54 protein-coding genes and 1 other RNA gene (2 of these 55 running past the window's edge) are annotated in these 57,671 nt (G+C 29.7%); 14 read left to right on the top strand and 41 right to left on the bottom strand.

The features are described from left to right. From ABDZ93_RS01600 to ABDZ93_RS01590, 3 genes are all read right to left on the bottom strand, one after another. On the bottom strand, positions 1 to 61 hold the start of the coding sequence (locus tag ABDZ93_RS01600; RefSeq protein WP_343823008.1) for a M20 metallopeptidase family protein. The gene continues 1,124 nt to the left of window position 1, outside the view; only the first 61 of its 1,185 coding nucleotides appear in the window; its start codon is at positions 59 to 61; the stop codon falls past the left edge of the window. Between the two features lie 647 nt (positions 62 to 708). Next, positions 709 to 2,670: a cell wall-binding repeat-containing protein gene (locus ABDZ93_RS01595; RefSeq protein WP_343823007.1), complete on the bottom strand. Its 1,962-nt coding sequence runs from the start codon at positions 2,668 to 2,670 to the stop codon at positions 709 to 711. Positions 2,671 to 2,906: 236 nt separating this feature from the next. After that, the gene (locus ABDZ93_RS01590; protein ID WP_343823006.1) at positions 2,907 to 3,653 is read right to left on the bottom strand and encodes a polysaccharide deacetylase family protein; all 747 of its coding nucleotides are present in this window, start codon (positions 3,651 to 3,653) and stop codon (positions 2,907 to 2,909) included. 540 nt (positions 3,654 to 4,193) lie between these two features. On the opposite strand from ABDZ93_RS01590, the gene ABDZ93_RS01585 reads away from it, so the two are divergent. Beyond that, on the top strand, positions 4,194 to 4,736 hold the full coding sequence (locus ABDZ93_RS01585) for a hypothetical protein (protein WP_343823005.1): 543 nt from the start codon (positions 4,194 to 4,196) through the stop codon (positions 4,734 to 4,736). Positions 4,737 to 4,981: 245 nt separating this feature from the next. Here ABDZ93_RS01585 and ABDZ93_RS01580 read toward each other — a convergent pair whose 3' ends face one another. Both ABDZ93_RS01580 and ABDZ93_RS01575 read right to left on the bottom strand, forming a co-directional pair. After that, entirely contained in the window at positions 4,982 to 5,197 is a 216-nt protein-coding gene (locus ABDZ93_RS01580; protein WP_343823003.1) for a hypothetical protein, read from the bottom strand. A gap of 174 nt (positions 5,198 to 5,371) precedes the next feature. After that, the gene (locus ABDZ93_RS01575) at positions 5,372 to 7,387 is read right to left on the bottom strand and encodes an ATP-dependent helicase (RefSeq protein ID WP_343823001.1); all 2,016 of its coding nucleotides are present in this window, start codon (positions 7,385 to 7,387) and stop codon (positions 5,372 to 5,374) included. 169 nt (positions 7,388 to 7,556) lie between these two features. On the opposite strand from ABDZ93_RS01575, the gene ABDZ93_RS01570 reads away from it, so the two are divergent. Beyond that, the gene (locus ABDZ93_RS01570) at positions 7,557 to 9,035 is read left to right on the top strand and encodes a nicotinate phosphoribosyltransferase (RefSeq protein WP_343822999.1); all 1,479 of its coding nucleotides are present in this window, start codon (positions 7,557 to 7,559) and stop codon (positions 9,033 to 9,035) included. 35 nt (positions 9,036 to 9,070) lie between these two features. Further along, positions 9,071 to 9,448, top strand: a complete 378-nt coding sequence (locus tag ABDZ93_RS01565) for a hypothetical protein (protein WP_343822998.1) — start codon at positions 9,071 to 9,073, stop codon at positions 9,446 to 9,448. Between the two features lie 150 nt (positions 9,449 to 9,598). Here ABDZ93_RS01565 and ABDZ93_RS01560 read toward each other — a convergent pair whose 3' ends face one another. From ABDZ93_RS01560 to ABDZ93_RS01550, 3 genes are all read right to left on the bottom strand, one after another. After that, positions 9,599 to 9,820: a hypothetical protein gene (locus tag ABDZ93_RS01560; RefSeq protein WP_343824497.1), complete on the bottom strand. Its 222-nt coding sequence runs from the start codon at positions 9,818 to 9,820 to the stop codon at positions 9,599 to 9,601. 185 nt (positions 9,821 to 10,005) lie between these two features. After that, the gene (locus ABDZ93_RS01555) at positions 10,006 to 10,605 is read right to left on the bottom strand and encodes a hypothetical protein (protein WP_343822996.1); all 600 of its coding nucleotides are present in this window, start codon (positions 10,603 to 10,605) and stop codon (positions 10,006 to 10,008) included. Positions 10,606 to 10,666: 61 nt separating this feature from the next. Continuing rightward, positions 10,667 to 11,278 carry an NUDIX hydrolase gene (locus ABDZ93_RS01550; protein ID WP_343822994.1) on the bottom strand — a complete coding sequence of 204 codons (612 nt, stop codon included), beginning with the start codon at positions 11,276 to 11,278 and terminating at the stop codon, positions 10,667 to 10,669. Positions 11,279 to 11,454: 176 nt separating this feature from the next. Between ABDZ93_RS01550 and ABDZ93_RS01545 the strand changes: the two genes are divergently transcribed. After that, positions 11,455 to 12,711, top strand: a complete 1,257-nt coding sequence (locus ABDZ93_RS01545) for a D-alanyl-D-alanine carboxypeptidase family protein (protein ID WP_343822992.1) — start codon at positions 11,455 to 11,457, stop codon at positions 12,709 to 12,711. 277 nt (positions 12,712 to 12,988) lie between these two features. Here the strand turns inward: ABDZ93_RS01545 and ppaX are convergent, their stop codons facing one another. The 5 genes from ppaX to ABDZ93_RS01520 form a co-directional block, all read right to left on the bottom strand. Next, a complete protein-coding gene (gene ppaX, locus ABDZ93_RS01540; RefSeq protein ID WP_343822990.1) occupies positions 12,989 to 13,618 on the bottom strand; it encodes a pyrophosphatase PpaX in 630 nt (209 codons plus the stop codon). Between the two features lie 6 nt (positions 13,619 to 13,624). Continuing rightward, on the bottom strand, positions 13,625 to 14,356 hold the full coding sequence (locus ABDZ93_RS01535; protein WP_343822988.1) for a hypothetical protein: 732 nt from the start codon (positions 14,354 to 14,356) through the stop codon (positions 13,625 to 13,627). A gap of 124 nt (positions 14,357 to 14,480) precedes the next feature. Continuing rightward, entirely contained in the window at positions 14,481 to 16,742 is a 2,262-nt protein-coding gene (locus ABDZ93_RS01530; protein WP_343822986.1) for a VIT and vWA domain-containing protein, read from the bottom strand. Between the two features lie 97 nt (positions 16,743 to 16,839). Continuing rightward, positions 16,840 to 17,781: a dipeptidase gene (locus ABDZ93_RS01525; protein ID WP_343822985.1), complete on the bottom strand. Its 942-nt coding sequence runs from the start codon at positions 17,779 to 17,781 to the stop codon at positions 16,840 to 16,842. A gap of 292 nt (positions 17,782 to 18,073) precedes the next feature. Further along, a complete protein-coding gene (locus ABDZ93_RS01520; RefSeq protein ID WP_343822984.1) occupies positions 18,074 to 19,066 on the bottom strand; it encodes a WG repeat-containing protein in 993 nt (330 codons plus the stop codon). A 257-nt stretch (positions 19,067 to 19,323) separates the two neighbouring features. Between ABDZ93_RS01520 and ABDZ93_RS01515 the strand changes: the two genes are divergently transcribed. Beyond that, a complete protein-coding gene (locus ABDZ93_RS01515) occupies positions 19,324 to 20,541 on the top strand; it encodes a 6-phosphofructokinase (protein WP_343822982.1) in 1,218 nt (405 codons plus the stop codon). A 76-nt stretch (positions 20,542 to 20,617) separates the two neighbouring features. Here ABDZ93_RS01515 and nagB read toward each other — a convergent pair whose 3' ends face one another. The 3 genes from nagB to ABDZ93_RS01500 form a co-directional block, all read right to left on the bottom strand. Further along, complete coding sequence (gene nagB / locus ABDZ93_RS01510; protein ID WP_343822980.1) at positions 20,618 to 21,361, bottom strand: glucosamine-6-phosphate deaminase; 744 nt, start codon at positions 21,359 to 21,361, stop codon at positions 20,618 to 20,620. 370 nt (positions 21,362 to 21,731) lie between these two features. Beyond that, the gene (locus ABDZ93_RS01505; protein ID WP_343822978.1) at positions 21,732 to 22,145 is read right to left on the bottom strand and encodes a prepilin-type N-terminal cleavage/methylation domain-containing protein; all 414 of its coding nucleotides are present in this window, start codon (positions 22,143 to 22,145) and stop codon (positions 21,732 to 21,734) included. Between the two features lie 187 nt (positions 22,146 to 22,332). Next, on the bottom strand, positions 22,333 to 24,411 hold the full coding sequence (locus tag ABDZ93_RS01500) for a tetratricopeptide repeat protein (protein ID WP_343822976.1): 2,079 nt from the start codon (positions 24,409 to 24,411) through the stop codon (positions 22,333 to 22,335). Positions 24,412 to 24,605: 194 nt separating this feature from the next. Between ABDZ93_RS01500 and msrA the strand changes: the two genes are divergently transcribed. Both msrA and ABDZ93_RS01490 read left to right on the top strand, forming a co-directional pair. Beyond that, positions 24,606 to 25,166 carry a peptide-methionine (S)-S-oxide reductase MsrA gene (msrA, locus tag ABDZ93_RS01495; protein ID WP_343822974.1) on the top strand — a complete coding sequence of 187 codons (561 nt, stop codon included), beginning with the start codon at positions 24,606 to 24,608 and terminating at the stop codon, positions 25,164 to 25,166. 124 nt (positions 25,167 to 25,290) lie between these two features. After that, the gene (locus ABDZ93_RS01490; protein WP_343822973.1) at positions 25,291 to 26,637 is read left to right on the top strand and encodes a [Fe-Fe] hydrogenase large subunit C-terminal domain-containing protein; all 1,347 of its coding nucleotides are present in this window, start codon (positions 25,291 to 25,293) and stop codon (positions 26,635 to 26,637) included. Between the two features lie 90 nt (positions 26,638 to 26,727). Here the strand turns inward: ABDZ93_RS01490 and ABDZ93_RS01485 are convergent, their stop codons facing one another. After that, positions 26,728 to 27,093 carry a metal-dependent transcriptional regulator gene (locus ABDZ93_RS01485; RefSeq protein ID WP_343822972.1) on the bottom strand — a complete coding sequence of 122 codons (366 nt, stop codon included), beginning with the start codon at positions 27,091 to 27,093 and terminating at the stop codon, positions 26,728 to 26,730. A gap of 230 nt (positions 27,094 to 27,323) precedes the next feature. Between ABDZ93_RS01485 and ABDZ93_RS01480 the strand changes: the two genes are divergently transcribed. From ABDZ93_RS01480 to ABDZ93_RS01465, 4 genes are all read left to right on the top strand, one after another. Further along, complete coding sequence (locus tag ABDZ93_RS01480) at positions 27,324 to 27,533, top strand: FeoA family protein (protein WP_343822971.1); 210 nt, start codon at positions 27,324 to 27,326, stop codon at positions 27,531 to 27,533. Positions 27,534 to 27,554: 21 nt separating this feature from the next. After that, the gene (locus tag ABDZ93_RS01475; RefSeq protein WP_343822970.1) at positions 27,555 to 27,776 is read left to right on the top strand and encodes a FeoA family protein; all 222 of its coding nucleotides are present in this window, start codon (positions 27,555 to 27,557) and stop codon (positions 27,774 to 27,776) included. An 88-nt stretch (positions 27,777 to 27,864) separates the two neighbouring features. Further along, entirely contained in the window at positions 27,865 to 29,889 is a 2,025-nt protein-coding gene (gene feoB / locus ABDZ93_RS01470; RefSeq protein ID WP_343822968.1) for a ferrous iron transport protein B, read from the top strand. Between the two features lie 13 nt (positions 29,890 to 29,902). Further along, positions 29,903 to 30,043: a FeoB-associated Cys-rich membrane protein gene (locus ABDZ93_RS01465; RefSeq protein ID WP_343822966.1), complete on the top strand. Its 141-nt coding sequence runs from the start codon at positions 29,903 to 29,905 to the stop codon at positions 30,041 to 30,043. A 38-nt stretch (positions 30,044 to 30,081) separates the two neighbouring features. Here the strand turns inward: ABDZ93_RS01465 and brxC are convergent, their stop codons facing one another. The 8 genes from brxC to ABDZ93_RS01425 all read right to left on the bottom strand — a co-directional run bounded on the left by brxC (position 30,082) and on the right by ABDZ93_RS01425 (position 41,508). Beyond that, on the bottom strand, positions 30,082 to 33,612 hold the full coding sequence (gene brxC, locus ABDZ93_RS01460; protein WP_343822964.1) for a BREX system P-loop protein BrxC: 3,531 nt from the start codon (positions 33,610 to 33,612) through the stop codon (positions 30,082 to 30,084). 131 nt (positions 33,613 to 33,743) lie between these two features. Then, positions 33,744 to 35,003: a CYP152 family fatty-acid peroxygenase CypC gene (gene cypC / locus ABDZ93_RS01455; protein WP_343822962.1), complete on the bottom strand. Its 1,260-nt coding sequence runs from the start codon at positions 35,001 to 35,003 to the stop codon at positions 33,744 to 33,746. A 463-nt stretch (positions 35,004 to 35,466) separates the two neighbouring features. Next, on the bottom strand, positions 35,467 to 36,195 hold the full coding sequence (locus ABDZ93_RS01450) for an ABC transporter ATP-binding protein (protein ID WP_343822961.1): 729 nt from the start codon (positions 36,193 to 36,195) through the stop codon (positions 35,467 to 35,469). Then, positions 36,185 to 37,030: an ABC transporter ATP-binding protein gene (locus ABDZ93_RS01445; protein WP_343822959.1), complete on the bottom strand. Its 846-nt coding sequence runs from the start codon at positions 37,028 to 37,030 to the stop codon at positions 36,185 to 36,187. Before ABDZ93_RS01445 ends, ABDZ93_RS01450 begins: the two co-directional genes overlap by 11 nt. After that, positions 37,023 to 38,111 carry a branched-chain amino acid ABC transporter permease gene (locus tag ABDZ93_RS01440; protein ID WP_343822957.1) on the bottom strand — a complete coding sequence of 363 codons (1,089 nt, stop codon included), beginning with the start codon at positions 38,109 to 38,111 and terminating at the stop codon, positions 37,023 to 37,025. Before ABDZ93_RS01440 ends, ABDZ93_RS01445 begins: the two co-directional genes overlap by 8 nt. A 4-nt stretch (positions 38,112 to 38,115) precedes the next feature. Next, a complete protein-coding gene (locus ABDZ93_RS01435; RefSeq protein ID WP_343822954.1) occupies positions 38,116 to 39,009 on the bottom strand; it encodes a branched-chain amino acid ABC transporter permease in 894 nt (297 codons plus the stop codon). Positions 39,010 to 39,086: 77 nt separating this feature from the next. Then, positions 39,087 to 40,250 (bottom strand): ABC transporter substrate-binding protein, encoded by a 1,164-nt coding sequence (locus tag ABDZ93_RS01430; RefSeq protein ID WP_343822952.1) that lies wholly within the window; start codon positions 40,248 to 40,250, stop codon positions 39,087 to 39,089. A 244-nt stretch (positions 40,251 to 40,494) separates the two neighbouring features. Beyond that, positions 40,495 to 41,508, bottom strand: a complete 1,014-nt coding sequence (locus tag ABDZ93_RS01425; RefSeq protein WP_343822951.1) for a CPBP family intramembrane glutamic endopeptidase — start codon at positions 41,506 to 41,508, stop codon at positions 40,495 to 40,497. Between the two features lie 279 nt (positions 41,509 to 41,787). Here ABDZ93_RS01425 and ssrS point away from each other — a divergent pair. After that, positions 41,788 to 41,980, top strand: a non-coding RNA gene (ssrS, locus tag ABDZ93_RS01420) — 6S RNA. 199 nt (positions 41,981 to 42,179) lie between these two features. On the opposite strand, the gene abc-f is transcribed toward ssrS, so the two are convergent. Together abc-f and ABDZ93_RS01410 are read right to left on the bottom strand one after the other, a co-directional pair. Continuing rightward, entirely contained in the window at positions 42,180 to 44,159 is a 1,980-nt protein-coding gene (abc-f, locus tag ABDZ93_RS01415; RefSeq protein WP_343822950.1) for a ribosomal protection-like ABC-F family protein, read from the bottom strand. A 542-nt stretch (positions 44,160 to 44,701) separates the two neighbouring features. After that, the gene (locus tag ABDZ93_RS01410; RefSeq protein ID WP_343822948.1) at positions 44,702 to 45,277 is read right to left on the bottom strand and encodes a GNAT family N-acetyltransferase; all 576 of its coding nucleotides are present in this window, start codon (positions 45,275 to 45,277) and stop codon (positions 44,702 to 44,704) included. A gap of 188 nt (positions 45,278 to 45,465) precedes the next feature. Here ABDZ93_RS01410 and ABDZ93_RS01405 point away from each other — a divergent pair, with 188 nt between their 5' ends. Next, the gene (locus ABDZ93_RS01405; RefSeq protein WP_343822946.1) at positions 45,466 to 45,873 is read left to right on the top strand and encodes a hypothetical protein; all 408 of its coding nucleotides are present in this window, start codon (positions 45,466 to 45,468) and stop codon (positions 45,871 to 45,873) included. A gap of 168 nt (positions 45,874 to 46,041) precedes the next feature. Here the strand turns inward: ABDZ93_RS01405 and ABDZ93_RS01400 are convergent, their stop codons facing one another. The 4 genes from ABDZ93_RS01400 to ABDZ93_RS01385 form a co-directional block, all read right to left on the bottom strand. Then, positions 46,042 to 47,493, bottom strand: coding sequence for a hypothetical protein (locus ABDZ93_RS01400; RefSeq protein ID WP_343822945.1), 1,452 nt, complete (start codon positions 47,491 to 47,493; stop codon positions 46,042 to 46,044). Positions 47,494 to 47,939: 446 nt separating this feature from the next. Beyond that, positions 47,940 to 48,509, bottom strand: coding sequence for an HD domain-containing protein (locus tag ABDZ93_RS01395; RefSeq protein ID WP_343822943.1), 570 nt, complete (start codon positions 48,507 to 48,509; stop codon positions 47,940 to 47,942). Positions 48,510 to 48,685: 176 nt separating this feature from the next. Next, entirely contained in the window at positions 48,686 to 49,459 is a 774-nt protein-coding gene (locus ABDZ93_RS01390; RefSeq protein WP_343822941.1) for a hypothetical protein, read from the bottom strand. Positions 49,460 to 49,633: 174 nt separating this feature from the next. Beyond that, entirely contained in the window at positions 49,634 to 50,137 is a 504-nt protein-coding gene (locus ABDZ93_RS01385; protein ID WP_343822939.1) for an RrF2 family transcriptional regulator, read from the bottom strand. 206 nt (positions 50,138 to 50,343) lie between these two features. Here ABDZ93_RS01385 and ABDZ93_RS01380 point away from each other — a divergent pair, with 206 nt between their 5' ends. Next, on the top strand, positions 50,344 to 50,715 hold the full coding sequence (locus ABDZ93_RS01380; protein WP_343822937.1) for a pyridoxamine 5'-phosphate oxidase family protein: 372 nt from the start codon (positions 50,344 to 50,346) through the stop codon (positions 50,713 to 50,715). Positions 50,716 to 50,956: 241 nt separating this feature from the next. Here ABDZ93_RS01380 and ABDZ93_RS01375 read toward each other — a convergent pair whose 3' ends face one another. The 10 genes from ABDZ93_RS01375 to ABDZ93_RS01335 form a co-directional block, all read right to left on the bottom strand. Next, a complete protein-coding gene (locus ABDZ93_RS01375; protein WP_343822935.1) occupies positions 50,957 to 51,421 on the bottom strand; it encodes a GNAT family N-acetyltransferase in 465 nt (154 codons plus the stop codon). Positions 51,422 to 51,721: 300 nt separating this feature from the next. Then, positions 51,722 to 52,399, bottom strand: a complete 678-nt coding sequence (locus ABDZ93_RS01370) for an HAD family hydrolase (RefSeq protein ID WP_343822933.1) — start codon at positions 52,397 to 52,399, stop codon at positions 51,722 to 51,724. A 52-nt stretch (positions 52,400 to 52,451) separates the two neighbouring features. Continuing rightward, complete coding sequence (locus ABDZ93_RS01365; RefSeq protein WP_343822931.1) at positions 52,452 to 53,021, bottom strand: GNAT family N-acetyltransferase; 570 nt, start codon at positions 53,019 to 53,021, stop codon at positions 52,452 to 52,454. 291 nt (positions 53,022 to 53,312) lie between these two features. Then, entirely contained in the window at positions 53,313 to 53,468 is a 156-nt protein-coding gene (locus ABDZ93_RS01360) for a hypothetical protein (protein WP_343822929.1), read from the bottom strand. Positions 53,469 to 53,624: 156 nt separating this feature from the next. Beyond that, the gene (locus tag ABDZ93_RS01355; RefSeq protein WP_343822927.1) at positions 53,625 to 54,314 is read right to left on the bottom strand and encodes a zf-HC2 domain-containing protein; all 690 of its coding nucleotides are present in this window, start codon (positions 54,312 to 54,314) and stop codon (positions 53,625 to 53,627) included. Continuing rightward, complete coding sequence (locus ABDZ93_RS01350) at positions 54,311 to 54,781, bottom strand: RNA polymerase sigma factor (protein WP_343822925.1); 471 nt, start codon at positions 54,779 to 54,781, stop codon at positions 54,311 to 54,313. The genes ABDZ93_RS01355 and ABDZ93_RS01350 overlap by 4 nt, the downstream gene beginning before the upstream one ends. Positions 54,782 to 54,944: 163 nt before the next feature. Next, positions 54,945 to 55,217 carry a GNAT family N-acetyltransferase gene (locus tag ABDZ93_RS20055; protein ID WP_425544752.1) on the bottom strand — a complete coding sequence of 91 codons (273 nt, stop codon included), beginning with the start codon at positions 55,215 to 55,217 and terminating at the stop codon, positions 54,945 to 54,947. Positions 55,218 to 55,220: 3 nt separating this feature from the next. After that, positions 55,221 to 55,823: a hypothetical protein gene (locus tag ABDZ93_RS01345; protein ID WP_343822923.1), complete on the bottom strand. Its 603-nt coding sequence runs from the start codon at positions 55,821 to 55,823 to the stop codon at positions 55,221 to 55,223. Positions 55,824 to 55,997: 174 nt separating this feature from the next. Then, positions 55,998 to 56,849 carry a putative RNA methyltransferase gene (locus ABDZ93_RS01340; RefSeq protein WP_343822921.1) on the bottom strand — a complete coding sequence of 284 codons (852 nt, stop codon included), beginning with the start codon at positions 56,847 to 56,849 and terminating at the stop codon, positions 55,998 to 56,000. A 155-nt stretch (positions 56,850 to 57,004) separates the two neighbouring features. Continuing rightward, a protein-coding gene (locus tag ABDZ93_RS01335) for a class I SAM-dependent methyltransferase (RefSeq protein WP_343822919.1) crosses the window boundary here: on the bottom strand, positions 57,005 to 57,671 show its 3' portion. 29 nt of this gene lie beyond the right edge of the window; the window shows 667 of its 696 coding nt (coding positions 30–696); its start codon lies off the right edge, out of view — the gene reads right to left on this strand; the stop codon is at positions 57,005 to 57,007.

Genomic DNA, 57,671 nt, shown 5'->3' with positions numbered 1-57,671 from the left:
ATTCTCTTCTTATATGAATTAATTCTTCACTTATTTTTTTAGCTTCCTGGATAAAGTTCATCTGAAACCTCCTTACTAATAATTATATAGTATATACAAATATACAAAAAAATAATAGACTTGAAGTCTATATAAAGAGAAGTCTTAACTATATTGTACTTTAAACCATTATATAACAGAAAAGCTTTCCTTTCAATATTATAGTGAAATATGTTTCAGTCTAGTAGAAGTTGATGAGTCATTACTTGAAAAAATGCCTATTAATTTGCTAATCCTTATTTTAGTCTATGACTATGAATATATGTACCATTTTATCTATATGACTATGGATAATTTCCCCTAGGAAACTAATTAAATATAGACATATACAAATATTGAAATATATAAATATTAAACTATATAACTAGTTATAGTCATAGTGCAGCTTTGATGAGGCTTACCATATTTTGAATCGTAATCAAATACCCATCTGCTACCCATAAAATTTTTATTCTCATTTCAAAATCGTCTATTACCTATATATTAAAAAGTTAAATTCATCTATTGCAATCCCAATATTTGCCGAATTCATTTTATTCACATCCTTGTAGTTTAAATTATTGATATACAGTTTATTAATGTTTTACTGGAAAATAACCTTGCAAAAGAGATTTTAGTATTTATCCTAAAATCTCTAATATATTTTTATTATATTTTTCTTTAAAACTTCTAATTATCAATATTCATTAGTAAATTTCTATTTTGAGCTAATCCTATTCTCCATTTTCCATTTTTATTTTTTGCAGAATAGAATAGCAAATATCTATCTTTTAACTTTACTAAACTAGATTTATATAAGGTTTTATTATCAAAAGCAAAGTAATTTGGATTTACATCTAGTATTTTCTTAAATAATGAAAAATTAATTCCATCTTTAGAAAGAGTATAATACAATCCTTGCTTTGAAAAGTCTCCATCAGTGTATCCATTAATTACAAGTTCATAGCCTAGGTCTGTCTCTATTATGTCATGATGCCATAAGTTAAAATTTGAAGGTTTATTTTTGAAATTACACTTCATCACTTTGTCGAAATTTTTCCAATCAGTAGTTTCAGTATAATATAAATTCTGACTATAATTTGAAAACCATAATTTATATTTATTATCACTATAAATAATTATAGGACATACATAATTATAAGTTTGATTAAAGGTATCTTGACTCAACATCAACTCTTTGTTACTCCAAATTTTACCATCTGCACTTTTCACCCTGTATATCATATTTACTTTATTATTAGGCCCACTGCCATCTTGTTTTCCAGGATTATATCTAAAGTATACCTCCATTACATTATTAACAAGACATAGGGTTATATCAGAATAATGTCCTCCATGATTTACATCAATAGGTATATCTAAAGGATTTTTACATCCTTCTAAAGCTTTATAGTTTAATCCATCATTGCTAACTAATATCTGTGGGTTTTCATATTTGTCATTGCCATTAGGATATGGAGTAATTCCCATCCAATATTTGTATCCATTCCATCCGTTTTCCATGTATATAACCTTAGGATGCACTGCTTGATTACTATTATCATAAGTTGGTGTTGATAAGGGCTTTTCAGCATTATAAAACGTCTTTCCAAGATATTCAGGAGTAAGTAAATCATCACTTATGAGACTCGTATCTCCTATTGCAAAGATTTTTTCTATATTACCTACGTTGCTTACTAAAAATTGCTCCATATATGGATACAGATTATCTTTGTGTGCAAAAATCAATGGATAATTAAAATTACAACATATGGCTCCCCCACAAAGTATACTTGCTGGATTCTCTGGAGAAGCAATCATAAGTATAGAAAAATCTAAGTTATTTTTGTTCTCTGTTAGAATATTGTAATTAGCTTTATAAATATCTTTTGTATTTATTATTTGTAAATTTAAATCAGAATAAGTGTCATAAAAAGCATTATTTTTACCTATAAAATAACAGGATATTTTTTCTTTGGATTTTAGAAACTTATAGATTTGTGAATAATCATCTTGAAGTATTATTATTGGAATTTGCTCACTTGCAGCAATAGAACCTACAACCATTACATCACTTAGATTTTCCTCTGTTACTATAAAGTATTTATCACTATTACCAACTTTATTTGCTATATTAATGGAAACATATGTAAGATTTATTCCTTCAATTCTATCTACTATTAAACCTTCATTAATTAGTTGCTCTTCTACCTTACTAGATATAGTGGTTTCATCACCTATAATTATTATTTTGCTAGCCTTTAAATCTCGAATTTCTTCTTTTACATTCCTATCTAGATTTTCACTCCCATTTAAAAGAATTGGTGCATCATACATGTTAGAAAGTGGAAGGGCAATATAACCTTCTAAGGGATTTTCATCACTTACCATTATTACATTTTCAGATGTATCAAGTGCGGATTTAGCTATTTTTATGGATGTATCAATATTAGAGGTACCATACACCCTAATATTATTAAATATATCCTTAGACGTGACTGTTACATCAATCTTAGTGTCAGTACTTGATATTTCATTACAATTATTAAAAATAGTAGGAGAGAACCTTTTTATTAATGTTAAAAATATTGAAATTACAATAAGAAACAAAACAAAACTTTTAGTTTTCTTTTTTCTTCTAATTTTGTTCATTAACCCACCCCTCTATATTATTTTGTAAACGTTTTCTATAGCTATACTTTAGATATATGAATATTTTATAAATTTAATTGATAACTAGGTGCAAATGTACTCTATTAATAAACTAACTGTAATTATACTACCAGTATACTTTTTCAAATTTTAAATCCTCTTCTTATTGGCTTAATATGTCACTCACAAAATTTGAAATAAAATACGTAAACTTATCCTATTATTATAGAATAAATTTATTTTGATTTAATTGGAAAAGTATATTCAGGCATATCTTCTGTAATAGCTCTAAATTCATAACCCTTTTCTTTATAGTATTCTATCACCCTTGGAAGTGCTATACATGTATTTTTATGCACATAATCACAATGCATTAATAAGATTATTGGATGTTTTGTAACATTTGTTTTTGTTGCTTCTCGATACAATTTATCAGGAGATGTTTTATAATTAACACCGTCAGACATAAATGCATTCCAATCATATATTTTAAAATTGTTTTTATGAAGCATGTTCAAAAATTCTTTATTTAATTTTTTACTACTTCCCCAAGGAAACCTTATGATATTTGGCTTAATGCCAACAACATTATAAATTTCATTTTGACATTTTAACATTTCTTCTATAAAATTTTTATTACATGAATATATACTTTTGTAGTTATGAGTAAATGTATGAAGTCCTATGCCATGACCTTCATTATATATTCGCTTAACCACAGTCTCTTGGTTTGCTATTTGATTCCCAATTAAGAAGAAAGTAGCTTTTACATCATATTCTTTTAATGTATCTAAAACCTTATCTGTCATTATACTAGGGCCATCATCAAAAGTTAAATATATTATCTTGTTATCTGTCTCCTCTTTTATATCTAAAGAATCTGCTTTTACACTATTACTACATGTAAAAATCAAACAACTTATTATTAAAAAAATTACTACTGATGTTTTATATATAGATATGTAAGTTCCTTTAAAATTCATATTATATATCTCCTCTTTTTCTTAAAATTAATTTTTAAAGATATTATTTCATATTAAATATTTTCACCTTAATATTGATTAAAATAAGTGGAAACATATTCCTTTATAAATTAAAACTAATATTTTATAATAAAAAAGAGAAGTTTCTTATAACTCCTCTTAGCTTGCATAGTCATTTTATTATTCGTCTTTTATTGCTTTAATATATTTGTGTAATATAGGTCTACTAACATTACACATATTTGCATAATCTGTCTTGCTAATATTTCCATTGATATATAACTCATAGTGTTCTTTTATTTTCTATAGTACTTTATCCAGTGTTAGTTGTAATCTACCCAGTATTTTTCTTTTTGATCTAGCATTATCCACTCCAGATTTAACTCTTTGACTTATCATGTTATGTTCTAACTCACTAAAAACACCCGTCATTTATTTAAACTGTAGAAAAGAAATATTTGGTATGATATACTAATTTTAAGATGTAACGAAAAATTTTATATTATCTTGTTATGGATATTAAAGAGGGGGGCTATGCAAATGAAAACTATGCTGAAGATTATGCGAATGCGTAAAAACAAAATTCCTGATGATATATTGTCTTTGTTTGAGCACATTGTTCAAACATATAAAGGAGACGAATGTGATGAAAAATTTATAAAAGCGATGGAAGAACATCTCGCCAAGGAGCAACGCTTCCGGCTATACGAGCAAAATGGAAGTTGTAGCGGTACTGGGTACGATAAAGAACGCAAAGCCTTCGCACTTAAACACGTTGACAAGCCCCTTGCCGAAAGGATGGAACTATTTACAAATGCCTTTGGCAGAACAGCCGTTTTGAATGATGATAATACAATCACAGTCACTTTTGCCTGTAACCATGGATACTACAAGCATGCACCAAAAGGAATGTTTCGATTTCCGGCATCAATTGAAACATATTTTGAAAGATGCGCAGGTGGGCGTTTGTATGAATACCAAAAAGCATTAGGAATAAAACTGAAGATTAAGTCAGTTGATGTGTCTCCTCTTAGCGAAAATATTGTAAACCCCGTTGTATTTACGTTTAAGATAGTGGATTAATAACACACTTACCGAATAAGCATAATACTGTTTAGAGCCACTAAAGGCTTTGCTTCTTGGTTATGTAGTTTTTCTACATTTGCGTGTTATACCATAAATATTCAGCACATACATACATATTTGCCTACCCTTTATGTACAATTTTTAAACATTTAGTTTTGTAAAATTTTTATAGACATATTTTTTCTTTAATGAGAATGTGTATAATTAAGTACCAAACTTCCACTAGAATTCACTACTTCTCCCTATTTATCTAGTCTTTGTGAAATTAAATTTATTAAATTATAATACTCCTCTGTTTGAAAAATTAAATCAATTTCTTCGTTATTTTCTTTTATTCTCATAACCATATAATTTTGAGATATGATTTTTGATTTTCTTTTCATACCCAATACAAATACTCCGAAAACCAATAACCTACCTAGTGATATAGATTCTTTAATATCTTGTTCTGTTTTCAATTGAACATTCACTATGTCTTTAAATTCATAAAACTTATCTATGTACTCTTAATAACACTCTTTAATAGTTTTTTGCATTTCTGTCACCTATTATTGTCTTTAATTTAAACTTTGACATAAAAAATCGCTCCATTCATCTAATCTTTACAATGAATGGAGCGATTTGCATTTCCCCTATTCTTTAAAAACCTCTATAAGCCCATTGGCTACAAGGACATCAAAGTCAAATTTTCTCTCCAAATCAGAAAACTTAATAGAGATATTACTTTCTTTTAAGGCTGTTATAGTTCCTATTCCATAGAACCTGTGTGAAACAGCTGTTCCAACCTTAAATTTAATTCTTTCTAGCATTTCTCCTTCTAGTTCACACTCACATAGAAATTGAGATTTATTTTTCTTTTCACCTCTTATAAACTGAGGAAAAAGAAATATTACATTATTAATAGCTCTAGTAACTCCTACATAAAATAGTCTTCTTTCTTCCTCTATGTCATTGTTTTTATAGGGAATAGCTCCATCTACAGTGTTAATCATGAATACCGTATCAAATTCCATTCCTTTCACACCGTGGATAGTACTAAGAATCACACCTTCATTTTTATCTTTATTTCTGGAGCTAGCTTTCTTAGTTTCCTCTTCTACAGTATTGACATGTTCCAAGAATTCTTTAATGGTTTTAAAGCCCTTTACACTTTCTTTAAACTCATTTAGTACATTTTCTAAATCTTCTATAGATAATTTATATTTCTGTGCATATTCCACTAGATGTTTATGGTACATCAAGTCCCCTATTATAAAATCTACGGCAGAAGGAAGTGACATTCTATTTAAGCTAGAAATATCCCTTTCAAGTTTATCTAATATCTTTAATTGAAACACAGGGGTACTCTCTAAATTTTTTAATTTAGTAAAGGTACTTCCTAAACCAGTACTCTTTTTCACTTCTTCTATACTATTTTTGCTTATATACCTAAAGGGTTTATTTATTATTCTATTAAAGCTATCCATGTTTAGAGGATAGATGCTTAATTTTAAATAAGCTAATATATCTTCACATATGAAATGAGAGAAAAAGTTATATTGTCTATCTAATAAAGTGAATGGTATTCTCTTTCTGATAAAACTATCAATTATACTTCTACTTTCTATATTAGTTCTATAAAGCACTGCAAAGTTATTGAAGTTATAATCTTCAGTTTCCTTCAATTTGAGAATATAATCACTTATATATATACCTTGAGCTGTTTCATCACGAACTCCTTGAACCTTTATTATACCGTCATCAATTTTATTTGACTTAATATCCTTTGAGGTTCTAATCTTATTATTTTTTATAGATTTCATAGATAATCTTACTATATTCTTCTTTGATCTATAATTTGTAGATAGGTATAAAGTTTTACCATTTATAAATATTTCTTTAAAGTTTACTATGTAGGACGGATTAGCTCCTCTAAAACTATAGATGCATTGATCTTCATCACCAACTACAAACAAGTTGTTTTCTTTATTTAAAAGCTTTAATATCTCCACTTGCACATCATCACTATCTTGAAATTCATCAACTAATATATGTTTAAATTGATTTTGATATGAATTTAATATGGCATTATTCTTAATAAACAAATCTCTACACATTAATTGTAGATCTTCAAAGTCAAGGAGGGACTTTTCTTTTTTATAGGATTCATAGAAATTAACACAATTTTTTAAAAGCTCGTTATCTATTTGATTATTTCCATCTCTATTATATTCTCCCTTGCATTTATAGATGGATATGGCATTTACGTATTCCTTAACTCTATCATCACTTACGTCTTCTACATAGGCAGTTAAAAAGTTTTTAACTACTCTATAACTTTCAAAGGACTCTATTATATTAATATTTCCATAATAGGACTTTAATATTTTATAGCAAAGTCCATGAAAAGTTCCAAAGAAAGGACTTACCTTGTTTTTATCAATGGCTAGAAACCTATTTCTCATATTAGTTGCTGCAGCCTTAGTAAAGGTTATTACAACTATATTTCTTGGAGATATATTTTTATGATTTATAAGCTCATAAACTCTATTTACAATAACTACAGTTTTCCCACTTCCAGGACCTGCACTTACTATTATATTTTCATCTGTACAGTTAATAGCTGTTAACTGTTCTTCACTTAAATTGTTATTTTTGTTTTTTATCATAATATAGATCTTTCCTTTTATATACTTTCAATTTAATAATATTACCATATTATTTGTCCATATACTATAGAAATGAAAGTTTTCTTATGGTACGATATATAAGATGTAAATGTTAACCCATGGAGAATTTATAAAATTTTATGGTTTATATAAGTAAGGAGAACTAAAAATGGATACAATTACTAGACTTGACCTAAGAAGCCAAAGAAATCTTACTATGTTAGTAGATTTTTATGAGCTTACAATGGCTAATGGTTATTTAAATACTGAAGCAGATGATACCATAGCTTATTTTGACATGTTTTTTAGGAAGATTCCTGATGGTGGTGGCTACTGCATAATGGCAGGAGTTCAACAATTGATTGAATATTTAACTAATCTTAAGTTTACTGATGAAGATATAGAATATCTAAGAAGTAAAGCTATATTTAGTGAAGAATTTTTAAATTATTTAGCTAACTTTAAGTTTAGTTGTGATGTATGGGCTATTCCAGAAGGGACTCCAGTATTCCCTAATGAACCACTTGTAACGGTAAGAGGTCCAGTAATGGAAGCTCAGTTTATAGAAACTATGATACTACTAACAATAAATCATCAAACTCTAATTGCGACTAAAGCTGCTAGAATTTGTGAAGCTGCTAGTGGTAGACCTGTTATGGAATTTGGTTCTAGACGAGCTCAGGGTTATGATGGTGCACTATATGGAGCTAGAGCTGCAATTATTGGTGGCTGCAATGCTACTGCTTGTACTATGGCAGATGAATTATTTAATGTACCTGTAACTGGAACTATGGCTCACTCTTGGATTCAGCTTTTCGATAGCGAATATGAAGCTTTTGCAGCATGGGCTAAAACTTATCCAGATAATACGGTACTTTTAGTAGATACATATAATGTTCTAAAATCAGGTATTCCAAATGCTATAAAGGTATTTGATGAAATTTTAAAACCTATGGGTAAAAGACCTAAGGCTATTAGAATAGATAGTGGTGATATTGCTTATCTTTCTATTGAAACTAGAAAAATGCTAGATGAAGCTGGTTATGGGGATGTAAAAATAACTATTTCTAACTCTCTAGACGAATTTATAATTAAAGCTGTTCTTGATAATGGTGCTAAAATCGATAGTTTCGGTGTTGGAGAAAGATTAATTACTGCAAGAAGTGAACCTGTATTTGGTGGAGTATATAAACTTGTTGCTATTGAAAAAAGTGGAACTATTATTCCTAAAATTAAGATTAGTGAAAATGTAGAAAAAATCACAAACCCAGGCTTTAAGTCTCTTTATAGAGTTTATGATAAGAAAACTAATAAAGCTATAGCAGACCTAATTGCTTTAAATGATGAAAAATTTGATAGCAATAAGCCTTTACAATTATTTGATCCTAATTATACTTGGAAAAGAAAAAGTATTAAAAATTATAATATAAAAAATCTTATGGTACAAATTTTTGATCAAGGTAAATGTACTTATGAAAGTCCTTCGGTAATGGATATAAGAGAGTTTTGTATTAAGGAAAAAGCTAGTTTATGGTCAGAGATAAGAAGATTACAAAATCCACATCAATATTATGTAGATTTATCTAAAAATTTATGGAATTTAAAAGAATCATTATTACACGAATACTCTTCAATATATGAAGAATAATATCAATAGACTATATATGAAAGGTATGATATCTATTGAATAATAAGATTAAAATAAAAATTTCTAATGATGCCTTTGATTTTATTAGTAACCTATTAGAGTTTCATAATGAATATGATTGCATAGCATTAAAGGAACCTGAAAATAGTGGGTGTTGTAAAAATTCTAAGGTTGATATAATTTTAGATAATATCATTAATTATAATATTACTGAAGATATACATGGGCTAAATATTGGCTATAACGAGAATTTATCCAATAATTTTAATGAAATAGTTATTGTACTGAAGAAAGATTCTTTATATCTAAAGGCAACACCTTCATCTACCAATAAATCTAAAGGATGTAGTGGATGTGGGTCAAAATCAAAGGGATGTACATCGTGTTCAGGATGTAGTTTAAAATCAAAGTAGTTCATAAGTAAAATCTCCTAGCCTAGGCTAGGAGATTTCTATGTTTATTGAATTATATACTTAACAACACACTTATATATTAGTTTAATATGATTCGCTCTTTATATAGACACTATGTGTCAATATAACTTATAATAAAAAATAATTCAATTATAAGTAGTTGTCTTTATATAAAAGAGATATAGGTAACGACTTATCCTCCCTGTACAAATCATAGTCATAGAGACTCTTCACTTTACTCCCCTTACTACTAAGCTCTTTAAAGGGGCACTTATTATTATTTTCTGCCCAATTATATAGGGCACAATCCTTTGAACATTCTACATACTCATCATAAGTTGACAAAAAATCACACTTAACCAAGCACAACACCCCCAATAAATACACATTTAATAACCTAAATTATAAATGAGAATTTTCACAAAATAAAGTATTTTTAGTGGATTTATTGCAGGGTTTTTTATATTTAAGAATTTTTGGATTATTTTAAAATACAACTATAATCTTTTGTAAAAATTAGTAGTAATATGCCATTTGATATGAAAGTTCTAGAGCTTTTATTCTATGAATACTATACTTATGTCAATATTCAGATTTTTTTGTCTTATATTTCTTTGGATTTTATGGGAATCCATATCATTATCGTCTTTTTGAGAAATATTTGCCTTGAGATTAACAATCTTTTCACTATCAATATCCATTAATTTATTATATATAGGAAGTAGCTTATTATAAAATATATCATTTGAATCTATATTAATGACTGCTATTGTTTTTATTCCATCAATACAACTTAATAAGTCATTATTCTCAGTAGTATAATGAGTAAATTCAGTAAACTCGTCCAATATGTGACTGCAACCATATAAATCTAATTCAGAAATAGTAGATCGTCTTTTTTTGCCTTCTTTGAGTTCTAAGTCCTCTACTTTATTATTTAATATGGTACCTCCCTTTTCTGTAATAGCTTTTTCTAAGTTTAAATCATTTAACTCTAAACAATCATCCATTTTTACCTGAGTTCCAATATCAATATGATACATAATAAAATTTTTAGCTTCCTCCTTAGATCTGACAAGAATACTGTGAATACCAATTTCCTCAAGCTTATTCATCATATCTTGTATTAATATGCTGACAGAAGTTCTATTTACCATACATATTACACCTCCTAAGGTAGTTAAATCTTTGCTTTATTTATATATATGGATGTAATTACTATTTTATGATATCAATAAAAGATTTTATAATATGAGCTGTAAATCCCCAAATCACATAATTATTCCACTGATAAAAATATTCCTCTAATACCCCCTTTGAAAATTTATAATCCTTACCTCCATTTATTAAATGAAAGGGAAATTCATCTTGATTAATTGGTCCTATATCCATTTTATATAGTAATGGTTCTGTGCCAATAAAAAAATTTATTGGTACCTTAAATATATGATCAACTTCACTTGTATTAAAATTAATATTACTAGTATTTAGTTTAGCTATATATGGACGCATTATCATGTTATAAGGCGATATAAAATAATCCATTTCACCAATAACCTCAAATTCTTCTTTTTTAATATTCATCTCCTCCATGGTCTCTCTTATTGCAGCTTCTTTAAAAGTTTCTCCCTCTTCAACCTTTCCGCCAGGTAGACAAATATCTCCAGGTTGACTACGTAACTTTTTAGCTCTTACTTGGAAAATTATATAAATATCCTCATCTATAACCTCTAAAAGAATCATTACCGCTGTTTTTTTCATAGGTTGTATAGATTTAGACTTCCTATCACTAAAGATATCATTTATCCTATCAATATTTATATTTGTCATAAGTTCACTGCTCCTTTAAAAATATCTTATATATAGCATACCACAATATTTGATAATAAAAATATAACATATTATTAATAACATATTTTTTCTTTGTCCTTGTTGAAAAATACAGTAAATGTTATACTAGATAGGACTTAATTAATTCTAAAATATAATAATTGGAGAGATGACTTGTGAAAAAGAGAATTTTAGCATTATGGATGTTTTTTACTTTAGTGTTTACCTTTTCTTTCTCAACTATAGCGTTAGCAGAAAGTCAACCTGAGATTGTTGGTACTTCAGCTATTGTTATGGATTTAGAAACAAAGGAAATAATCTATTCTAAAAATATCGATGAAAAGAAACAACCAGCCAGTATTACTAAGCTGATGACCGCTTTACTATTAGCTGAAAATAAGAGTGAAACCGATTTACTTACTTATCCAGCTGCAGCTTTAAAGGAAGCTCCATATTCTTATGGACTTAATGTTCATCCAGTAACTCCTGGTGATACATTTACTGCTAAAGATGCTATGGACATACTACTTCTTTATTCAGGTAATGATATTGCTTATATGATAGCTGAAAATGTTGGTGGAACTAAGGATAAATTCATTGACATGATGAATGAAAAAGCTAAAGCCTTAGGTATGACTAATACTAATTTTGTAACACCTAATGGTCTTGATGATAATACTGATGATCACTATACAACAGCATACGATTTAGCCTTATTGTTAGATGCAGTTTACAGTAATGAGTGGATTAGAGAAACTATGTCTAAAAAGGAATCAGAAGTAAAATCAACTAAAGGACCTTCATCAATAGTTGAAAATAGAAATAAACTTATAGGTGTAGATGGAAATATTGGTGGAAAAACTGGTTATACAGAAAAGTCTGGAAGATGCTTAGCAGCTTTATATCAAAGAAATGGACACACTGTTGCAACCGTTGTATTAGGTTCAGAGTATAATTTTCCAGTGGACACTCAAGTATTTGAAGATACTAAAAACCTAGCTAACTATGGCTTTAATGCACAAAAAGAAATTTTTAAAGCTAAGGGCTCTCAAGTATCAGAAGTTACTATGGAGTATAATATTTTGCCTCTTATAGGACCTAAGAAAGCAATTAAAATTCCAGTTACTATTCATGAAGATATTTCATTATATCCTACAGATATAGAGCCAGAATTTATTTCTCAGCCAGGAAAGATAAATATATGGACATTAAGTAAAGATAAATCAATTGGTAAAGCAACTGTTGCCGTAAAGGGATATGAAAAACAATATGATATATATTCTGGAATATCCAATATGGATATAATTAAAAGCAATGTTCTTTATTATTTATTAGCTTTATTAGTATTAATAATATTAGCAGCGTTAGTAACACTAATAGTTTCTAAAATAAATAAAAAACGTAAAAAGAAAAGAAGACGTATATATAGATAATTTTAAAGATTCCCTATAGTTAATATTTACATAGGGAATCTTTTTTTATATGGATATAAGTCATAATGCATATCCTATATTTTTCCATATAGGATATTGTTTAAATATTTAGCTGGTTATTTCTTTATTTTCTATGGATTATAGTAGTTTTAGTTTTAGTTTAAATTTTGAGTTTAGGTTTTGGGGTTTTATTATTGTCAATTATGACAATAATACTTATGATTACTTTTTTCATTTTTAAAATAATATATATATTTCATAATAATTAGGTAAACGCCTAAATTAAATCAATAAGGTCTTCTATCTTATCTATTATAAAATCAGGATTATGTGTTTTTATTTTTTCTACATTTAAAGCTGTATAATTTACTAAGCAAGTTTTAGAACCTGCATTTTTTCCACATAAAATATCATTATGGCTATCCCCTACCATTATAGTTTCATTAGGGTTAACCTTTAGGACTTCACAAGCTTTTAACACTGGTTCACCATCTGGTTTATGTTTTCTACTATCTTCTGGAGTAATTATTACATCGAAATATTTCTCTAAGTCAAAACAATTAAGTCCTCTTAAAGCCGTTCCCCTTTTTTTAGATGTAACTATTGCTAATTTTAATCCTTTATCTTTTAGCTTTAATAGTCCATCTTCCACGTGATCATAAGATTTTATGTATTTATCATGGCAATTAAGACAGTATCTTATGTATTCATCAACTAATTCCTCAGCTCTCTCTTTATCATATTCACTCATTACATCTTTAAGTGGTATACCAAAGGATTCTACAATTTCCTCCTTTCCTATATTTAATCCTAAATAATTATTTAATACATAATTAAAGGAAGTTAATATTAATTCATTGGTATCTATTATTGTACCATCTAGGTCAAATAGTATTGCTTTAATCATATCTTTCTACTCCTTATTTATAAGTAATTTTAGCGGTATGTACCACTTTGAATAACTAAATCCATGGTTATCTCTATATGCACCATTTATATCCTTAACCATCACTGTAGCTCTTTTATTAATATTACTAATTATTCCTTCATATAATATGCCTTTGTATTTAAATTGAACAACTTGTCCTTTAACAAATGAGTTATTTATGGTTTTATTAAAGGCATCTTTACCTTTTAATATTTCATGATAACTACTTGTATGTCCAAATAAATTATAGGATATATTCTTAAATCTTTCACCTCTACAATTAGATATTTCATATTCATTAAATTCTATAACATGGCAAAGCTCATGCTCTAAAATAAGCATAAGAGCTTCTAGTGCATCATTAGCTTCTACTCCACATACAATTTTACTTCTATTATCTTCTATAAATCTTTCCATGACTCTATTACTTATTCTAATCTCATAGGTATGTTCTCTTCCTCTTTTGGAAAAAATAGTTTTTCCACCACTTGAAGTCATTCTATTAGAGATGGATAATTTAATACCTTCTGGTATAGTTTTCACTAAATATCCTCTTAAAACATAATAATCGTATATATCTATTAAATTAGAAATGTTTTTCAATGTTAAAATATCTATAGAGTTAAGCATATTAATTTTATGCCTTATGCAAAAATCTTTCTTTATAAAACTTCTCATATTTTCTTTATCACTTATGTTAACCGTAGATTCATTCATTAAGTATGTACTACCTTCCTTGAATAAATTTTATTCATCAAAAATGCTGAGCATGCACTTTAATACTATTGCATGCTCAACATTGATTTTAATATATATATAATTTTGAGACAGCCCAACTTTATTATTTTATTGATTTATATATAAGCCTACTTAATTGATCTTTCTCTTTTGAGTCTTCTATACCTCTTAATATGTTCTCATTAATCTTACTTATATCAATATTTTGTTCATTAATAAGATTTTCTAAGGAATTTATTGCATTTAAAAGTCTTATCTTTTTATTATCTTTAACTATTACCTTATCTGCAAAAGACCTAAAAGCGAGATATGTCAAGATTAGAACATCTTTATTATCTACAAATTCCTCATAATTTTCCACAAGATATACTACAGCTTTAGTTAGCAGATTTTTATATATTTCTATGCCTTCACCGTGGATAGTAAAAGACACTATACTTCTACCAGTATATATAACCTTATCTAATTTATCATCTTCTACAGATTTACCAAAGGCACCACTAGCTAATTGTTGTGTTGCCAGAATACGTAAGAATTCTGATTTATCTATGCCCTCATCATTTAAATTATCTAATTCTAATTCATCTAAACTTTGACTATAATAGAATTTTGGAGAGATTATATTAGTATCTCCCTTGTTAAAATCTATGTTAACTGGTAAGAATTTCCTCATAACTCCGCCTAATACAGGTTCATAAATTTCCTCTATTAGAATAAAGGAAGTTTCATCACTTATAATCCCAATGTCAGTAGATAACTCTATTATCTTATTTTTCATAGATTCATGAACTTCTCCACGTTCATATACAACTCTATTTTCTAAAGATTCTATTCTCTTTTTATACCAAACCTTTTCAATTAAATTGGCATTAACTTCTAAGTCTAATTTAGTTAGAACTATTCTTCGTTGTATTCTTCTATCTCCAACCATACCATTAAGGGTAACGATACCTTCTAGCTCTCCATCTACCTTAGCAAATATTGAAAATGGTTCTCCATCATACATATATTCTATAGTTCTAGGATAAGTTTTCTCAACTTTCATTCCACCCCAATCAATTTGAATATCCGTTATTTGTAAACCTCTTATTCTATTAAATTGATTTAAGATTACATCTTCAATTCTAATACTTCTATTAATAAATTCTGCTTTTCCAAAAGTAATTCTTGCTATTTTGTTTATAAAGTAAGTATTAACAGATGCATCTATTCCAAAAGGGAAGATTCTACTTCCAGCACAAGTTTTTTCTATATAATCAAGGATATCTTTCTCATCATCAACTACATCATCAGTAAATAAAATAATATTATTTTCTTCACCTTTATCCTCATTTAAAAAGGCATATTTTATTCCATCAAATATGTTAGCATCATTTTCACAAGATAACTTATCTATCCACTTAGATGCTTCCTTTAGATTCTCCTCATTAAACTCAACTCTTCTACTTTCAGAAAATTGCTTTAATGTGTCACCCATAGCAACTATGTTAAAAGTATCACCTTTATATAAATTTCTAAGACATAAGTGTAAAGCTGTTTTAGCCTCTTTTAACTTATCTCCTTCCATAGATTCAGATATATCGATAAGGAATATATAGTTTCCACTTTTTTCTTCTACATCCTCTTCAATTTCAGGTAGAAATCTTAAATATACAATTCCATTGTCTTCACTATAATTTTCATATATAATTCCACTAGTTTCACTTGAAATTTCCTCTAAGTAAATTGTCATAGCATTATCAAGGAGTTGATTCTCATCTTCAAGAGTTATCTTGTATAAATTGCTTTCATCATCATCTTCTTCTACTTCTATTTTGTGGGTATTACAAGAAAATTTAGCACTTTCAAAGGTTTCTACTAGTAGATTTAAAGATAGCTTATAGTTTTCTTGTTGATTCTTACATTCATTATATGGGTTTTCTGGAAGCACAATCTTAGGTATGATTAATTTTAGCTTAGAATGTTCATATACAAGCTCTTCAATATAGGAAATTTTCACAACTACAGTTTCACCTTTTAAAATTGTTCCAATGGACATCTTAAAATAATTTTTATTTAGCTCTTCTAATAAAAGTTTGCTTCCTGAATCTTCTCCAATATTCTCATATATCTTTTCTATTCCTTTTTTATCTTCTACTTTACCTTTTATAACTCTTCCACCTATATTAGTTTCAAAACCTGATATAACAGCTGTATCTGGTATAGGGAAGGTATAAATCCCCTTCACATCATTTTCACCTATATTTTCATAAACATGGCTTATTGTAAATTCAACAAACTCTCCACAAATATTACCTTCTATATCTACTTTTTTTAACAATATTTCTCCCGTAGAAATATCATTTTGCAACTTTTCATATTCCATAACCTCACTCCTTTTCTTGTATATCCTATAAATATTCTATTATGAAATTCTAAAATTTATATGATTTAATATTAAAATTTCTATAAATTTTTTTATACTAGAGAACTTCTTTTATTACTCTTAAAGCATTTTTATATAATATTTTTTCTATATTCCCTTCATGAAATCCTTCTTTTTGTAATGCTGTTATAAGTTTATCTATTTCTCCAATATTACTAATTTCTAAATTTTTAGGATTTATTCCATCAAAATCACTACCAAGGGATATTACATCTATACCACCTACATTATAAATATGATTTATATGTTTAACCATGTCTTTAACAGCACTTTTACTTCCACCTTCTATTAAGAAAGATTTTTCAAAGTTAATTCCAGTTACACCACCCTTTTCACTAAGAGTTCTAATCATATCATCAGTTAAGTTTCTACTGTGATTACACATAGACCTACTGTTTGAATGAGATGCTACAAAAGGTTTCTTGCTATATCTTGCCACATCATAGAAACCTCCATCGGATAGGTGGGAAACATCAATAATCATACCTAACTTATTCATTTCTTCAACGGTTTCTAATCCAAAGGTTTTTAACCCCTTATTTCTAAACTCTTCTTTACAGTTTGGATAACCTATGTTATTTTCATAATTCCAGGTTAAAGTCATAAGCCTTACTCCTAAATCATAAAAATTTCTTAAATTCTTAAGAGAGCCTTCTATAGCTTCACCTTCCTCTATAGTCAAGAAAGCTGATATCTTATCCTCCTCCTTATTTACTTCTAAATCTTCATAATTTTTTGCTACACTTATTTCATGATTGTTTTTTTCTAGCTCTTCATAAAATTTATTTAACATATCCATAGCTCTATTAAATGCCTTAGGATGCTCATTAAGATCAATAAATAAGGCAAAAAACTGTGCTAATGAATTCACTTTTATTAGTTTTTCTAGATCAATAGCTAAATTATTTTTCTTTAATTCCATATCCTTATTATCTATTAAATGACAAATCGTATCACAATGTAAATCAATTATACTCATATTATTTCCCCCTTAATTCTAAGACTATATCTTCTATTAAATTACCAATTAGTAAGTTATTTCTTACCGTAAATATATAATATAAACAGAGTTCTTTGCTTCAGAGGGAGTTTTATACTCCCATTAAAGCTTACTAACAGACTTCTAAGTATCAGTATTTTCGATACTTAGAAGTCGTTGTCCTTTAAGAAAAATCGTTATCCAGGGACGTAGCCACTCTTTACTCCCACTTTGAAGAAGATGGGGGTAAAGAGCTGGTAGTCATCGGATAAATAATATAAATCTATATCTATTATATTATAAATTCACCTTCTTTATTTATATATCCTTCTTTTTCATCTATTATAACCTTACATATTCCATTATAAAAGTTATCTACTTCATCAAATTTAGGTTCTATTATTACATTACCTTTTAAATCTACAAAGCCCCACTTTTCATTAATTTCTACGGAAAATACACCTTCACTATACTCAAGGACATTATCATACTCTATAGGTATTACTATGTTTCCTTTTTTATCTATAAATCCATATTTATCTTCTATGGAAACTGCTGCATATTCAGTATTAAAATTATCTGCCCAGCTGTATTTTCTTTCAATTACAAACTCACCATTTATATTAATATATCCCCATATATTATCTATAGATACAGCTGCAAGACCATTAAGAAATTCATTAGTAAAATCAAAGTTTCCTTCTATTTTTATATTAAAACTTTCATTCACGTATATATTTTTTCCCTTTAAGCCTACATTAGCCAAACCTTCATTAAAATTGTTAGCATATTCATATATAAAACCACTAATGCACTGACCTTCTAAATTTATATATCCATAGTTATCACCTTTTCTAACTATAGCTAGACCATTTTCTTCAAATTCATTAGCTTCATCAAAGGTTGGAGATATTATCATCTTACCATCTTTATTAACATATCCCCACTTTCCTAATACTTTTACTGCTGCAAGTCCTTCAGTAAATCCTTTCCCTTCTTCATATTTTATTGGTATTATCTCATTACCAGTTAAGTCTATATATCCATATTTATGGTTTAACTCTACTAAAGCCATACCTTCATTAAAATAATTTATATCATGATATTTAGGATTTATTATGAAATCTCCTTCTCTATCTACAAAGCCACATAATCCATCTACCTCTACAAAGCCCATTTCATCCTCAAATTCATCGGCAAAATCAAAAATAAAAGGAATTATAGTTTTTCCATTTTCATCTATATAACCATATTTTTCATCCAATTCAACGGGATACATTTTCATAATCTTTTTCTCCTTTGCTTATTTAGTATATGAATATTATACCATTTATACGAATAAAAAGTCTTATATTATCTTAATTGAAGATAAACTTTTCTATAGATTTAACTATTTAGCCATTATTATTTCACACCTTATATATTATTAATACAATCTCTATTTAATTATACAATTGTTAGTAATTATAATTTATATTATAATTAAAAAGGTGTAATAATAAGTGTAGAAATTTCTACACAATATAAAGGAGTGTTAAATATATGAAAAATTGTATAGTAGCTCAATCTGGTGGTCCTACTTCTGTAATAAATGCCAGTGCTATGGGAGTATTTAAAGCAAATGAAGAACTACACTATTTTGACAATGTATATGCAGGAATTAACGGTATTGAAGGAATTTTAAGTGAAAATATAATAAATCTTTCTGATATTGACAGTAAAGTTATTGATAGATTAATTTATACCCCATCTTCAGGACTTGGGTCTTGCAGATACAAATTAAAAACCTATGAAGATAATAAAGAAGAATACATAAAACTTTTTGATATTTTTAAGAAGCATGAAATTGATACTTTCTTCTATATTGGTGGAAATGATTCAATGGATACAGTTCATAAACTTAGTAACTATGCAAAGGAACATAATCTTCCTGTAAAATTCTTTGGAGTTCCTAAAACCATAGATAATGATCTTCCAGTAATGGACCATACTCCTGGCTTTGGAAGTGCTGCTAAATTTATCTCAACTATAGCTCTAGAAAACAAACTAGATGCTAGTGTTTATACTGCAAAGAATGTATTTGTTATTGAAGCTATGGGCCGTGATACAGGATGGCTTGCTGCTAGTTCTTGTATTGCTACATTAAATGGAGAGCCAGTAGTAGATTTAATTTATCTTCCAGAGGTTGCCTTTGATGAAGATAAGTTTTTAAAAGATATATCTAAAAAATTAGAAGAAAAAAATTCTGTGGTTATAGTAGTTTCTGAAGGAATAAGAACAGCTGATGGTACTTTCCTTGGTGAAATGGGTGGTACTGGTTTAGATAAATTTGGCCACGCTCAATTAGGTGGAGTATGTAGTTACATTAAAAATGTAATTACTGAGAATGGAGTTTGTAAGAAAGTAAGAGCTATAGAACTTTCAACTATGCAACGTTGTGCGATGCACTTTGCTTCTCAAACCGATATTGATGAAGCATTTAACTGTGGCTTTGCTGCATTAAAATACTCTGCTGAAGGTGAAAGTGGTTATATGATAGGTATTAAGAGAGTTTCTAATGCTCCATATAAATCAGAAACCTTTGCTGTCCACACTTCTGAAGTAGCAAACTCTATAAAATATTTCCCTAAGGAATGGATCAATGAAGAAGGTAACAATGTAACTAAAGAAGCCTATGAATATACATTACCTTTAATTATGGGAGAACCAAAAATTCAATATGAAAATGGTCTTCCCAAATATGCTTTCATAACAAAATAGTATTACAAAGTACAAATAATTAATTTTACTTATAATGAAAGGAGTGGTTTCTATTTAAAACCACTCCTTTTATAAATTAAATTTTCAACATTTTTTCAATGATAGAAAGAGCCTCTTTATCTGCAATAACAGTTAAATTAGGATGTAATTGTAATATAGAAGCAGGAATTTTTGGTGTAATTGTTTCAAAAAGAGCTTCATACAAAATTGCTGCCTTACTAAATCCATTTACTATTAAAAGAATTCGTTTTGACTGCATAATGGCTTTTATTCCCATAGTAATAGCATACTCAGGAACCTCTTCAATACTATTAAAGAATCTTGAATTAGCATCAATAGTCCTTTTATTTAACTTAACCTTATGAGTGTTCTTTTCAAAGACTTCTCCCGATTCATTAAACCCTATATGTCCATTATGACCTATACCTAAAAGTTGAAGATCAATACCTCCAGAATCTGAAATCAATTTATCATATCTACTACACTCTAAATCAATGTTGGAAGCCATTCCATTAGGTATATTAATATTTTTTGAGGTCATATTAATATGTTTAAATAAATTTTCCTTCATATAATAATGGTAACTTTGATTATGGTCTGGTGACAAACCATAGTATTCATCTAGATTTATACTATGTACCTTTGAAAAATCTAATTCTCTATCATTGTATTTATTAATTAACTGCTCATATACTCCTAAGGGAGTGGAACCAGTGGCAAGTCCTAATACAGAGTTTGGGTAAAGTATAACTTGAGCAGAAATTATATTGGCAGCTTTTCTACTCATACTTTCATAATCGTCTGCTTTAATAATATTCATTTTTATTCCTCCTCTATGCTTAAGTCCAATTACAAGTAGGCTGTATATTTTCCTTAAGTTAAATTTAGTATTTAATAGAATATATAATCTATTATAACATATATTACATAAGGAGATTTTAATATAAATATTTATTTTCTTAAAATATACCAATAAAAAAAGAGTGGATAATAATTGCATTCACCTTCCTATCAACTACCTTCATAAATAGCTAATAGGAAAAAATGTTTAAAGTCCACTCTCTTGTGTTTTATAAAAAGTTTATGAAATTAACCTTGTTAGTGGTGGTAGTTCACTAATCTATGTATTATACTAAGATGAGCTATAAATTTATGCTAATGAATTTATTATTGTTATTACTCATGTTATCTTAGTTACCTGCTGTCTCTGTACTATCTTTTTTATCCTCAGCTACATAATTAGGATAAAATTCTTTTTCTCCAGCTTTAACAGTAATTATATTATCAGTTACTGTTATAACAAAAGTTCCACCTTGAGATTGTGGTGTTGGAAGTTTGCCATCAAAATAATCATTTGCTATCTCCGTTATATCACTTTCTTCAATAGGTCCTGAAGCATTTATATCTCCTTCTATTATCTCTGTTTTAACTGCCACAGCTATTGAGTTAGCATTTGAAACATCGGTTTTTTCTTTAGCTTCATCCACCTTAGATACCATTGTTGGTGCTACAGCTAAAGCCAATACACCTATTATCCCTAAAACTACTAGTAACTCAATTAATGTAAATCCCTTTTTCTTAGCTTTACTATTTTTCTTATTCACACTACTCCTCCTTTCATTTTTATATTCACAACACTTGTGTTAAATACACAAATACATAAACTATATTATCCATATAATACATTTTTATACATATAATTTTTGTTTTTCTATAAATTTCAATATATTTTCTTCACAAAATAAAGCACCTAGGATTTAATTTTAATCCTAGGTACTTTTATTAAATAAACTAATTCTTTATTAATATTTCATTACATTTTTCTCTTATAAGAAAGGCCTCATCATAATGATCATCAATAACTATAGCTTCTTCTGCACATTTTAATGCTTCTATATGATTTCCATTTTTTAAATATATTTTAGCTTTAAGCAAGTAGTATCTTTCATCATCAGACACTTCTATGGCATTATTAATAAAGGTTAAAGCCTTATCATATTGGAAATCAACTATTGCATAAAAATAATATGATATTATACAGTGGATTTTATCTTGTCTTGGATATAAATTAAATATACCCATTAGAAAACTAAGAATTTCTTTTCTTGAAAGGAAAGTCTTTCTTACTGTGCCTCTATTCATATCTTTATAGGACATTTTAAACAAATAATCTACTGCTTCCGTGTACTTATATCTTCTAATATAAATGCAAACTTTATTTATATTCATATATAAATCATTAGGCGCAAGATTAAGAGCTTGTTCCATATATCCCATGGACTTCTCATATTCACCAATCTCAAAATGAGTTCTTGCTAAAAGGTTAAAGTATTTACCATTGTCACTTTTTAGGCTAATGGCCTTATTAAGATTATATATAACCTCTGAATAAGAAAAACAATCTAAATTATGAACTCCAACTAAATCTTTTAAGGAGGTCTTAGAACTATTTAAAAGTCTCAATACTAATACAATTGCCCTTCCTTTTCTATAATACCCATGAGCACCATTGTTTTTTACTTCAATAAGCCTATCGTAAATATTAATGGCCTTATTATAATTTTGTATTACTTTATATATGGATTGGTTCTTTACAATAACTTCATATTCCTCCCCCAATTCCAAAGATAGCTCTTCTATATAATCATACCAAAAGTCATTATCTAGTTCTAAATTTATAGCTCTCTTACAGTTGTGTATTATTCTGTCGCATCTATCATCTAAAGTTAAATATTCATCTTCCTTTATCCTATGAATTTCATTTATAAGCATATCTGACATGCTTTTTTTATATTCATCATATTTTTCCTTATATATATCTTCAGCTTCATACATATTTTTAATTATACACTCGTAGCTTTGAACTTTTATATTATAAGGACATTCATTATATTTAACTATGCTACCTAATACATCTAATGCCTCATCATATCTTTTTAGTTTCATAAAAATAAAACCCTTATGATATAAGTATCCATAGTAATCTTTATTTTTAATGCTTATAACTTCATTTAATACTTTTAGAATTATATCTACATCATTAGTTAATGATGTCCTTTCCATAACAGCATCAATAAGTTCTCTTACTTTTTGGTCTATATAGCTTTTATTAATATATTCTCTATCCTCATACTCAGAGTTATTTTCTATATTATATAGGATTTTATATATACTTATCATTTCTAAAAAGTAATTGTTATCGATTAAAATATATTTTCCTTCTTCTACTAATTCTAAATATTTTACACTTACATATTCAGAACTGCTATGATAGTGGTCATTTTCTTCTTCCTTAAGAATAACTTGAAGAAGTTTCATATAGTTTTCATAAAGATTATAATAATCCCCTAGGTTTATAAATTTCTTTATGTTATCTAAATATAGATTTTTTAAAATCCCTCCTAGCCTAGCTAAGTTTTCACCAAATATCTCTACATCACCATAACTACTATAACTAGAAAGAGCGTAGTTAAGTCCTTCATAATAAGTTTCAAACGCTTCTTCAAATCTATCTAATTTTTCTAAGGTTTTTCCTTTATGATTATAAATATATTCATCTGCAGTTATTCCAAAGGATAAATCTATATAAAAAAGTGCTTTTCTATAATCTTTTTCCTCGTAATAGGCAAAGGATAAAAGGTCATATACTTCATCAGTTTTATTAAAGGTCATAGCCTTTTCTAAGGCATCAAAAGCTTCCTTCATTCTATCCAGCTTAAGTAGCATTTTTCCCTTCAATATGTAATAATCATATCCTTTATCATGATCTATTACGCTATCTAAATTCAGTAGTATCTTTTCAGCTTCCACTTTTGTTATATTATTATAATTATCATACTTTTCTTCTATGTTAAATTTGTTGTAATCCATACTTCCTCCTAAACGATAAGCCTTATGTATCCATATTTAGATTTTACCATAGATGGATATAAATCTAAATTAATAAATGATTAACTTTCATTTATTGCCATACTATTTATAATTTATATGGATTTAAATTACTATATATTCCTTTAAAATATGGTAATATATAATTAAAAATGAACATTAGGAGGCAACTATAAATGCAGAATATTAATAGTGAAAATTACAAAACTGCTATATTTGCTGGTGGGTGCTTTTGGTGCATGGTATCCCCGTTTGATATATTAGACGGAATTATAAGTGTTACTTCTGGCTATACTGGCGGTGACTTAAGCAATCCCACCTATAAAGATGTAAAAGCTCAAATTACAGGTCATTATGAAGCTATTAAAATTACTTACGATTGTTCTATCATCACCTATGAAAAGCTCTTAGATGCCTTTTGGAGACAGATAGACCCAACAGATGATGAAGGTCAATTTCAAGATAGAGGTTCTTCCTACATTGCTGCTATCTTCTACATGGATGAGAATCAAAGAATAATTGCTGAAAAATCTAAAAAAGCTCTAAGCGATTCAGGTAGATTTCCTAAAGAAGTAGTTACTAGAATTCTTCAGGCCTCAACCTTCTATGAAGCAGAAGAATATCATCAAGAATTTTATAAAACTCATCCTACAGAATATACAAAGGATAGAAGTATATCTGGAAGAGATGAATTTATAGAAAAATATTGGGGTGATGATTATTACAAAATATATTAAGAATAAATATCTTTTACAGTTTCCTCTTGGATAATTCTTTCAAATGTAATGAATAATAAATAATAATTGTATTAATTAAATCTATATAACGTAACTTTAATATTTTAAGATTGGATGTGCTATTATGAAGAAAGAACATAGTGAGTTATTTAAATTACTTATCAATGCCTACTATAATGATAAATTAGATAAAGTTATTGAGGAAATATTAAAGGATAGCTCTGTTGATAAAGAAACCTTAGCTGCAGAAATTTCTTCTCTATGTGGAGTGAATCTGTCCTTTACTAATAATTACATAGAAGATCTAAAACATGCCATAAATAATTATGAGTCAGATCACAAAATTGTAAATAAAATTAAACTATGTAAAATGGAATGTAAGGTAGATTGTAATGAAAAGACAAGATGTCAAGAAAGTTGTCCCTTTGATGCTATTTTGTATGATGAAAAAACTAAGAGTACCTATATAGATAGTGAAAAATGTACAGATTGTGGTTTCTGCGTAGAAGGATGTCCAACCGGAAGTATTCTAGATACTGTAGAATTTATGCCACTGGCTAAACTACTAAAGGAAAATACTCCTGTAGTTGCAGCTGTTGCCCCTGCTATAATGGGTCAATTTGGAGATAGTACCATTGAACAGCTTAGAACTGCTTTTAAATCTCTAGGCTTTACTGATATGGTTGAAGTGGCATTTTTTGCAGATATGCTTACACTTAAAGAAACCATAGAATTTGATGCTCATGTTAAAACTAGTTCAGACTTTATGATTACATCTTGCTGTTGTCCTATGTGGGTTGGAATGCTAAAAAAAGTCTATAAAGACTTGTTGCCCCATACCTCACCTACTGTATCTCCGATGATTGCAGCTGGTAGAGTATTAAAAAAATTAAATCATGATGTAAAAATAGTATTTATTGGCCCATGTGTAGCGAAAAAAGCAGAAGTTAAATCTCCTGACTTACTTGGTGACATTGATTTTGTACTAACCTTTGCAGAATTAAAAGAAATTTTTGAAGCCTTTAATGTAGCTCCAGAAACCCTTGAAGGCACCCCATCCATGGAATACGCATCACGAGGTGGAAGACTTTATGCACGTACCGGTGGTGTTTCAATTGCCATAAAAGATTGTATAGAAAGAATGTTTCCTGAAAAATATAAACTTGTAAACCCAATTCAAGGTAACGGAATAAAGGAATGTAAAGAAATATTACAAGATCTTCAAAATGGTAATATAAAAGGAAACTTTATTGAAGGAATGGGATGTGTAGGCGGATGCGTTGGTGGCCCTAAAGCCATTGTTCCTAGAGATAATTCTAAAACTGCCGTAGATACCTTTGCAGATAACTCAAAATATAAAGTTGCCTACGATAGCCCAGTAATGAATGGAATCTTAGATGCCATTGGCATATTCACCATAGAAGATTACAAAGATGAAAGTAAAACACAAATATTTCATAGAGACTTTTAAAAAGACTGTATTAATGAAACTTCCTATTAAATTAATTTTTATCTAATAAAAGATTGAGCATGCACTTATATTAAAGTGCATGCTCAATCTTTATTTATTATACAATTCTTTTATTTTTTCAAAGGCTTCGTTACTAAGTATGTGTTCTATACGACAGGCATCTTCATCAGCTATTTCTTCTGATACTTTTAAAGTGTCCATTAGATATTTAGTGATGAGAGTGTGTCTTTCATATATTTCACTTGCTTTTTTCATACCTTTTTCTGTGAGAGTTATTTCCCCTCCTTGTTCCATGTTTATATACTCAGCTTTTTTCAGTATGCCCATGGCTCTGCTAATGCTGGCTTTAGTATAATCTAATTCATTTGCTATATCTATAGAACGTACAGAGCCCTTTTTTCTTTGAAGCAATAAAATAGTTTCTAAATAATTTTCCCCGGATTCATGTATTTTCATAATAATCTCCTGTAAAGTTCCTTTTTACCCATTTTATCATAGGTTAAATTTTCATTCAACTTTCTAAATTAGTTCCTAATATAATTAAAATTACCCATTACATGAAAAATATTCTCATTTTCAATTGACATGATAAATCATTTGTAGTAAACTCGAAATATAGGTTAGTTAAAGCTGACTTATATTTTAGAATATCAGTTAGCTTATGCATACTTAAAGGAGGAATTTATATGCCACTTACTATGGCCAAATCTGGAGAAAAAGTTTTTATAAAGAAAATTAATGGGAAAGAAGAAACCGTAAGATTTTTAAAAAGCCTAGGATTTATTGTAGGTGAAAGCATAACTCTTATATCAGAGTTAGGTGGAAATTTAATTATTAATGTTAAAGATAGCCGTATTGCTATAGATAAATCTATGGCAAATAGGATTATTATATAGAAATTATTTTAGGAGGTAATTATGAGTACATTAAAGGATGTAAAGCCAGGACAAACTGTTACAGTAGTTAAAATTCAGGGTGAAGGTGCTGTAAAACGTAGGATTATGGACATGGGAGTTACTAAAGGCTCTTCTATCCATCTAAGGAAGATAGCTCCCTTAGGAGATCCTATTGAAATAACTATTCGAGGATATGAACTTTCTATTCGAAAATCTGATGCTGAAAAAATATTAGTTGAATAGTTTCTAAATCTAAAATTTTCACAGAGTTAAATCTCTGTATATTTTTCATCAACAAGTTAGCAGTGGCTAACATTTAGGGGGGATTAAAATGGGTATAAAAATAGCTCTTGCTGGAAACCCAAACTGTGGTAAAACCACAATTTTCAATGAACTTACAGGTAGTTCTCAATATGTAGGAAATTGGCCTGGAGTAACTGTAGAAAAGAAAGAAGGAAAATTAAAAGGGCATAAGGATGTAACTATCGTTGATTTACCAGGTATTTATTCATTATCACCTTATACCCTAGAAGAAGTCGTTACTCGTAACTTCTTAATTGAGGAAAGACCAGATGTGATTATCAATATAGTTGATGGATCAAATATTGAAAGAAATCTTTATTTAACAACTCAACTTGTAGAACTTGGGATTCCTGTAGTTATAGCTTTAAATATGATGGACGTAGTAAATAAAAATGGAGACATCATAAACACTTCAAAGCTTTCTAAGACACTTGGATGTGAAGTATTAGAAACCTCTGCCCTTAAAGGTAAAGGTCTAAAGGAATTATCTAATAAAGCCGTAGAGATTGGTAAAAATACTCCAAAGGTGACCTTACTCGATACCTTTAGTAAGGATACAGAAGATGTTTTAAGTAACATAGAAAAATTATTAAAAGGAAACTCGCTAATAAAAAACCCACGTTGGTTTTATATTAAACTCTTTGAAAGAGACGAAAAAGTTCTTGATTATTTAAAACTAGATAATAATACAAAACATAAATTGGATGATTTAATTAAAAATTATGAGAACTCTCTTGATGATGATGCAGAAAGTATTATTACCACTGAGCGTTATGACTATATAGGTAAAATAACTACCTCATGTGTTAAGAAGAAAAACAACTCTAATTTAACTACTTCAGATAAGATAGATAAAATTGTTACTAACAGATGGCTTGCTCTTCCAATTTTTGCACTAATAATGTTAGGTATTTATTATATTGCCGTTACTACTATTGGAACTATAGCTACTGATTGGGTAAATGACACTCTTTTTGCTGAAATCATTCAAGGGAATGTTTCTGACTGGTTAATGAATATGCAGGTAGCTGACTGGTTACATGGATTAATTGTAGATGGTATTATCGGTGGTGTTGGTGCAGTTCTTGGATTTGTACCACAAATAATGGTTTTATTCTTCTTAATATCTTTACTAGAAGACTGTGGTTATATGGCTCGTGTAGCCTTTATTATGGATAGAATTTTCCGTAGATTTGGTCTTTCTGGAAAATCATTTATTCCTATGCTAATTGGGTCTGGTTGTAGTGTTCCTGCTGTTATGGCAAGTAGAACTATTGAAAATGATAGAGATAGAAAAATGACTATAATGCTTACTCCATTTATCCCATGTAGTGCTAAACTACCAGTATTTGCACTACTAGCTGGTGCTTTCTTCCCTACTCAACCTTGGGCAGCACCATCCATGTACTTCTTGGGTATAGCTATGGTTATACTTTCAGGAATAATTCTTAAGAAAACTAAGCTATTCAAAGGTGATCCAGCTCCTTTCGTTATGGAACTACCACAATATAGAATACCTAGCTTAAAAGGTCTTCTTATTCACATGTGGGATAGAGGTAAAGCCTTTATCATAAAAGCTGGTACTATTATATTCGTAGCTTCAGGTCTTATATGGTTCTTACAATCCTTTAGCTGGTCTCTTCAAATGGTAGACGCACAAGATAGTATATTAGCTTCCATTGGAAATGTAATAGCTCCTATCTTTGCACCTTTAGGATTTGGTAACTGGCAATCTGCCGTTGCTACTGTAACTGGATTCTTAGCTAAAGAAAATGTGGTTGCTACCTTTGGTGTCCTATTTGGTTTAGGTGCTGAACTAACTGAAAGTGATCCTAATTTAGTTTCAACTATGGGCGATCTATTTAATGTGGTTAGCGCTTACTCCTTCATGGCATTCACCCTTCTAGCTGCTCCATGCTTTGCTGCTATAGGTGCCATAAAACGTGAAATGGGGTCTTGGAAATGGACATTTATCGCCTTAGGATATCAAACTGCCTTAGCATATGTGGTTGCCTTAATCATATATCAAGTTGGACGCTTAATCTTTTTATAAAGGAGGTGTTACTATGGCAACATTTTTAATCGGTGCTGTAGTTATAGGTGCTATGATATTAGTATCAGTAAAACAATTTAAAAAACACTCTAAAGGTGATGGTTGTGGCTGTGGTTGTTCAGGCTGCTCCCAAGCTAGCAAGTGTCATAGATAAAATAAAGCTGAGGAAATTTCCTCAGCTTTTCTTGTATTTTAAACTAAACTTATTATTGTATCTTCTCTCAACTCTTCTTTTAACTTATTTTTTAAATTCTCAAGGAATATATCTAGGTCATCATCATTCTTTATAGCCTTTTCACCCTTAACCAATTCCCTCACACTAAGCACCTTAGCACTGTTTTCTATGCCAGATTTTTTAATAATTTTACTTATCCACTTTAACTTTAGCTTTTCTGCTAAGTTATACATGGATGAGATAACTGCAAAACTCTTTGATTGCTGAGTTTTGTTACTAAGGTTTTCAAAGTCTTTATTAATTTCATTTGCAAATTTATTATAGAAATCATGGCATTCTAAGTTTTCTATAATTTCATCTTTACAAATATTAATAAATTCTAGCGCTGGAATGCTTTCTTTATTAAGTAGTTCTACCATCTTATTATTATAGTTTTCTATCAGTAATGGTAGCTTTGGAATCCTACTATAGGGCTCTTTCATCCTTAAAATACTTTTTAGCTCCTCCACTATACCTTCTATTTCAGCATTATCTATAAATTCTTTATTTTCTTCATAGGAATTAATGGTATCTGTAGCATCATCAAAAATCATTCTCTGCTCTCCCCTTGTATTAAGGTCTATCATATTGTTTTCTTTTTTATAGAAAAATCCTTTAATATTATCAATATAATCTACATAATCTAGGAAATCTTCCTCTAAATCATAGAGATATTTAAAAAATTCTATGGCGTCTTCTATATTAAGTACGGCTTCAAATAACTTTTTTCCTAGAGCCACTACTTTTTCCCCTGGATAGCTTTTATTTAAAGTATAGCTAAGAATCATATCCTTAATCTTGGTTAGTTCTTCTTTACCTAACTCTTTAAAACAGTTCATGATGACCTCTTCATCACTAGGTATATAAGCTCCTCCAAAGAGTTCTTTAATTAGTTCCCTAGCCACGTCTATATATTTACTTGCTACCCGTTCTCTATTTTTTAATATAACCTTTTCTTCATACTCTCTTTTAACTAGATAATCTACTATATCCTTGCAATTGGAAGGCACTACTTCATTATCATATATAACCCTTATATATTGTTTTTTAAATAATTTAAGGATTATTCCTTGAATATCTAGCTCTTTCCATCCATAAGGTACATTTGAAAACTTAGTTAGTATGCTCTTCATTGTTATTTGAATATTTCTCATGGAGCTAGTTAATATATAGCTATTTACTTCCTCCAAGGCTAATTTATTAGACTCGGTATCCTCTATAATCCTTTGGCAAGTATCAGCCTCCACTATATGGTGTAGAACCCTACTATTATCAATAAACTCTTTAATGTAGTTAATTTTGTTATACCTTGAATCTATTAAGGCTCTTAAACCCTCATTGATTCTATCCACCACACCTTTTACCTTTATATCTAAAAGAGTACCACTTACATATATATCTGATTCCTTTAAAGCTTCTTCTATTAAGAACTTAGCTCTTTTTAATCTAACTTCTCTTTCTTTAATTTTTTTAATCTTAATATCCTCTATATCAATGGTTGAATTTATATTATCTTTAATCCTTAAGTAAGCATCTATTTTAAGTATATTTTCTATTTCCTCTAAGTAATTATCATGGTTTGACATATCTACTATCACATTATTTTCTCTATCGGATAATTCTTTAAGATGATTTTTGCTAACTCCTTCTACTAAATCATAATTAGCAGTTATAACCTTAATTCCTATATCGTTGATTTGAGGACCTCTTCCCCTCTGATCTATTATCTTATTAAAAGATAAGGCATACTTCTTAGAATAGGTAAACTTAGAACCTTCATATATATGATCAAAAATTATCTCCCCTATCCTTTGGGTAATCTCCCCACTATCAATTGTCATGTTTTTTATTTCTTTATTTACCTCTTGTTCATGGACAGTTAGAAATACATATTCATCCCCATTTTTCTCAACCAAAGTTTCTCTAATAAGTTTACTTAATGATTTCTGTAACTGCTCTTTAATCTCTTTCTTTGAAGATTCTATATTATCTACCAAAAGGGTAGATAAGTTCTCTATATTTGCATTTATTCCTTTAACATATTTTATAAGGAATAATAATTTGAGGACATTAATATCATAAATATTTAATCCTTCATTATTTTCAGCATAACTAATAACAGTTCTAATAGAGGGGTCTAAAAAAGTCTCTATAGTACTATAAAAAGCTGAGAATGGAACTAAGGTGCCTGTGTTATTATTCATATACTCCACTGCTACCTGTTGATATGCTCCTAGTAAACTTCTCTCTCCTTTAGATAAACTTATTCCAGCTACTCCATGGCTTCTTATGCCATTAAAGACAGCCTGTAATAAATTAAACTGATAAGGCACAAAGGGATAAACCTGTGCAAAATCATAATTGTCTTTATATAATTTCATATCCACTGTATCTGTAGTTAAAGTTAAAAGATTTCTTATAAGAGATTCTTTTTCCTCATATAGATCTTGTAGCTCCTCCCTTGCCTCAGGAGTTTTTCTTAGAATACGCTTCTTAATTACTTCATCTACACTAGCAGAAGATAAAGATAATCTAGTATTAAACCTCCCTTTAATCTTAGAAAAGTCATTACCTTTAGCCTTAGTGAACTCATCTAAATCCTCTTGAGATGTAACTATAACCCAGCATCTACCTTCACATTTGCTACCTAAATCCTCTACCACCGTCTGGAGATTTAGCATAAGCTGAGTATCCTCTCCTAGATATTGACCAATTTCATCTATTAAAAATACAACATGGTGATTCTTTCCCTTTAAATCACAATAATCCCTAATCCTAGAAGTAAACTTATCTATACTTAAAGAGTAATTTTCTTCACATCTTCTATACCAATTTCTAGCAGCTTCTTCACTCATCTTAGTAGCCTTTGATAAAGAGTCTATTATAGCATCCTCTTCGTAATAAAAATCTTCTCTAGCCTGAATCCAAGACTTACTAGATATATGATGAAACACTTCTTTAAAATCGTCATAAACCCCATCCTGAGTCATCTGTATTTCCATATCAGCAATCCATGGCATAGAACCACAAAAACCCTGCATTTCATTAAAGACTTTATTTAACACATTCACAATGGCATCCTTATGTCCTTTTTTAGCTAAGTTAGCTTTAGAATCTATATTGAAAAGAATAATATCTGTGGATAAGCCCTTTATAAGCTCAATATTCCTAAGGGTAGAATCTAGTATGTCTTTACTATAAAAATAATCTAGTGCATTTTTATTTTCTATGTTTTTATTAGCTAAAAGGTAGTATAAAATCTTTAAAAAATGAGATTTACCACTACCAAAAAATCCTGAAATCCATACCCCATTCCTATCAGTGCTATTTAATACGCCTCTGCTATAAGCCTTAAAAAACTCATCTAAATGCTTACTTAGCTCACCAGTAATCACATATTCTTCTAGCTCCTGTTTTATATTCTCTTGGTCACATTGACCTACCTTAATTACCCCTTTAATATCCCTATTAATTTTTTTTTCAAATAAATCCTTTAACTTTATGTTCATTACGTTCCCCCTGGTTACTATTAACTTATTCCTAAACCTCGGTTATATATAGGCTTCTTCACTTAAGCCTTATGTAAACTTGCTTTAATATTATATCATATTACAACTAGCTGTAGACATTTATTAAAAATTTATGATTTTCTTCGCACATTCCTAATTACAAACCCACTTTCAGGTAATGTAGGTATTCTTACTAAACTATAACTTAAATCTTGATCCGGAACTTCAAACTCAATCCTGTTAACAAGAAAATCAAGGCTTGCTTTCATTATTTCCACAGTGATATTCTCCCCTGGACAACGATGTCCTTTGGAAGGATCGCCCCCACCTTGTGGTATGAAATCAAATAAGTTACCTTCCCATCCCTTAAAACGCTCAGGGCAAAACTCATAGGGTTTATTCCAAATTCTAGAATCATGATTCGTGCCATATACATCAAGTAATACAAGTATTCCTTCTTTAAATTCACAATTGTTCCAATTGAAATCCTTTTTTACTATCCCCCCAAGGAAAGGTGTAAATGGATAGTAACGGCGAACTTCTTGTATGAACATTTCAAGATAACCACTATCACCTTTTAATAGCTTTTCTTTACATTCGGGGTGTTTATATAAAGCTAAAGCTGTAAAGGAAATAAAAGTTGAAATAGCAACAATTGGTCTTAGTACGTTTATAAGTTCTATTGCTGACATTTCATCACTAAGTTCTTTGCCATGAAGATCTTTATGAAAAGCCATTGCATAAAGTGCTGAATCTTCTTCTACCTTTAACTTGTGAGATCGTACATCTTTTATTATACCAATTATCCATTCCTCAGCTTTATTTCTTGCAATTCTCCCTTTCCAATGACGTGGTCCAACTGCTCCGAAGGCATCAATCATTGCACTAAAATCATCAGCTCTCTCTTTCACATCAGATTCTATTAGTGGAACTCCAGCCCACTGACATGCACACTTACATAAAATCTCTTTAGATTCTTCAAAAAGTATAACTTCTTCATAACTTTTCCATTTATCAATACTAGCTTCCCAATTCTCTAATACAAGTTTTGCAAGTTGCTTTCCATGTAGCGGTGTCATTAAGGACATGAAAAGTTGCTTTCTATGAAGATGTTCTTCTCCATCCATTGTTTGGATGGCATCTACTCCAAACAATGTTTTTTGAACACGCTTTGGTAATGCACCATTTTTTTGAAACAGCTCTTGGTCATAAAATATTTTTGCCCCTTCTTCTCCACTGATACAAATTACTTTTTTTCCTAATAGTCGAGTTTCAAATACATCAGTCTTATACTGGTCAATTTTGTTTTTAATAAACATATATCCTTCTTGTGATAGAGCTATAGAACTATCTATATTTTTATCTTGTTTAACATGTTCATTTATTGTCATCTACTATCTACCCCTTTCTATCCTACCTATATTTCCCACACTACCTTAAAATATTCATCACACTGAAGTTCAATGGATTTTTTATAAAAATTGCAAAGAGGCTTTCGCAAAATATATCACTAATCTTATATAAAATGTTGAGCATGTACTTTAATATTATTGTTAGCGAACGCCATTTGCAGGAGCATTAAATTTACTTAGGATTTATGAATGATAAAATCGTAAAGCAACACAACTTGTTTGAGTGAATACGAGTTGTTGTGTTGTAGATTTTAACTTGAATAAATCCTTTTAGTAAATCAATGCTTCGAAACGGCTGAGCGGCAATAATATAAGTACAAGCTCAACATTTACTTAGATTAGCTTATTTTGCGAAAACCTCTTTTATTTCTCATGATAAATTTTTAAATTTGTGGTTTTGATATACTACCTGATGAAATTGATTTAATTTCTGTTAAGATATTTATTTTTTATTTCTGGATTTACCTAAATATGCAGCCTTTACAGATTCATCATTTAAAAGCTCTCTTCCCATACCAGTTAGAGTTATACTTCCTGTTTCTATTACATATCCAATATCTGCAGTTTGTAAGGCTAGATTTGCATTTTGCTCTATTAGCAAAATTGTTACTCCTTTTTCATTAATCTCTTTAATGATTTTGAAGATATCTTGTACAATAATTGGTGCAAGTCCGAGGGACGGTTCATCCATCATGATTAATTTAGGTCTACTCATGAGGGCTCTTCCTACAGCTAGCATCTGCTGCTCACCACCAGATAAAGTTCCAGCCATCTGCCATGATCTCTCCTTAAGACGTGGAAACAACTGATAAATCCAAACTAGATCTTCCTCCAGGCTATCCTTACGCATATAACCACCAATTTTTAAGTTTTCTAACACTGTAAGATTTGGAAATACACCACGACCTTCTGGAACTAAGGTTATTCCCTTTGCTACAATCTCATCCGTTGATTTTCCGGCAAGATTTTCCCCATTAAAGGTAATTGTTCCCCCTTGGCTAGGAACTAGACCTACAATAGAACGAAGGATCGTACTCTTACCTGCACCGTTAGAGCCAATTAGCGTAACAATCTTCCCTTCTGGCACTGAAAGACTTATATTTTTTACTGCTTTAATTCCACCATAGGAGATATTTAAATTTTCAATAAGTAATAAATTATCATTCTTCATCTTCATGCACCCCCAAATAAGCATCAATTACCCTTTGATTACTTTGAATCTCACAAGGGGTTCCAGAGGCAATCATTTTACCGAAATCCAATACATATATACGGTCTGAAATATCCATAACTAAGTCCATATGATGTTCAATTGCAAAAACAGTTAAATTAAACTTTTCCTTAATATCCTTTATAAAATTAGTTAACTCATCAGTTTCTTGAGGATTCATCCCTGCAGCAGGCTCATCAAGTAACAATAAGGTTGGTTTTGTTGCTAAAGCACGGGCAATTTCAAGATGTCTTTGTTGTCCATAGGGTAGCGAACTAGCAATTTCATTCTTTAAATGAGCTAAATTAAGAATTTCTAATAGCTCCATAGTTTCTTTAACCATGGAACGCTCTTCTTTGTAATTTAAATGTAGTGTTGCAGAAATAAATCCAGCCTTTGATCTCATGTGTTTTGCAATTAGTACATTCTCAAAGACAGTAAGATTTTTAAATAGTCTAATATTTTGAAAGGTACGTGCCACTCCAAGGCCAGTAATCTTATCCGGCGTCTTCTCAATCGTTTTAGTATATTTACCTGAATTTTGTCCAGCATAAAGCTTTTTCATAGAGCCCTTAGGAAAATTTGAAATTATCATTTCATCCTTAAAACATACTGATCCGTTGGTAGGAGCATATACCCCTGTAATAACATTAAAAGCAGTGGTTTTTCCTGCACCATTAGGTCCAATAAGTGTAACTATTTCTCCTTCATTTACCTCTAATGATAGATTATCAACTGCTACCACACCACCGAACTGCATAGTAACATTTTCTAACCTTAATATAGTCTTACACATCCCCATCACCTCCTGAGGCCTTTACCTTAGAAAATTTTCCTCTAATTCTCCTAAAGAAATCCGCAATACCATCCCAAGAAAATTCTTTATTTCCCATAATTCCTTTACTATAGAACAGTACAATAGCCATTAAGAGTAAAGAGAATATAACCATTCTTAGACCTGGCCTAAAAATAGGAATATTTACACCCATTATAGCTAAAGGTTCATCAAAAAATCGAAGCCATTCTAAGCCTATAGTTACTAGGAATGAAGCAATAATAGTTCCTGTTACACTTCCCATACCTCCTAAAACTATAATAAGTAAGAAGTTATAGGTTAATGTGAAGTAAAACTGTTTAGGGTCAACGGTGGTTAGTAATGAAGCATATAATCCTCCAGCAATACCAGTAAAGAAGGCACCTACTGCAAAGGATAATGCTTTGTGTTTTGCTAGGTTAATACCCATGGCCTCCGCCGCAATTTCATCCTCGCGAATAGCTTTAAAAGCACGTCCATAAGAAGATTTTATTAGGAGTAACATCAAGGCAATACATACCAATGCAACTCCAAAAGGAACCCACATAGTTTTAATTGGAGGAATACGGTTAATACCTAAGGCACCATTAGTAATTGATTGGGTATTTGTAAATACTATTCTCACTATTTCTGAAAATCCCAAAGTTGCAATAGCTAAATAATCGCTCTTAAGACGAAGTACAGGCCATCCAATAATCAGTGCAACAATCATAGAAAATACCCCACCTAAAAGCAAAGCAACAGGGAATGAAAGTTCTATATTAACAAGCCAAGGTGCCATTGGTTTAATATAAAATATAGACTCTCTAAGCTCTACAGGCACCGTAAAGACTGCAACTGTAAAGGCACCAATTGCCATAAAGCCAGCCTGACCTAAAGAAAAGAGACCAGTAAATCCATTCACTAAGTTCATTGAAACACTGACTATAGCATAAATAATTGCTAGATTCAAAATACGTCTTACATAGGCATTACCAATTATTTTATTGTCCAGCAGAATAAGTATTACTATCACAGCTAAAATGAGTAAAACTGAATAAATTATTTTATGTTTTTTTTTCATATTATCACACCTTATCTGTAATCCTTTCTCCTAAAAGTCCAGTAGGTTTAACTAGTAACATAACAATCAATAAAATAAAAGCAAAAGCATCACGATATCCTGTCATATTAGGTAAAAAAGCAACTAATAAAGTTTCTCCCATACCTAATATCAATCCACCAAGGACAGCTCCAAAAATATTACCAATTCCACCTAAAACAGCTGCAACAAAGCACTTAAGACCAGGCATTACTCCCATTAATGGATATATTGAAGGATATTTAGAACCCCAAAAAATCGCACCTACTGAAGCTAGAAATGAACCAATAGCAAAGGTTATTGCAATTACCCAGTTAATTTTAACGCCCATAAGTCTAGCTGTTTCATAATCCTTTGAAACTGCACGCATTGCCATACCAACCTTAGTATGATTCACAAGGTATAAAAGACATATTAGCAAAACCACAGTAATCACAGGAGTTATGATAGATACAACTGGAAAGGAAACCTCTCCTACCTGAACAATATGAGTTAATATAGGTAGCTCTGGAAATCCCTTTGGAACCCCTGTGAAAAGATATGTTGCTAAGTTTTCTAATAAAAAGGAAACTCCTATTGCAGAAATCATTATAGACATACGAGGTGCATTTCTTAAAGGCTTATATGCAATACGCTCAGTAAACACACCCAAAAGTATGGTTAAAATGCAAACTATAGGAATAGAAACAAACCAAGGAAGGCTAAAATTTATCATAGTAAATATAAAAAGATAACCTGCCATCATAAAAATATCACCATGAGCAAAGTTTATAAGACGTAAAATACCATAAACCATAGTGTATCCAATGGCAATTAGTGCATACAAACTACCAATAGAAATACCATTGACAACATGTTGCATGAAAATGTTAAAACTCATAGTTGCAATCACATCCCTTCTTATTTTTAAAATGTGGAGCAAAGATGCTCCACAACTATTTATATCTACATTTAAAATTATTTTTCAACGGTAACTGTATCTAGATATACAAACTTACCATTTTTAACTGTTTTAATAACAGCTAAATTCTTTATAGCATCACCATTTTTATCAAAATTAATAGTTCCAGTAACACCTTCAAAATCCTTAGTCTCAGCTAGTGCTTTACGAATTGCATCACCATCAGTTGAGCCGGCTCTTTTTATAGCATCTAATAATACGATGTAAGCATCATATCCAAGGGCAGTAACTGCTGGAATAATTGAATCTTTATCATCCTGTTCCTTTTTAAAGCCTGTAACAAATTTTTTAGCTTCTGCAGTAGCAGCTGAATCATTCTCATCAAAGAAAGTAGATACTACAATACCCTCTGCATCCTCACCTGCTACATCAACGATTGCAGGATTTTCCCAAGTATCTCCACCCATGATTGGACACGTAATTCCAAGGGCACGAGCTTGTTTTATAATAAGTGGAGCTGTAGCTACTGAAGAAGGAGCGAATATTACATCAGGATTAGCAGATTTAATATTAGTCAATATTGAGTTAAAGTCTTGCTCATTTGTTTGAAATACACCTTCAGAAACAATAGCATCTTTATTGCCAGTTAATTCTACAAAGGAATTCTTGAAGAAATTTCCAAGACCTGTTGAATAGTCATCACCATTCTGAGTAATAACTGCAGCAGTTTTAGCACCATTTTTAATTGCATAGTTCGCCATAACTGTTCCTTGGAATGGATCTAGGAAACAAGCACGGAAATAGTAGTCATTACCTTGAGTTACCATAGGATTTGTACAAGAACATCCAACGGCAGGAATACCAGCATTTTTAATAATATCACCAGCAGCAATTGAAACTCCTGAACCATAAGAACCTATAATTGCAACAACATTTTCTTTTTCAATAAGACGAGTAACCGCTGTCGTTGCTTCACTTTTATCTGACTTATTGTCTACAACAACAAGCTCAACTTTTTTCCCAAGAACTTCTGAATAAATTTTGTTTGCATATTCAATACCATCCAGCTCTTGAGAGCCACCACCACCATTTTCTCCAGTTAGTGGCTCAAAAACACCAATTTTAATTACGTCACTATCATCTGCCTTATTGCTGCAACCAGGTAAAAAGCTTACCCCTAGAATCATAGCCAGAGTCAATGCAATTACACGTTTTTTCATTAATATCCCCTCCAATAAACAATTAAAGTAAAAATTTAAAAGACAGTAATTATAAGTACATAAATAAAACAATGAATAATATTTACATATTTACATATATATGATTGCAATATTAGAAATATTGCAACTATTTTAACTGATTAAATAGCTAAAGTATTTTATATAAAAATATATTATCAATGGATATTAAAAATAAATATAAAGCTACCCACCTATGAGATTTAGGTGGGTAGCTTTATATATTCTATTGATTTAACTCTTTTGAAATAGGAGTCTTCTTTCTATATTCCTTCGTAGCTAAAAATGGTAAATAAATAATACCAAAAATCACAAGTGAAATTATGACATCTTGCCCACTAATAACAACATTTGACCCATCTGCACCAAAAAGTACAAAACCAAGAGTATTATTTAAATAATGTATCATGGACACAGCCCAAATATTCTCCGTCTTAAGATATACATATCCAAAGAAAACAGAGTAACAGATGCAAACTATAAGCTGAGTAACTACGCTATAAAAAGATGTTTCTGGACTATAATAAAATAAATTTATTGGAAAATGCCAAAGTCCCCAAATTACTCCAAGTAAAAGTACTCCTCTTCTTTTACCAAACTTATTCTGAAGTACCGGTTGTAAGAAGTACCTCCATCCGTATTCCTCTCCAAAGAAAAGGAAGTAAGTAAGTAAAAAATTTAATGGTAAAAGCAGAAGTACTTTAAAAATAGTCGGATACTTAAGGTATGTAAAAAAACCATCAAGGGATCCACTTATAGCACAGGATATTAAATTTGCTAATAAGTAAAGTATAACAAAAAGAAGAATATAGAATAATGATTTCTTACCATTCTTTTTTATGCTAAGTCCAAATTCTGCTCTGGTTTTGCTATCTTCAACACCTAGCATAATAAGTCCCATGAAACTCCCGGCTGTAACTAATATTCCAGCCACAATCTCTGGTTCTCCATATCCAGTAAATGTCTGTATAGAAATTAAAATTACTGATACCATTGAGAAAATCAAAAACACTCCAAAGAACTTTTTAGGTGCCCTGGTTCTTATTTCCTTGTTACATAAGAATGCTAACATAACTCCCATGGATGGGTAATACATTTGTACAAGAGGAAATGCACCTACAGGCCCTTTAGAATATGCAAAAGCCATTAAAAATCCCATTAGTGCTGTTATTCCAAAACATACTATAAAGAATATAATAACATTACCTTTGCCACTGTGTTGCTTATCCAAATTTTCCATAAATACTCTCCTTATAATTATTGCTTAATTTGAATATGAACATTTATGTAATTTCATTATATAATTAAATGACTATACTAAAATATAATAAATAGAAAACATAGATATTCACATTATAATCATAACAAAATTGTTATATAAATACAAATTATAGAAAATGACGTTGACTTTAAGTAATATATCACAGTATTAAATTACCATAAAAATATATCTTGTATATGAAAGTAAAATATGATATTATAATCTCACAACAAAAAAATGATTAATTAATAAATAGTTAAATTTCTGGAATATGCGTTAAGCTCTTATTTTGAACCTACATTTAAAGTTAGGGAGTTCAATATTTAAATGAGGAAATGTACCTTCTTATGAGTCCTTTTTACGGCATTGAAGGCGATTGAGACATATGTGAGAACACCCACCTATCGAGGGATAGGCTTCAAAATTAGAGTACCGGTATTTTGGATTTCATTTAGACATTGTAAGCCAATGCTTAATAACGTTAAGCACTGGCTTTTATTTATGTTTATAATATAATTAAATCCTTAAGTTCAATTCGCATAATCTCTCACTATTATTCTATTGAAGTAATTATAATCTTTCAATTGGAAAGTATAGATATAATTCACCATTGTTCTCTTTAGGATTATAGTATTTGTTGCATAAAAAATTTACATTGTTAAACTTACCCACAATTCTATAACTCCATCAAGTTCTTTACTTAAATCATCTTTTTTGCAGTATAACTTATTAAGCTCCTCATAACCTAACTTATCATCAGTCATAGCTAAATCAATGTCATTTATTTCATTTTCAAGACCTTCAATGATTCTTTCAACTTTAGACTTTTCCAATTCCTTTTTTTTACTCTCATCAATATTTTTAGGTTTCTTAATTCTTTCAGGCTTTACCACAGGCTCTTTAATTTCATTCAGCTTAAGGTGCTCTTTTACATTTTTATAATAATCATAATTTCCAGGATAGCTTTTAAAACCATTGTCTTCAATGGCAATTACTCTTTCACTTATTTTATTAATAAAATATCTATCATGAGATATGAAGAATATAGTTCCGTTAAAGTCTTCTAGAGCTTCTTCAAAGTTTTCTATTGAGTCGATATCAAGATGATTAGTAGGCTCATCCAGTATCAATAAATTTACATCTTCATATAATAGCTTACCAAGCTTTAGCCTAATTCTTTCTCCTCCTGATAAATGCTTTACTTTTTTAAATACACTATTTCCATAAAACATGAATTTAGATAGGTATTCACGTGCTTTTCCTTCTAGTATTGAAATATCTTCTCTGAAGCACTCTAGTACAGTAAATTCCTCATTTTTAAAGGCGATTTTCTGTGGTAAATATGCCGCCATTACATTAGCACCTAATTCCACAACACCAGAATCTGGCTTTTCTTCATCTAAAAGCATTTTTAAGAAAGTAGTTTTACCACTACCATTTGGGCCAATTAACGCTGCTCTTTCACCGAAATTAATCAATAAATCTACATCTTTTAAAATGACCTTATCTTCAAAAGATTTAGAAAGTCCTTCAGCCTTAATTGTCTCATTACCAGATCTTTCACTTTCTCTAAAGTTAAGCTTCATATTCTTTCTTTCAAACTTCGGTTTTTCAGTTCTTACATATTGACCTCTGGTTCGATAATACTTATTACTTTCAGTATCACTACTTTTCATTTTATCAAGCTTTTTTTGTAGACTAGCAGCTCGTTTAAAGAATTTATTATTATCTACTCTAGCTGCCCAATCCCTTAACTCCTTTATAGAGTTCTGTACATTCTTAATCTCCTTTTGCTGCTCCTTATATTGATGAAATTGTTCAAGCATATTCTCTTCTTTTTGCTTTGCAAAATCAGAATAATTTCCTTTATACGTCTTACTTTCCATATCCTCTATTTCTATAATCTTTGTTACTACATTATCTAAAAAGTATCTGTCATGAGATACAATAATTACAATACCATTGTAGCTCTTAAGATAAGCTTCAAGCCATTCAATCGACTCCATATCTAGATGATTTGTAGGCTCGTCTAGTAGTAATATATCTAGGTTATCTATGAGCAGTTTACCAAGGACAACTGTAGTTTTTTCACCACCACTTAATAAATTAAATTCTTTATTTAAAAAGCTTTCATCTAATTTTAAGCCCGTACAAATCCTACTTAATTTTTCTTCTGTATTATATCCACCTTTAGCTTCATATAATTCAACCAATTGGCTATACTGCTTCAAAGCTTTTTCTAAATCATCAGCTTCTAAAAATTTCATTTTTTCTTCTAATTCACGCATTTTATTCTCTATGCTGTAAACTTCTTCAAACGCTAATTTTAGAACATCAATAACCTTTATCCCATCTTCATAGTTAGGGATTTGCTCAAGGTAAGCACAAGTAGCTTCTCTTGGCTTACGAATGAAGCCTTCATCATATCCTGGGCTTGTAGCTCCCGGATACCCAATACAATAATTCATTGGTAACACGCCCGCTATTAACTTAAGAATAGTACTCTTTCCACTTCCATTAACCCCTACTATACCAACTTTCTCTCCTGCATAAACTTGAAAGGTTATATTCTTAAGAACAAGAGTTGCATCCATATACTTTTTTACACCATCTAATGTTAATTCAAACATAAAAATTCCTTCTTTCATCCATAATTTAAATTATGCATTTCATGGATAGGCACAAAAATACTTTAACTATTATTATTTTTTAAGTGATTTTAAAAATAAAAAAGACTGTAAGAAGATGGTTTCTTCTCACAGTCGAAATATTCTAATACTATTATAATTTTTTTAAATTAGATATAAGTTGCAAACATATTATTATGCCGGTATATCTATTACATAATCCTTAAAGAGATCCTCATTTAATGGTTAAAAGAACTCTTTAAAGTATTATAAATTATAGTATTTTATTTCAATAAAGTAAGTTACCTTCTAAATGCCTCATTCCATAAAGAGCATAACAATAAAACCTAAATATAATTAGGCAAATTAAAACTCATTATAAAATATATATTAATTTATAATTGAAAATTAATATTAGCAAATAGCCGGTGTCATAACTTACTTCCTCCCCTCAGTGTTTTTTTTAATTATACCATTTTTAATATTTTATGTAAATACATTTAAATAATGTATTACATTAATTTTAAAATCTAGTAATTAAAGAGCTATACTATCACCTTTTGTACATTTACATATATATCATTACAATCTTCTAAAAGTAATGAACATATATATCTATCGACTAGTTTTCCCTTATTTTTAACGCTTTTTCTCATTAATCCTTCTATTTGAAATCCTAAATTCGTTAATAAAGCTAAAGATCCTGTATTCTCTTTTTGTAAAGTTGCATATATTCTAACTAAATTTAGCTTCTGAAATGCATATCTAATAAGCATTTGTGTAGCTTCTTTGGCATAACCCTTATTCCAGAATTTTTTTCTTATCCAATATCCAATTTCACCATTTTCATATTGATAATTTATATTACTTAAGGAAACAACTCCTATAAATTCATCTGTACTTCTATTAAAAATACCGAGTTCAATGCAAGAATCATCTGTTATAGACTTTAAGTATTTTATATAGCTTTCAGCATCTTCTAAAGTATATGGATATGGAACTTCATGCATATATTTTGTTTGCTCAAAATCATTTATGTTTTCTTGAAGGATCTTTGCATCAACTTTGGCTGTAAGTGTTTCCAAATAAATTCTTTTACCATTTAACAAAAGCTTTCTCACAATAACTACTCCTTTTTAACTTATATATCGTTATATCAAATTACAACTTTACCTAATTATAACTCAATATATAAAAAATACAACAACTAAACATGGATTCTTTACTGGAATACTTTGTAATAAATATTGCAATTATAATATAATGTTATATATAGCATATTTATCGAATTTAAAAATGGGGTGTATAAATGAAATCTTCTACAAAGGACCGAATTAAATTATCAGTAATAGCATTTTTCTTTTTATTAGTACTATTATCAATTGGATATACTATTTGGGGTAATCCACCAATAACAGGGATGTATACTGGAATGGTTAAAATTGTAAGCATTGACAATACAGAAGATATAAATAGGTATAAAAAATATAAGACACCTTATGCATATAAACTAAATGAAAATGACAAATTCTTACTGAAATATATTACCTATGATATTAACCAGTCCATTAATACCACATTAACATTAACAAATGAACAATATAATGAATTGGTAGAGGGTGAGTATTATTGGTTTAAAATAAAACTTTCTAAACCAAATGATATGAATAATGGAATTATAAAATCAATTTATACAGAAAGTCCTACCCAAAAATAAATCAATAAAAAAATCCTATACAATATCTTAAATCGCATAAGGATACTAAATTTAAAACTATAAAAACTTGCCACCATATTAATCTTATGGTGGCAAATTATATTTTTACTTATATCTAAATAAATTAAATCACAAAACATTATTATACATAATATCTAATACAGAATATTACTTCCTTTTATTTGCGGAACCATCATTTAGAATATCTTGATATTTGATTCCACGAGTTAGCTGAGGTGGTGGACAGCTAATGCCAGTGAAGGAAACTAAATCAATTTCCATGGTAGAACTAGCCGGAACGCTAAAGAGTATTCTTGCTGCAGTTGCTTCCGGTGGTGCAGGCTCAGTGACACTAGCAAATAAAGTCCATATGTGAGTTGATTGACCAGCTGACCCCTGCTTGAAAAATGCAAATTTAGGAATTACAATATTGGTACCTAGTCCAATCTCCCTCTTTTCAGAGTTAAGCCAGATTACTTCAGCCAATGCATCAGAATCTATTTGTCCCTGAGCACCAAAGGTTAACAGGTAACAGTACTCTGTCCATTCAATATTGACATCTTGGAATATAAATGATGAGCCACCTGCTCTTGCATGCAATTCACCCTCAAATTCATCTCCACTAGTTGTGGATATTACATTTTCAGAGGTCCAATTGTTTAAGTCATCTTCAAAGCTTGGGTTTAGTATCAAATTAGGTGTTTTTACCATAGTTAGAATAACGTTATCTACAAGGGTTAATATATTAGGGTCAGTTCCCTCAAAGGAAATACGAGCTATGGTTGCACCTGCCAGAGCTTCTATATTTGTAGCTATCGCATAGGTTTTCCATCCTCTTTGATTCAAAGTATTTGCTGGAATCAGCAGATTTAGTCCTAATCCAAGAGAACCAACACCATTACGGTAATCTACTTTTACCAATAAATCAGAGCCAACAGTTCCTCTGCGTGCAGCAAAACTCAATAGATAGGAAGAGTTCTCTGGCAAGTTACTTATTGGAACATCCTGATAAATAATTCCTATTCCGCCGCTGTTTAGAACTGCATTAATTGTTCCTTTATATGATAGTGATCCGCTAGCACTTGAATTAGTGCTTGTCCAGTCAAATAACCTCTCCTGAAAACCTGGATTCGTTATAAGGTTAATATCCTCCATAGGTGCCAAAATAATATTGTCTATTATAATAGGATTGTTTCCAGTAAATAAAGCTGCTTTACTGAATTGAAGTCTAGCTCTTACTGCATTAGTTGGTGGTCGGTCAGTGACCTCAACATAGGTTAATCTATTGTCATTATCAACTAGCATAGTAGTTGGAATTAACAACCTTAGCCCTGTTCCTATAGGATTGCCTAGACCATTCTGCCAGATAACTTCAACTACAAGATTACCTCGTTCAGGTCTTATTAACTTATCATACAAAGAGAGGGCTGAAAAGCTTAATAATAATGGTCTGTTTCCTGCTTCTCGGAGCATAATATCTTGATAAAGGCTTGAAATTCCTGTATTCATTAAAGCCGCCTGCGTACCTTCAAAGGCTAAACGGCTTTCTAAACTGACATTATTGAAGCCCCATCCACCTAAACCAACTTCAAAACTGGGATTTTGTAATAAATTACACATAGAAATCCTCCTTTAAAAGATTACTCTATATTATATATATGTGCAATTTAAGAATATGCTCTATGTTTAGGCTATATTAGCTTACTTTGTGATAAATATCATATAAAAATAACTGTACCTTAGCAATTTCAATGTTTTAGCTACAAGATACAGTTATTTTTAAATTTTATATAGATGAGTTTGTGATATATTAAAATCTCGAACTTATATATATTATATTATTCATTCCATATTCACACTTAATTTAGAATATTTATGTAACTTTTATTTTTCGAATGTATTTCTATTACTTTAATACACAAATTTTACATAGTTTTTCAAGTCTTATTATATTCTTGTAATTTAAAACGTATCACTTAATTGTGATACGTTTGCCGTAACTTGCACTACTAATCAAAATTAGCATCCTTACTTGTGAGATAGTCACTGTTATTTATCCTAATTAACTAAGCTTCATTCTTTTGAGCTATTTTTTCTGTCGTTCTTTGGTCTATTTCTTTCTTCAGCTCTTTTAAATAAGGAGAGAATTCCACCTTATCCGCACCATAAGTAAACTGTAAGTCATATTCTAGCGGAATCCAAGTACTAATATCCGCCTCGTTATGCTGAATGACTGCTTCTAAATTATCTAATGCTTTGTAAAGCTTCGCTTCATCAGTCTTACGTTCATTCATTTCCTTTAAAAGTTCTGTGAATTCCTCACGATAAGGAGTATGGAAAGTTGCAATCCATTGGGAAAATATCTCATCCTCTTTTTCACTATCTTCCTCTCTCTTCTCAAAAGTAGGAATATCACCAGTAAAGGCTTCACCTAAATCATGAATCAAACACATACGAATCACCTTGTCCATATCAATCTCTGGAAATTCATCACGCATTAATAATGCCATTAATGCAATACGCCAGCTATGTTCTGCTACACTTTCATGGCGTCCACTCGATGTCCATGAGTGCCTAGTATTGCATTTTAGTTTTTCTGCTACTGTTAATATTTCTAGAAATGCTGCTGTATTCATACGAAGTTCCCCCTAGAATTTTTATTTATAAAATATTATAGCAGATATATATAAATAAGACCATGTCCATTTGGCTAATACATAGTTGACATCCGTACTTGATATTTGGGATACTCATAGCCTTCTTTTAATACAGTGTTGAAATAATATACACTTCTTCCCGATAAATAATAAGTCTATACGCCCATATAAGAAATGAAACTTTCAATCCCACTATTGTATATTTTTTCAACTTCATCTAAATGACTTGCCAAAAAGAGTTTACCGCTTATAGACGCAAATTTATTCCAATAAGAACCGCTATCAGCTTGTTCAAGTAAAGTCTTTTGTCTTTGGAAGTCTGTTTCTTTCATAGCTTCCCTTAATTTTATTAATGAATTATTATAGTATTTATTAAAGGTAGAAAAATCAAATTCCTGTATAGTATCCTTAAAGGCTAATAAATGCGCAAAGCTCTCATCAAAAGTAATATATTTAAGTAGTTCAATAAAATCATTAGATATTGGAGTAGGATATTGTTTATGTAGACATACGTGTGAAGTTTCATGTGTAATTAATTGTCTTATCAATAATTCAACATCATATCCTTGTATTTTATAATCACAAAAACGTATCAAGTCAAATATAATATATTCTTTTCCATCATATTTTCTTACCATAGCATCATATGGATTGGGGCATCCTACTATTAGTAAAACATTTATATCATTTATTATTGAGTTCCACTCTGGATACAAGGATGAATAGATATTTTTATTTAGAGGAATAAACTGCGAAAGTGCACTTTTTATACTGACTAATATGCTATTTACATCATCTTTCTTCTCAGTATTAGGAACCTCAAACAAGTATTTTCCTTCTTCAATATTTTTGAATACCCAATGGCTATTTATTGTATTTTCCTCTTCACCATTTAAGTATTTCAATACTACACTATCATCAACTAACATATACAAACCTCCATAAATCAACGTTTTCAACATTACAAACTTATTATAACATAATTACTATTAAATGTATGTTTATATAAATTAAATATGGATATGAGATCTATAATGTATTAGCCTATTGTCTATAGGAACATAAGCGTTATTATACTAAAAATAATATAGTTCACCTTATTACTACTTTCTTTTATTACTAAACCATTCAATTGTTGCTTTTTCCACCTCTTTTGGAAGCTTTTTATTATATACCTCATCATATAGCCATGCCAATGTCTTATTACTTAAATATTTTTTCATTTCATCTTCTGCTTCTAACATTACAACTTTTATTAAACAAGGACATTTGGTATATGTATCTGGTAAATTATCTTTATCTAATAATATATTTTTTTGTCTAATTTCTGCGCATTGAAAAAATGATTCAGTTCCTTCTACTGCTTCAACAACATCCCAAAATGTTATTTCTTCTGTACTACGAGCTAGTGCATAGCCACCTTTCACACCTGGTATAGATTTTACAATTCCTGACTTACTTAACTTTGCATATACTTTTGATAAATAAGTTTCCGAGATACCTTGAAATGCCGCTAAATCCTTTATCCCCACAGATTTACCTTCTTCTGAGTTTACCATATATAATAAGCAATGTATTGCATATTCTACTCCTACTGAAAATTTCATTTTTCATACTCCTTTGATATATATAGTCTTTTATTAATAATATCCTATTATTTATTCTTCTTCAAGATAATCATGCCGCATTAAATATATGCTCTCTTATAAAATATCTCCATTGACAAAAGGGAAAAAAAATTATATTCTTATTAAAGACACATATTGTCGACGATAACTATTATCCACAATTCAAAAGAAAGAAGGAATGTGAAATGTTTACAGAAAAATTTTTCGAGGTACTAAATCATGAAGGAGTAGTTTCTATTGTTACTTGCGCAAATAATACAGCTCATGTCGCTAATACATGGAACAGTTATTTAATTGTTGTAGAAGAAAATAAAATCTTAATTCCTGCAGCTGCTATGATTAAAACAGAAGAAAATATTAATGATAATCCTAAAGTTAAATTGACTCTTGGTAGTAAGGAAGTAATGGGCTACAAATATATGGGAACTGGATTTTTACTTGAAGGAACTGCCAAATTTCTAAAAGATGGAGATAACTTTAAGATGATGAAAGAAAAATGCCCATTCCTTACAAGAACATTAGAAGTTACAGTTACCTCATGCAAACAAACACTATAAAGAATATTAAACTCAGGCAGAGAAACTATGCAAAGAAAAATCAAGGCCTAGAACTAGTTCTAGACCTTATTTTTTTATATAACTTTACATCCTCTTTCTAACTTTTAATTAAAAAATAAGAAAAATGTTCCATACAAAATATTATCTAATTAATTTAAAGTGGACCTCTACCAAAACTAAATGCTACCTGGGCTGTCCAATGAGCAATAGTTAACTATTGGCATTCTTCACCAAATAAAAATTAGTGTTTTACACTCTTTTCATAATAAATGCTACCCTCTGTTTGTCCAATTTTCTTATATCCCATTTTTTCGTATAAATATTGATTTCTAACACTACAAAGTAATGTTGACAGTGACCATATTTCTACATTCGGATGTAGTTTTTCCATAAGTTCCATTGCTTTTCTTCCATACCCCTCATTTTGGTATTCAGGAAGTATACAAAAATCCTGTAATTCAAAATGGTTAGGTCTGTTATCAGTTTCATGATCTAACCAAAATGTTCCGATTATTGTTTCATCCAACATTATCTTATAAAGAGGATATTTACTTATACACCATGAAACAAAATTTACATCTCCAATGTATTTCAAATATTCTCCTTTACTTTCACCAAATCTAATATCTTCATCTGTATAAGCAAGTCTTCTAACCTCAATGATATTATCAGCATCTTCAATTTTAACCTTTTCAAGATGTAACATAAATTAACCTCCAACATTTTGTATTTTTCATTTTCAGATATACTTAATTTCACTTTCAAAATAGGAAAACCTCTGAAATCCAAATGACCGCAACAACTAGTTTAATATTTATATATTTCTATAGTTAAATAGGTTCATATTTTTATATTTAAATAGTTCTCTATATACATTTTTCCCTATATAAATAGTTAAATATATACCTATATATTTAAACTAGATAAAAGTATAATTTTTTTTATTTCAATCTCTCCCTTGACCTATAAACAATATAAGAAAACTACAAAGCATACCTATTTCAGATTAAGCACTTAAAATATATTTAAGCGTGTCCGTTAAATCGTCTGTATCAACTACATACATTGCTCTCTTTTTAACTTTTGGTGAGCTGTTTATGGCGATAGACTTTCCGCAGTATTGAAAAATTGGAATATCTGTTAACCCATCTCCTACAGCAATGCATTCTTCGGGTTTAATACTATTGCTACTACAAAAATCTTGTAAACACTCAATTTTTTGTTCCGCCCCAATGTAATTAAGAATTTTTCCAGTAAATACTCCTTCAACCACTTCATAATCACTACCATAATAATCGTCAAATCCCCAAATATCACATACAACTTTGGCTACTTGTTTTGGACCGACAGTAATAACAATGCATTTAATATTTTGTTCATGTAATGCTTCAACTACACTCTTGATATTTTTTAAAGGTTTTGCAATTTCCAAAAAAGATTGAGCGATTTTACGTTCTTCAAGACCTAAAAGTAATTCTGATCTAAGGTAGTCTGCTGATATATAGTCAAGCAGTCCTTTTTCTTCCTGTTCTTGAATGAGAGAGTGCTCTTTTTCTTTCCCATTTAAAATGCATGGCAACATAACGGAATGAATTTCTCTAATCAGAGTATCATCCAAGTCAAAGCAAGCAAGTTTCAATTTAGTTATTTCTTCAGCACCTTTGTAATCTACTGAAATTCTCATTTAAATCACCTTCTAAAACATTTATATTATTTAACTATATCGTACTATACAGTTAACTTTGCTTATAATTATTATGATATTCTCGCTCCAGAATACTAAAATAGAATTGGTCGATCCACTTACCTCGACATAGATACTCTTCCCTAAATACACCTTGCTTTGACATTCCTACTTTTTGCATTAAAGATGCAGATTTTTTATTATCACAATGGCACATACCTAATACCTTATGGGCATTCAATTCGTTAAATGCAAAGGAGATTAAGAGCTTTACACTCTCTAAACAATATCCATTACCTTGAAACTCTGGCAAGATAACATATCCAATTTCCCAGCTTTTACGTGTGGAAATACATTCCCATATATAAACTACTCCCATCTGCGCCCCATCTGAACTGCGTTTAACAATAAAATCAAAAACATCATTCTCTTCAATTCTCTTAATAAACTTCTTTCCGATACATTCTTTGTCAGTCTCAACATGTTCTTCATAACACCATAATTCTGTATCACTTTCTTCATCACATATAAACTCTATATGTTCTTTTGTCACAGGCACAAGTTCAATATCTTTACCTTTTAATAGGTGATGAATTTGCTTTTTAATATTTACGTTCCCCATCTTTATCCCCACTTTCATATTATAAATAACCTTAGCACATAAATTTGTACACTGGGTATTTAAATTTAATTTTATTAACCATATTATAACATATTTTCCAAGACAGTATTATTCAGTTTTCAAAGAACATTTATATAAGAATATATGGTTGTCCTACACCTTTGGTTATTTCATTATTAACTTGCATTGCAAACAAAAAAATACCGCATATTCAAGTTGAATAACACGGTATTATAAGAGATTATTTAATTTATAGTTGTTGCATATAAACAACTATAATTCCTTTATCTTTTATAGATGATTTTGTTGGTTTCGATCTCTTTGGATTTGATACTTTGCAAAATTATTATCGGGGTCTAAATCATATGAGTTTGTTTTTTGTGGTCTAATCTTACTAAGTAAATACATACTTAATATTAATATACCTAACACACCTAAGAGTCTCATATTATTACCTCCTTTTAAAAATCATATCAAAAATAAAATTTTAATGTAAGTGCTAAAGAGTTGGCCACATTTTCTGTAAAATCAGTTTGACTTTATAAGAAAAGTCTTCGCTATATAAATTATTTTTCCTCTGACAAGTGTACTAATAATATGTGTCTACTTTTCCCAAAGAAGAACTGCATTTGAAGAATTCTTTAGAAATTCTTTATTTGATATCATCTCAATGTCTGAGTAATCGAAATAATATACTGCGGAGATATCTTTTTTTACTTCTACCAAACCTTCACCGTTATCATAATCAAAAAACGAACTATTGTTTATTGTATACTTATTTTCTTTATCCTTACTAGGCTTAGAAAAATATTTTGTCCATATAGAATCTGTGTAATAAACATATATAACATCTTGTTTTTTACCATCTTTTTCAACTGTTTTGGTATATGAGCAATGGTAATCATCCCCATTAAATGTGACTTCAAGCATTCCGTTATTTCCCATTTCTACACTCACTAGTCCATCTTCGTAGGGAATCGGTATCTCGTAATGAAAGATAAGTGAATATACTCCTAATGATATAGCGATTGCACATATAACTGAAATAGCTGATATTATAACATTTTTTCTGAACAACCTCTTTTTTATTCCTTTTAGAATATCAGATTTTGCTTGTTCTGCTGCTTTCTCGGCATTAGTTTCAATGAAATCACTATCCATACTATCAAGATATTTTTTACAGGTATCACACTCCAGTAAATGTTCCTCGACAGTGGTACGACTTTCGTTGCTGCAAACATCATCGTGGTAGAGTGGTAGTAAATCTTTAACTATTTCACATGGAATTTTCATTTTAACCCCTCCTTGAGTTTAATCTTTGCACGATAAAATGTGACTCTTGCCCAACTTTCAGTTTTCCCAAAAAGCTCAGCAATTTGTAAAAAAGGTAATTCACCAAATACTCGTAAAGTGAAAACCTCTTTATATGGTTCCTTTAAAAAGTGAAGTGTTTTATGTATTTCCCACACTGTTTCACTATTTATTAGCTTTTGCTCAATACATTCACCGTCATTTTCTTCATGTGATTCATCTGTAATATGTTTATTTTTTTCGCATATAGAAAAATAAGTGTTTTTTGTTATTTGGCACAGCCAAACTCGTATTTTACATTCTCCTTTAAACTTGTCTATACTTTTCAAAGCTTTAAAAAACGTTTCTTGAGTTATTTCTTCTGCCAAAGCTTCATTACGGCATAGCGACAGGGCATATTTAAAGACATCAGCAAAATATTGAGAGTATAAAACTTCAAAATCAGTCACAGTTTCACCTCGCTTTCATACATAAGACTCTTGAAACTAAATATCGTTACAATCTTTTTTAAAAAAATTTAAGCGTGCTGTTAGACACGCTTTTTAAGAAGGCTATGTGTTAATTGTAACTAAAACTATAATGCATTATATTTTATCAATCCTGAAATTTTTCCTACTCCCTCAAAAAGAGTATTTCAGTGCAATCCAATGTAAATCCACAATTAATTAAATTATTTCTCATAGGATAATTTTCAACATCAATATCTGCAATCAACTTTTTTATTTTGTATTGATAAGCGAGGTTAATTGCCTTATAGAGTAAGTCCTGTGAAAAATGATTTCCTCTATATTCAGGTACAACCCCTATATAACCAATCCCTGCATCACTGTCTGTAAGTCGTGTAATAATTATAAATCCTATGGGTTTATTTTCAAAATATGCTATTGCTCATAGTTCTCTTTCGAAGTCTAACTGTTTCAATTCTAAAAAGAAATCTCTTGAACCATCTTTCAATCCTTTTTCTTTGATTTCCTTTAGAATTAAGCTGTCTTTATTATCTCTGCTAGTTTGAATAAACAAATCAACCAACAGCGTTTCATCATTTAAATCTATAGCTTTAAATGATAATTTACTGTCTTTATAAGCTGGTGTTACTTGGATAGTATAGCTTTCTTTGTGAATGATATCTTTGAATCCATTTGCTAATAGACTTGAAAATACAGTGTTATAATTCTTTTTGTCTGAATACAAGTCTGTTCTAAATTTCCTATTTGGATATTGCTTTAAAACCTTTGCTAAAAATTCATTTGCATTTTCTTCACTAACATTCTCCAAGGTATATAACCCTAAGTAACAACCATTCATAATAATTGCACGTGCAAGAACTTTATGATTATGTTCTAGGATATAGCAATCTTCTAACTTTATTTTTCCATCTTGAATAGCCTGCTTCAAGTAGTAATTTTGCTCTGGACTTGATGATTGCATTGATGTAACTTTATCAATTTCTTCTTTTGTTGTAAGAATTTTAGTTTTAAATGTAGTTACCACCTTATTACCTCCTTTAATAATCATTGCACTGTATTTTGAAGCAACAAAATACCGAATATTCATATTGAATAATACGGTATTAAGAATAAATTATTTAATTATATATTTATCACCTTCCATTTTAAATACTAATTAAGAAGATTGCATCTTAACAAAGAATCTTTAATTATAGGTTTATAACACTTTCTTATATATGTGTATATTAAAATGTAATGTAGCGGTAAATGACTTTAATTCATTAATTCTATTTTTTATTTCATTTGTGATACTCCAGAAGTATGGTGTCATTGTTATTAGATTTTGAATATCTTCACTATCTTGTAAATGTATATTATACTGAACTTGTCTGTGGTCTATGAGTTCAAAACCTTCTCTGAAATCATTTTTCACTTCATGTTTTCTGGGCTTTTCATATAATCTTTCTTTTAGTTCAAATAAATGCTCCACACCTGGAGTTACAATAATGAGCTTGCCATCATTTTTCAGCACACGACTAAACTCTTTATCTTCACCTTGTGAAAAGTTTCTAATTAAAAAATCTAAAGAATTATCACAAATAGGCAAATTAAAATTACTTCCTACTGCAAAATTAATAGTTTTATCCCGTCCACTAGCATATTTTATTGCTGACTTCGATATGTCTATGCCATAATAGTTAATATTAGTTCTATTACCCTCATTACTTAATTTATTTTTTAGCATTGTTATGAAATAGCCTTCACCACAACCGGCGTCTAGTATATACGCTCCACTAGGCTTTAAATAAAATGCTATTGCATCATTTAATCCTTCCGAAAAATTCGAATAATAACCTTTATTAAGAAAATTTCTTCTATTTCTCATCATTTCCTTATTATCACCAGGGTCTTTAGTTTTCTTTTGATTTGCTAATAAGAGATTAACATAATTTTTTTGAGATATATCAAAAGAATGTTTCTTTTCACACACATACTGACCTTCTAGTTTTATTAGTGGTAAACCACATACTGGGCACTTGTATATATTTTCAAACATTTTATTTTCCAAAATACTCCTCCATAATTTTAAAGCTATTCTAATAGTTATGGATAAACTATTTCCGATGCCTATTATTCATTTACATTTATAACATTATAAACTTATTATGGCATAATATAAATAAAATGTATTCATATGTAAAAAGATGCTATTACGTTCCTTTATTACTTTTTCCGTAAAATAATATGATGAAAGGATGATAAGGATTTATACTCTTCCAGTTTGCTTACCTTTAATTCGATTTCTAACATCTGATCCTGCCATTTCTTATCCTCTTGAATTTCTTGATTTTGTTGTAAATCCCAAAAAGTTCTCATCCCTAGGATTCTTTCTATTTCGAATTTATCTGACCATTCTAATATTTCCGAATCCTCATAGTAATTAATTATACCAAACTGTTGTGCATGTCCATTTTCCCCTGCTAATAATTCATTAGCATGTTCAAAATTATTCAGTAACACTACCATCTGCATAACTCTTCCAGGCTTATTATGTTTTATAATAGAAAGGTAGCTATTTTTCTTTAGTATCCGTGAAAACTCTTTTATAATTTCTTCCCTTTCATCTACATATTCAAGAACATTGTGGCACAATACTACATCAAATGACTCATCTTCAAAATTCTTAAGTTCCTTCATATTTCCTTTTATTTGTGTATAATCATTTTCTGTAAATCTATCCTTAAGCATCTTTTCATTTGGCTCAATTGCTATAACTTCATTGTCTATGGCAAAATGGTTAGCAGTCATACCATTTCCACTTCCAAAATCTAATACTCTTTTATTATTTATGTTTTTTAACTGTTCCCATGTCATTTTCTTTTGTAGCAAC

Source organism: Clostridium subterminale, from assembly GCF_039521425.1.
Taxonomy (GTDB): Bacteria; Bacillota; Clostridia; order Clostridiales; family Clostridiaceae; genus Clostridium_J; species Clostridium_J subterminale.
Note: the sequence above shows the minus strand (reverse complement) of the source record. Positions and strands in the feature narration are given on the sequence as shown.

Excerpts from the sequence above, each read along its gene's own strand:
- ABDZ93_RS01535 (WP_343822988.1), bottom strand. The coding sequence starts at position 14,356 with ATGAATGAATCTACGGTTAACATAAGTGATAAAGAAAATATGAGAAGT.
- ABDZ93_RS01500 (WP_343822976.1), bottom strand. The coding sequence starts at position 24,411 with ATGGATTACAACAAATTTAACATAGAAGAAAAGTATGATAATTATAAT.
- ABDZ93_RS01355 (WP_343822927.1), bottom strand. The coding sequence starts at position 54,314 with ATGAAAATTCCATGTGAAATAGTTAAAGATTTACTACCACTCTACCAC.
- ABDZ93_RS01440 (WP_343822957.1), bottom strand. The coding sequence starts at position 38,111 with ATGAAAAAAAAACATAAAATAATTTATTCAGTTTTACTCATTTTAGCT.
- ABDZ93_RS01430 (WP_343822952.1), bottom strand. The coding sequence starts at position 40,250 with ATGAAAAAACGTGTAATTGCATTGACTCTGGCTATGATTCTAGGGGTA.
- msrA (WP_343822974.1), top strand. The coding sequence starts at position 24,606 with ATGCAGAATATTAATAGTGAAAATTACAAAACTGCTATATTTGCTGGT.
- ABDZ93_RS01590 (WP_343823006.1), bottom strand. The coding sequence starts at position 3,653 with ATGAATTTTAAAGGAACTTACATATCTATATATAAAACATCAGTAGTA.
- ABDZ93_RS01575 (WP_343823001.1), bottom strand. The coding sequence starts at position 7,387 with ATGATAAAAAACAAAAATAACAATTTAAGTGAAGAACAGTTAACAGCT.
- ABDZ93_RS01480 (WP_343822971.1), top strand. The coding sequence starts at position 27,324 with ATGCCACTTACTATGGCCAAATCTGGAGAAAAAGTTTTTATAAAGAAA.
- ABDZ93_RS01365 (WP_343822931.1), bottom strand. The coding sequence starts at position 53,021 with ATGGGGAACGTAAATATTAAAAAGCAAATTCATCACCTATTAAAAGGT.
- feoB (WP_343822968.1), top strand. The coding sequence starts at position 27,865 with ATGGGTATAAAAATAGCTCTTGCTGGAAACCCAAACTGTGGTAAAACC.
- ABDZ93_RS01400 (WP_343822945.1), bottom strand. The coding sequence starts at position 47,493 with ATGTGTAATTTATTACAAAATCCCAGTTTTGAAGTTGGTTTAGGTGGA.
- ABDZ93_RS01530 (WP_343822986.1), bottom strand. The coding sequence starts at position 16,742 with ATGGAATATGAAAAGTTGCAAAATGATATTTCTACGGGAGAAATATTG.
- ABDZ93_RS01585 (WP_343823005.1), top strand. The coding sequence starts at position 4,194 with ATGAAAACTATGCTGAAGATTATGCGAATGCGTAAAAACAAAATTCCT.
- ABDZ93_RS01380 (WP_343822937.1), top strand. The coding sequence starts at position 50,344 with ATGTTTACAGAAAAATTTTTCGAGGTACTAAATCATGAAGGAGTAGTT.
- ABDZ93_RS01465 (WP_343822966.1), top strand. The coding sequence starts at position 29,903 with ATGGCAACATTTTTAATCGGTGCTGTAGTTATAGGTGCTATGATATTA.
- ppaX (WP_343822990.1), bottom strand. The coding sequence starts at position 13,618 with ATGATTAAAGCAATACTATTTGACCTAGATGGTACAATAATAGATACC.
- ABDZ93_RS01435 (WP_343822954.1), bottom strand. The coding sequence starts at position 39,009 with ATGAGTTTTAACATTTTCATGCAACATGTTGTCAATGGTATTTCTATT.
- ABDZ93_RS01375 (WP_343822935.1), bottom strand. The coding sequence starts at position 51,421 with ATGTTACATCTTGAAAAGGTTAAAATTGAAGATGCTGATAATATCATT.
- ABDZ93_RS01395 (WP_343822943.1), bottom strand. The coding sequence starts at position 48,509 with ATGAATACAGCAGCATTTCTAGAAATATTAACAGTAGCAGAAAAACTA.
- ABDZ93_RS01555 (WP_343822996.1), bottom strand. The coding sequence starts at position 10,605 with ATGGTAAATAGAACTTCTGTCAGCATATTAATACAAGATATGATGAAT.
- abc-f (WP_343822950.1), bottom strand. The coding sequence starts at position 44,159 with ATGTTTGAATTAACATTAGATGGTGTAAAAAAGTATATGGATGCAACT.
- ABDZ93_RS01385 (WP_343822939.1), bottom strand. The coding sequence starts at position 50,137 with ATGAAATTTTCAGTAGGAGTAGAATATGCAATACATTGCTTATTATAT.
- ABDZ93_RS01445 (WP_343822959.1), bottom strand. The coding sequence starts at position 37,030 with ATGTGTAAGACTATATTAAGGTTAGAAAATGTTACTATGCAGTTCGGT.
- ABDZ93_RS01550 (WP_343822994.1), bottom strand. The coding sequence starts at position 11,278 with ATGACAAATATAAATATTGATAGGATAAATGATATCTTTAGTGATAGG.
- ABDZ93_RS01490 (WP_343822973.1), top strand. The coding sequence starts at position 25,291 with ATGAAGAAAGAACATAGTGAGTTATTTAAATTACTTATCAATGCCTAC.
- ABDZ93_RS01595 (WP_343823007.1), bottom strand. The coding sequence starts at position 2,670 with ATGAACAAAATTAGAAGAAAAAAGAAAACTAAAAGTTTTGTTTTGTTT.
- ABDZ93_RS01475 (WP_343822970.1), top strand. The coding sequence starts at position 27,555 with ATGAGTACATTAAAGGATGTAAAGCCAGGACAAACTGTTACAGTAGTT.
- ABDZ93_RS01520 (WP_343822984.1), bottom strand. The coding sequence starts at position 19,066 with ATGAAAATGTATCCCGTTGAATTGGATGAAAAATATGGTTATATAGAT.
- ABDZ93_RS01405 (WP_343822946.1), top strand. The coding sequence starts at position 45,466 with ATGAAATCTTCTACAAAGGACCGAATTAAATTATCAGTAATAGCATTT.
- ABDZ93_RS01515 (WP_343822982.1), top strand. The coding sequence starts at position 19,324 with ATGAAAAATTGTATAGTAGCTCAATCTGGTGGTCCTACTTCTGTAATA.
- ABDZ93_RS01485 (WP_343822972.1), bottom strand. The coding sequence starts at position 27,093 with ATGAAAATACATGAATCCGGGGAAAATTATTTAGAAACTATTTTATTG.
- cypC (WP_343822962.1), bottom strand. The coding sequence starts at position 35,003 with ATGACAATAAATGAACATGTTAAACAAGATAAAAATATAGATAGTTCT.
- ABDZ93_RS01450 (WP_343822961.1), bottom strand. The coding sequence starts at position 36,195 with ATGAAGAATGATAATTTATTACTTATTGAAAATTTAAATATCTCCTAT.
- brxC (WP_343822964.1), bottom strand. The coding sequence starts at position 33,612 with ATGAACATAAAGTTAAAGGATTTATTTGAAAAAAAAATTAATAGGGAT.
- ABDZ93_RS01425 (WP_343822951.1), bottom strand. The coding sequence starts at position 41,508 with ATGGAAAATTTGGATAAGCAACACAGTGGCAAAGGTAATGTTATTATA.
- ABDZ93_RS01570 (WP_343822999.1), top strand. The coding sequence starts at position 7,557 with ATGGATACAATTACTAGACTTGACCTAAGAAGCCAAAGAAATCTTACT.
- ABDZ93_RS01525 (WP_343822985.1), bottom strand. The coding sequence starts at position 17,781 with ATGAGTATAATTGATTTACATTGTGATACGATTTGTCATTTAATAGAT.
- ABDZ93_RS01370 (WP_343822933.1), bottom strand. The coding sequence starts at position 52,399 with ATGAGAATTTCAGTAGATTACAAAGGTGCTGAAGAAATAACTAAATTG.
- ABDZ93_RS01390 (WP_343822941.1), bottom strand. The coding sequence starts at position 49,459 with ATGTTAGTTGATGATAGTGTAGTATTGAAATACTTAAATGGTGAAGAG.
- nagB (WP_343822980.1), bottom strand. The coding sequence starts at position 21,361 with ATGAATATTATTAAAGCAGACGATTATGAAAGTATGAGTAGAAAAGCT.
- ABDZ93_RS01360 (WP_343822929.1), bottom strand. The coding sequence starts at position 53,468 with ATGAGACTCTTAGGTGTGTTAGGTATATTAATATTAAGTATGTATTTA.